General features: G+C 33.3%; 53 protein-coding genes (2 of these 53 only partly in view). 37 read left to right on the top strand and 16 right to left on the bottom strand.

Annotated elements, in window-relative coordinates; translation table 11 throughout:
• From GSY47_RS13570 to guaA, 3 genes are all read right to left on the bottom strand, one after another.
• Nucleotides 1–425: the 5' end (the start) of a PBP1 and LysM peptidoglycan-binding domain-containing protein gene (locus GSY47_RS13570; protein ID WP_179007377.1), read on the bottom strand. 1,639 nt of this gene lie to the left of the window's left edge; only the first 425 of its 2,064 coding nucleotides appear in the window; its start codon is at nucleotides 423–425; its stop codon lies off the left edge, out of view.
• A 93-nt stretch (nucleotides 426–518) separates the two neighbouring features.
• The gene (locus tag GSY47_RS13575) at nucleotides 519–2,435 is read right to left on the bottom strand and encodes a LysM peptidoglycan-binding domain-containing protein (RefSeq protein WP_179007373.1); all 1,917 of its coding nucleotides are present in this window, start codon (nucleotides 2,433–2,435) and stop codon (nucleotides 519–521) included.
• Nucleotides 2,436–2,498: 63 nt separating this feature from the next.
• Complete coding sequence (gene guaA, locus GSY47_RS13580) at nucleotides 2,499–4,028, bottom strand: glutamine-hydrolyzing GMP synthase (RefSeq protein WP_179007369.1); 1,530 nt, start codon at nucleotides 4,026–4,028, stop codon at nucleotides 2,499–2,501.
• Nucleotides 4,029–4,260: 232 nt separating this feature from the next.
• Here guaA and GSY47_RS13585 point away from each other — a divergent pair, with 232 nt between their 5' ends.
• The 3 genes from GSY47_RS13585 to GSY47_RS13595 all read left to right on the top strand — a co-directional run bounded on the left by GSY47_RS13585 (nucleotide 4,261) and on the right by GSY47_RS13595 (nucleotide 8,030).
• Complete coding sequence (locus tag GSY47_RS13585) at nucleotides 4,261–4,788, top strand: hypothetical protein (RefSeq protein ID WP_179007365.1); 528 nt, start codon at nucleotides 4,261–4,263, stop codon at nucleotides 4,786–4,788.
• 241 nt (nucleotides 4,789–5,029) lie between these two features.
• Nucleotides 5,030–6,766 (top strand): thiamine pyrophosphate-dependent enzyme, encoded by a 1,737-nt coding sequence (locus tag GSY47_RS13590; RefSeq protein ID WP_179007362.1) that lies wholly within the window; start codon nucleotides 5,030–5,032, stop codon nucleotides 6,764–6,766.
• Nucleotides 6,767–6,782: 16 nt separating this feature from the next.
• A complete protein-coding gene (locus tag GSY47_RS13595) occupies nucleotides 6,783–8,030 on the top strand; it encodes an MFS transporter (RefSeq protein WP_219071409.1) in 1,248 nt (415 codons plus the stop codon).
• A gap of 36 nt (nucleotides 8,031–8,066) precedes the next feature.
• Here GSY47_RS13595 and GSY47_RS13600 read toward each other — a convergent pair whose 3' ends face one another.
• On the bottom strand, nucleotides 8,067–8,780 hold the full coding sequence (locus tag GSY47_RS13600) for a hypothetical protein (RefSeq protein WP_179007356.1): 714 nt from the start codon (nucleotides 8,778–8,780) through the stop codon (nucleotides 8,067–8,069).
• A gap of 286 nt (nucleotides 8,781–9,066) precedes the next feature.
• Between GSY47_RS13600 and GSY47_RS13605 the strand changes: the two genes are divergently transcribed.
• The 14 genes from GSY47_RS13605 to GSY47_RS13670 all read left to right on the top strand — a co-directional run bounded on the left by GSY47_RS13605 (nucleotide 9,067) and on the right by GSY47_RS13670 (nucleotide 21,927).
• On the top strand, nucleotides 9,067–9,987 hold the full coding sequence (locus GSY47_RS13605; RefSeq protein WP_179007353.1) for a DnaJ C-terminal domain-containing protein: 921 nt from the start codon (nucleotides 9,067–9,069) through the stop codon (nucleotides 9,985–9,987).
• Nucleotides 9,977–10,282 (top strand): chaperone modulator CbpM, encoded by a 306-nt coding sequence (locus GSY47_RS13610; RefSeq protein ID WP_179007350.1) that lies wholly within the window; start codon nucleotides 9,977–9,979, stop codon nucleotides 10,280–10,282. Before GSY47_RS13605 ends, GSY47_RS13610 begins: the two co-directional genes overlap by 11 nt.
• A 141-nt stretch (nucleotides 10,283–10,423) precedes the next feature.
• The gene (locus tag GSY47_RS13615; protein ID WP_179007347.1) at nucleotides 10,424–10,804 is read left to right on the top strand and encodes a RidA family protein; all 381 of its coding nucleotides are present in this window, start codon (nucleotides 10,424–10,426) and stop codon (nucleotides 10,802–10,804) included.
• A gap of 126 nt (nucleotides 10,805–10,930) precedes the next feature.
• Nucleotides 10,931–12,166, top strand: coding sequence for a chloride channel protein (locus GSY47_RS13620; RefSeq protein WP_179007343.1), 1,236 nt, complete (start codon nucleotides 10,931–10,933; stop codon nucleotides 12,164–12,166).
• A gap of 185 nt (nucleotides 12,167–12,351) precedes the next feature.
• Nucleotides 12,352–13,359, top strand: a complete 1,008-nt coding sequence (locus GSY47_RS13625) for a DHH family phosphoesterase (protein WP_179007340.1) — start codon at nucleotides 12,352–12,354, stop codon at nucleotides 13,357–13,359.
• A gap of 7 nt (nucleotides 13,360–13,366) precedes the next feature.
• Nucleotides 13,367–14,023: a gliding motility-associated peptidyl-prolyl isomerase GldI gene (gene gldI, locus GSY47_RS13630; RefSeq protein ID WP_179007337.1), complete on the top strand. Its 657-nt coding sequence runs from the start codon at nucleotides 13,367–13,369 to the stop codon at nucleotides 14,021–14,023.
• A gap of 15 nt (nucleotides 14,024–14,038) precedes the next feature.
• Nucleotides 14,039–15,118: a peptidylprolyl isomerase gene (locus GSY47_RS13635; RefSeq protein ID WP_179007334.1), complete on the top strand. Its 1,080-nt coding sequence runs from the start codon at nucleotides 14,039–14,041 to the stop codon at nucleotides 15,116–15,118.
• A 36-nt stretch (nucleotides 15,119–15,154) separates the two neighbouring features.
• On the top strand, nucleotides 15,155–16,291 hold the full coding sequence (locus GSY47_RS13640; RefSeq protein WP_179007331.1) for a peptidylprolyl isomerase: 1,137 nt from the start codon (nucleotides 15,155–15,157) through the stop codon (nucleotides 16,289–16,291).
• Between the two features lie 210 nt (nucleotides 16,292–16,501).
• Nucleotides 16,502–17,401 (top strand): EamA family transporter, encoded by a 900-nt coding sequence (locus GSY47_RS13645; RefSeq protein ID WP_179007329.1) that lies wholly within the window; start codon nucleotides 16,502–16,504, stop codon nucleotides 17,399–17,401.
• A gap of 88 nt (nucleotides 17,402–17,489) precedes the next feature.
• Nucleotides 17,490–17,846 (top strand): DoxX family protein, encoded by a 357-nt coding sequence (locus GSY47_RS13650; protein WP_179007327.1) that lies wholly within the window; start codon nucleotides 17,490–17,492, stop codon nucleotides 17,844–17,846.
• A 28-nt stretch (nucleotides 17,847–17,874) separates the two neighbouring features.
• Nucleotides 17,875–18,597: an aquaporin Z gene (aqpZ, locus tag GSY47_RS13655; RefSeq protein ID WP_179007325.1), complete on the top strand. Its 723-nt coding sequence runs from the start codon at nucleotides 17,875–17,877 to the stop codon at nucleotides 18,595–18,597.
• Between the two features lie 133 nt (nucleotides 18,598–18,730).
• A complete protein-coding gene (locus GSY47_RS13660; protein ID WP_179007322.1) occupies nucleotides 18,731–19,558 on the top strand; it encodes a sterol desaturase family protein in 828 nt (275 codons plus the stop codon).
• 121 nt (nucleotides 19,559–19,679) lie between these two features.
• Entirely contained in the window at nucleotides 19,680–19,958 is a 279-nt protein-coding gene (locus tag GSY47_RS13665; protein WP_179007319.1) for a DUF2805 domain-containing protein, read from the top strand.
• Between the two features lie 112 nt (nucleotides 19,959–20,070).
• A complete protein-coding gene (locus tag GSY47_RS13670) occupies nucleotides 20,071–21,927 on the top strand; it encodes a M61 family metallopeptidase (protein WP_179007316.1) in 1,857 nt (618 codons plus the stop codon).
• A 55-nt stretch (nucleotides 21,928–21,982) separates the two neighbouring features.
• Here GSY47_RS13670 and GSY47_RS13675 read toward each other — a convergent pair whose 3' ends face one another.
• Entirely contained in the window at nucleotides 21,983–22,426 is a 444-nt protein-coding gene (locus tag GSY47_RS13675) for a hypothetical protein (RefSeq protein ID WP_179007313.1), read from the bottom strand.
• A gap of 203 nt (nucleotides 22,427–22,629) precedes the next feature.
• Entirely contained in the window at nucleotides 22,630–24,963 is a 2,334-nt protein-coding gene (locus tag GSY47_RS13680) for a GH92 family glycosyl hydrolase (protein ID WP_179007310.1), read from the bottom strand.
• A 130-nt stretch (nucleotides 24,964–25,093) separates the two neighbouring features.
• Between GSY47_RS13680 and GSY47_RS13685 the strand changes: the two genes are divergently transcribed.
• Nucleotides 25,094–25,717: a M949_RS01915 family surface polysaccharide biosynthesis protein gene (locus GSY47_RS13685; protein WP_179007307.1), complete on the top strand. Its 624-nt coding sequence runs from the start codon at nucleotides 25,094–25,096 to the stop codon at nucleotides 25,715–25,717.
• A 57-nt stretch (nucleotides 25,718–25,774) separates the two neighbouring features.
• Here the strand turns inward: GSY47_RS13685 and GSY47_RS13690 are convergent, their stop codons facing one another.
• The 3 genes from GSY47_RS13690 to GSY47_RS13700 form a co-directional block, all read right to left on the bottom strand.
• On the bottom strand, nucleotides 25,775–26,131 hold the full coding sequence (locus tag GSY47_RS13690; protein ID WP_179007303.1) for a hypothetical protein: 357 nt from the start codon (nucleotides 26,129–26,131) through the stop codon (nucleotides 25,775–25,777).
• 110 nt (nucleotides 26,132–26,241) lie between these two features.
• On the bottom strand, nucleotides 26,242–27,420 hold the full coding sequence (locus tag GSY47_RS13695; RefSeq protein ID WP_179007300.1) for an AIR synthase related protein: 1,179 nt from the start codon (nucleotides 27,418–27,420) through the stop codon (nucleotides 26,242–26,244).
• 417 nt (nucleotides 27,421–27,837) lie between these two features.
• Complete coding sequence (locus tag GSY47_RS13700; RefSeq protein ID WP_179007297.1) at nucleotides 27,838–30,027, bottom strand: glutamine synthetase III family protein; 2,190 nt, start codon at nucleotides 30,025–30,027, stop codon at nucleotides 27,838–27,840.
• 427 nt (nucleotides 30,028–30,454) lie between these two features.
• Between GSY47_RS13700 and GSY47_RS13705 the strand changes: the two genes are divergently transcribed.
• Both GSY47_RS13705 and GSY47_RS13710 read left to right on the top strand, forming a co-directional pair.
• Nucleotides 30,455–31,471, top strand: a complete 1,017-nt coding sequence (locus tag GSY47_RS13705; RefSeq protein WP_012024410.1) for a glutamine synthetase beta-grasp domain-containing protein — start codon at nucleotides 30,455–30,457, stop codon at nucleotides 31,469–31,471.
• A 346-nt stretch (nucleotides 31,472–31,817) separates the two neighbouring features.
• Nucleotides 31,818–32,789 carry a TerC family protein gene (locus GSY47_RS13710; RefSeq protein WP_179007294.1) on the top strand — a complete coding sequence of 324 codons (972 nt, stop codon included), beginning with the start codon at nucleotides 31,818–31,820 and terminating at the stop codon, nucleotides 32,787–32,789.
• Between the two features lie 73 nt (nucleotides 32,790–32,862).
• Here GSY47_RS13710 and GSY47_RS13715 read toward each other — a convergent pair whose 3' ends face one another.
• The 3 genes from GSY47_RS13715 to GSY47_RS13725 all read right to left on the bottom strand — a co-directional run bounded on the left by GSY47_RS13715 (nucleotide 32,863) and on the right by GSY47_RS13725 (nucleotide 35,369).
• On the bottom strand, nucleotides 32,863–33,372 hold the full coding sequence (locus GSY47_RS13715; RefSeq protein ID WP_179007291.1) for a hypothetical protein: 510 nt from the start codon (nucleotides 33,370–33,372) through the stop codon (nucleotides 32,863–32,865).
• A gap of 91 nt (nucleotides 33,373–33,463) precedes the next feature.
• Nucleotides 33,464–34,333 carry an alpha/beta hydrolase gene (locus GSY47_RS13720; protein ID WP_179007288.1) on the bottom strand — a complete coding sequence of 290 codons (870 nt, stop codon included), beginning with the start codon at nucleotides 34,331–34,333 and terminating at the stop codon, nucleotides 33,464–33,466.
• A gap of 163 nt (nucleotides 34,334–34,496) precedes the next feature.
• A complete protein-coding gene (locus tag GSY47_RS13725) occupies nucleotides 34,497–35,369 on the bottom strand; it encodes an AraC family transcriptional regulator (protein ID WP_179007285.1) in 873 nt (290 codons plus the stop codon).
• Between the two features lie 449 nt (nucleotides 35,370–35,818).
• On the opposite strand from GSY47_RS13725, the gene GSY47_RS13730 reads away from it, so the two are divergent.
• From GSY47_RS13730 to GSY47_RS13745, 4 genes are all read left to right on the top strand, one after another.
• Nucleotides 35,819–36,184, top strand: coding sequence for a DUF3244 domain-containing protein (locus tag GSY47_RS13730; RefSeq protein ID WP_179007282.1), 366 nt, complete (start codon nucleotides 35,819–35,821; stop codon nucleotides 36,182–36,184).
• A gap of 663 nt (nucleotides 36,185–36,847) precedes the next feature.
• On the top strand, nucleotides 36,848–37,249 hold the full coding sequence (locus tag GSY47_RS13735; protein ID WP_109192534.1) for a T9SS type A sorting domain-containing protein: 402 nt from the start codon (nucleotides 36,848–36,850) through the stop codon (nucleotides 37,247–37,249).
• Between the two features lie 473 nt (nucleotides 37,250–37,722).
• A complete protein-coding gene (locus tag GSY47_RS13740) occupies nucleotides 37,723–38,124 on the top strand; it encodes a secretion protein (RefSeq protein ID WP_179007279.1) in 402 nt (133 codons plus the stop codon).
• 396 nt (nucleotides 38,125–38,520) lie between these two features.
• Nucleotides 38,521–38,907, top strand: coding sequence for a secretion protein (locus GSY47_RS13745; protein WP_179007276.1), 387 nt, complete (start codon nucleotides 38,521–38,523; stop codon nucleotides 38,905–38,907).
• Between the two features lie 427 nt (nucleotides 38,908–39,334).
• Here GSY47_RS13745 and GSY47_RS13750 read toward each other — a convergent pair whose 3' ends face one another.
• Entirely contained in the window at nucleotides 39,335–42,775 is a 3,441-nt protein-coding gene (locus GSY47_RS13750; RefSeq protein WP_179007273.1) for a methylmalonyl-CoA mutase family protein, read from the bottom strand.
• A 295-nt stretch (nucleotides 42,776–43,070) separates the two neighbouring features.
• On the opposite strand from GSY47_RS13750, the gene GSY47_RS13755 reads away from it, so the two are divergent.
• The 4 genes from GSY47_RS13755 to purU all read left to right on the top strand — a co-directional run bounded on the left by GSY47_RS13755 (nucleotide 43,071) and on the right by purU (nucleotide 47,069).
• A complete protein-coding gene (locus tag GSY47_RS13755; protein ID WP_179007270.1) occupies nucleotides 43,071–44,630 on the top strand; it encodes a L,D-transpeptidase family protein in 1,560 nt (519 codons plus the stop codon).
• Between the two features lie 195 nt (nucleotides 44,631–44,825).
• Nucleotides 44,826–45,176 (top strand): hypothetical protein, encoded by a 351-nt coding sequence (locus GSY47_RS13760; protein WP_179007267.1) that lies wholly within the window; start codon nucleotides 44,826–44,828, stop codon nucleotides 45,174–45,176.
• A 216-nt stretch (nucleotides 45,177–45,392) separates the two neighbouring features.
• The gene (locus tag GSY47_RS13765) at nucleotides 45,393–46,112 is read left to right on the top strand and encodes a DUF4197 domain-containing protein (RefSeq protein WP_179007264.1); all 720 of its coding nucleotides are present in this window, start codon (nucleotides 45,393–45,395) and stop codon (nucleotides 46,110–46,112) included.
• Nucleotides 46,113–46,214: 102 nt separating this feature from the next.
• Complete coding sequence (gene purU, locus GSY47_RS13770; RefSeq protein WP_179007261.1) at nucleotides 46,215–47,069, top strand: formyltetrahydrofolate deformylase; 855 nt, start codon at nucleotides 46,215–46,217, stop codon at nucleotides 47,067–47,069.
• A gap of 189 nt (nucleotides 47,070–47,258) precedes the next feature.
• Here purU and GSY47_RS13775 read toward each other — a convergent pair whose 3' ends face one another.
• Nucleotides 47,259–48,752: a catalase gene (locus GSY47_RS13775; RefSeq protein WP_179007258.1), complete on the bottom strand. Its 1,494-nt coding sequence runs from the start codon at nucleotides 48,750–48,752 to the stop codon at nucleotides 47,259–47,261.
• Between the two features lie 771 nt (nucleotides 48,753–49,523).
• Here GSY47_RS13775 and GSY47_RS13780 point away from each other — a divergent pair.
• Complete coding sequence (locus GSY47_RS13780) at nucleotides 49,524–50,198, top strand: hypothetical protein (protein WP_179007255.1); 675 nt, start codon at nucleotides 49,524–49,526, stop codon at nucleotides 50,196–50,198.
• A gap of 14 nt (nucleotides 50,199–50,212) precedes the next feature.
• On the opposite strand, the gene GSY47_RS13785 is transcribed toward GSY47_RS13780, so the two are convergent.
• Nucleotides 50,213–51,013 carry an ABC transporter substrate-binding protein gene (locus GSY47_RS13785; RefSeq protein ID WP_179007252.1) on the bottom strand — a complete coding sequence of 267 codons (801 nt, stop codon included), beginning with the start codon at nucleotides 51,011–51,013 and terminating at the stop codon, nucleotides 50,213–50,215.
• A gap of 76 nt (nucleotides 51,014–51,089) precedes the next feature.
• Complete coding sequence (pyrF, locus tag GSY47_RS13790) at nucleotides 51,090–51,908, bottom strand: orotidine-5'-phosphate decarboxylase (protein ID WP_179007248.1); 819 nt, start codon at nucleotides 51,906–51,908, stop codon at nucleotides 51,090–51,092.
• 334 nt (nucleotides 51,909–52,242) lie between these two features.
• Between pyrF and GSY47_RS13795 the strand changes: the two genes are divergently transcribed.
• From GSY47_RS13795 to GSY47_RS13830, 8 genes are all read left to right on the top strand, one after another.
• On the top strand, nucleotides 52,243–52,716 hold the full coding sequence (locus tag GSY47_RS13795) for a Dps family protein (RefSeq protein ID WP_179007245.1): 474 nt from the start codon (nucleotides 52,243–52,245) through the stop codon (nucleotides 52,714–52,716).
• A gap of 151 nt (nucleotides 52,717–52,867) precedes the next feature.
• The gene (locus tag GSY47_RS13800) at nucleotides 52,868–53,053 is read left to right on the top strand and encodes a CsbD family protein (protein WP_091491509.1); all 186 of its coding nucleotides are present in this window, start codon (nucleotides 52,868–52,870) and stop codon (nucleotides 53,051–53,053) included.
• 157 nt (nucleotides 53,054–53,210) lie between these two features.
• Entirely contained in the window at nucleotides 53,211–53,762 is a 552-nt protein-coding gene (locus GSY47_RS13805; RefSeq protein ID WP_179007242.1) for a helix-turn-helix domain-containing protein, read from the top strand.
• 21 nt (nucleotides 53,763–53,783) lie between these two features.
• Nucleotides 53,784–54,233 (top strand): response regulator, encoded by a 450-nt coding sequence (locus GSY47_RS13810; RefSeq protein WP_091491512.1) that lies wholly within the window; start codon nucleotides 53,784–53,786, stop codon nucleotides 54,231–54,233.
• A 10-nt stretch (nucleotides 54,234–54,243) separates the two neighbouring features.
• Complete coding sequence (locus GSY47_RS13815; RefSeq protein ID WP_179007239.1) at nucleotides 54,244–56,028, top strand: sensor histidine kinase; 1,785 nt, start codon at nucleotides 54,244–54,246, stop codon at nucleotides 56,026–56,028.
• A 281-nt stretch (nucleotides 56,029–56,309) separates the two neighbouring features.
• Complete coding sequence (locus GSY47_RS13820; RefSeq protein ID WP_179007236.1) at nucleotides 56,310–56,882, top strand: DUF4142 domain-containing protein; 573 nt, start codon at nucleotides 56,310–56,312, stop codon at nucleotides 56,880–56,882.
• Nucleotides 56,883–56,918: 36 nt separating this feature from the next.
• Nucleotides 56,919–57,563: a porin family protein gene (locus tag GSY47_RS13825; RefSeq protein WP_179007232.1), complete on the top strand. Its 645-nt coding sequence runs from the start codon at nucleotides 56,919–56,921 to the stop codon at nucleotides 57,561–57,563.
• Nucleotides 57,564–57,600: 37 nt separating this feature from the next.
• On the top strand, nucleotides 57,601–57,671 hold the 5' end (the start) of the coding sequence (locus tag GSY47_RS13830) for a lmo0937 family membrane protein (RefSeq protein WP_109192514.1). The gene runs 82 nt beyond the window's last position; the window shows 71 of its 153 coding nt (coding positions 1–71); its start codon is at nucleotides 57,601–57,603; the stop codon falls past the right edge of the window.

Raw genomic sequence — 57,671 nt, forward strand, 5'->3', positions numbered from 1 at the left:
GCAGATCCTTTAGCAGGAATTACCAGTTTTTGTCCAATTTGAACACCTGTTTTTTCTAAAAATGGATTTGCCGCTTTTAAAGCTTCATCCGAAATTCCGTATTTGTGCTCAATGCTATAAAATGTTTCTTTAGGCTGCACTTCATGAATAATATCTTTTCCAGAAGATACCGCAGTTTTGGTTTCAGCAACTTCTTTTTTCACTTCTCCTGCCGCAGTTGGAATTAACAACACTGTATTTGCACTTAAACCCGTTCTGGCATCTGGGTTAAGTTTGTAAATATCATAAGGCGTAACCTTAAATTTTTGGGCAATCTGATTAATCGTTTCGCCGCTTGATACTTTATACTTCACTACTTTTTCCTGCGAAAAAGCACTTGAACTAATAAAGAATACAAGGGAGAATAATGTTAAATAGTATTTCATAATATGGCTTAAAACAATTTAATTTCTAATTTAAAATATCTCACAGATTTATCTAAAAGCAAAATTCGAGCCGTTTGTTATTTCATTGAAAAATCATCTCAAATCGATTTCTGCTTTGGCAATTACGATTTCTTTATATAACTCATCTTCTTCTTTTTTCTTGCATTTATAAAGTACTTCTTCCATGTTTTCGAATTTATCGCTGTAAACATAGTACGAAAGACTGTTAATATTAAAAAAGAAACTAGCATTAAAATCGCCAGAATCAATGAGTTTCATAATAAACTTATCTCGCTCAACTGCGTCTGTAAATATACCCAAAACTAAGTAATACCCATTCGAAACTTCTCTAAGATTATCATAAACTTCCACTTTTACTGTTTTGTCAGTTCGTAACGGATTGTCTTTCAATTCTTGTCTCATTTCTTCCAATGAAATTGTTTTTGAATTTTCAACTGCGTTATCCCGTTTCTGTTTTTTAACCGCTTCGTCCTGATATTTTTTCAGTTTAATCAAAGCCAGTTTATCATCAAATTTTCTGGCTTCCATACTGTAATAAGAAGCTTTGCTGATATGTCTTTTTACCTCAATTTTTTTCTGATTGTCTAATGAATCAATTTTAGCAATTAAAAGCTGATTTTGCGCATCGCCTTTCTCCTGCTCTATTTTATATCGTTTAATTTCTTCTAAAGATAAACGTTGCTGCAAAGGTTCTGTATTCGATTTTTTCTCGCTTTCGCGGATTTTCTTTTTGTATTCCTGATTTTCTTCAACCGCAATTTTCTCTACTTTATTCATTAAACCGGCATATGCTTTTCGATTTTCTGCCAATTCTTTTTTTAATTGAGAAGACAATTCATTGGTTTTATTAATGCCCTCAAAAGATTGTTTTTCTAATCTTTTTGATTCGTCTACATTCAAAATATCCATTCGCTTTAATTCTTTCAAATCATTGTTCATAGAAGTAACGAGTGAATCTAATTTTGCCATTAAAACATCCTGTACATTTTTATTAGCTTCTAAAACCAGACGCAGTTTTTCGACCGAGTTTTCTTTAGAACCATTCATATCGTTCAGATTCACTTTCAAATCATTAATCTTTATGATTTTCTGATTCATTTCTTTCTGAACAACCAAACGGTCTTTCAAATCTTCAATTTCAACTGTTTTGGCTTTTGTTTTTTCAACCACAACTTGTTTTTCAGCCAAAGCCAACATTAGTTCTTCGCTTTCGTTTGCTGGCTGAATTCCTTTCGTATTAATGGCTAATTTATTTCCAACAATTAATCCGTTTACGATCTCAGGATTTTGTGATTCTAACTGATCAATTGAAATCTCGTATTTCTTTGCAATAGAAAATTTGGTTTCCTTTGGTTCAACCACATGAAAAACAGTTTCCTGATTGATGACACGAACTCTTCCATCCAACGTCTTTCTTTTATTAGGAATTGAAATTGTTTGTCCGATCTGCAATCCATTAATTAAAATGTCTTTATTAAGATTTTCTAAATCCTGAACCGATACATTATATTGTCTGGCAATGCTGAACAAAGATTCTTTTGCCAAAACCTGATGTGTTGTTTTGGAAGAAATAGCATTTTCTTGTTTTGAGGAATGATCTGAATTTTGAGGAATAATTAATTCCTGACCAATTTGAAGTCCGCCGGCAAGAATTTCCTGATTGGCATTTTGAATAGCTTCTACCGAAACATGATATTGTTTTGATAAACCAAACAGTGTTTCTTTTGGTGCAACAATATGAGTTTGCTGCTTTTCTGTACTAATTTGTTGGGAGGGATGAACTGGAATCTTTAAAACTTGATTATCCTTGATTCCATTTTGCGATTCGGGGTTGAGTTTGTAAATCTCATCTAAAGAAACCTTATACTTTTGGGCAATAAAATAAGCGGTTTCACCTTTTTGAATCTTGTGCTCGATAATTGAATCTTGCGCAATTATTTTGTTAAAAGACAAAATAAAGACAAGAGAAATTATTAAAAGTTCTCTCATAAATAGTAGGTTATAAAAAATTAAGGCCTTACAAATGTAAGACCTTAATTTTAAAATATGCTACTATTCCCACTCAATTGTTGCTGGTGGTTTTGAACTAATATCGTAAACAACACGATTCACGCCTTTTACCTTGTTGATAATGTCGTTTGATACTTTCATCAAGAAATCGTAAGGTAAGTGAACCCAGTCAGCAGTCATTCCATCTGTTGATTCTACAGCTCTAAGCGCTACTACTTTTTCGTAAGTACGTTCATCCCCCATAACACCAACGGAGTTTACAGGAAGCAAAATTGCTCCAGCCTGCCAAACTTTATCGTATAATCCCCAAGATTTTAATCCTTCGATAAATACAGAATCAACATCTTGCAAAATTTGTACTTTCTCTGGTGTAATATCACCTAAAATTCTGATTGATAATCCTGGTCCTGGGAAAGGGTGTCTTCCTAATAATTCAGGATCTATTCCTAATGTAGCACCAACTCTGCGAACTTCGTCTTTAAACAACATTCTAAGCGGTTCTACAATTTTTAATTTCATATAATCTGGCAATCCACCAACGTTGTGGTGTGACTTAATAGTTGCAGATGGTCCTTTTACCGAAACAGACTCGATAACGTCTGGGTAAATAGTTCCTTGCGCTAACCATTTTACGTCTTCTAATAAGTGTGATTCATCATCAAAAACTTCGATAAATACACGGCCGATTGTTTTACGTTTGGTTTCTGGATCACTAATTCCTGCTAATTCCCCAAGGAAACGATCTCCAGCATCTACACCTTTTACGTTTAATCCCATTCCTTTGTATTGGTCTAATACATTTTGGAATTCGTTTTTACGTAAAAGCCCGTTGTTAACGAAAATGCAATATAAATTTTGTCCGATTGCTTTGTTTAATAAAACTGCCGCTACAGTAGAATCTACTCCTCCAGATAAACCAAGAACTACTTTATCGTTTCCTAATTTTTCTTTTAATTCTGCTACCATTTCATCAACGAAAGCATTTGGAGTAAAGTTTTGAGGAACTTCAGCAATTTTTACTAAGAAGTTTTCCAACATCTTTTTCCCATCAGTAGAATGGTAAACCTCTGGATGATATTGAATTGCATAAGTAGTTTCGCCTTCTATTTTGTAAGCTGCATATTCTACATCATGCGTGCTTGCTAATTTTACCGCATTTGTTGGAAGCGCTTTGATACTATCGCTATGGCTCATCCAAACCTGGCTGTTTTCTGAAACTCCATCAAAAAAAGTTTCACCTTCTTTAATATAAGACAAGTTTGCTCTTCCGTATTCTCTTGTGTTTGAAGCAGCAACCTCTCCACCACTAAAGTGTGCTAAATATTGTGCTCCGTAACAAACAGCAAGTAAAGGCATTTTACCTCTAATTTGCGATAAATCAGGATGTGGCGCATCTTCTCCTCTAACAGAGAAAGGGCTTCCTCCTAAAATTACGGCTTTATAACTTGATAAATCACTTGGAATGTGATTGTAAGGAAAAATTTCGCAGAATATATTTAATTCGCGAACTCTACGCGCAATAAGCTGAGTATATTGCGACCCGAAATCTAAAATAAGTACGTTGTGTTGCATGCGCAAAAGTACTTTTTATATTCGAAATTCAAAAATCGGAGCAGTGAAAAAAAAATATTTTTTTTCACTGAAGATTCTAAGATGCTGAGTAGCTAAGATTCTAAGCTTTTTACAGCAAAACTAAATAAAATAAAATCTTAGCATCTTAGTAACTTAGAGACTTAGTATCTTCGCAAAAAATCCAAAAACCACTTTATTTCGTATCTAACGAAAAAACCAATTAAATTTAACTATGAAATCAAAATTTATTGCCTTGACAGTTTTCTTGTCAATTTTTTTAAGCTCGTGTAACACGGTTGATGATTTGTTAAGCTTCAACATTTCTAATTCAACTTCGATTAAAATCCAGAGTACTTCTCCAATCAATCTTCCTTCGGAAATAATCACTCCGGAAGTTACAACCAATTCTTCAGCTGAATTTGAGAACAACAAAACAAAAGCAAGTTTAGTAAAAGACGTAAAAATCAGATCGTTAAAATTATCTATTTCTGATCCATCAGATAAAACTTTTACTTTTTTAAAATCAGTTCATATCTTTATTTCAACAACAAATTCGGATGAAATCGAATTGGCTTATCAAGACAATATTAATGTCTCTACAAATTCAATCGATTTGATTTGTACAGATAAAAGATTAGATCAATACATTAAAGCAGACAGCTACAAAATTAGAACTCAGGTAACTTTAAAAGAAACCTTAACAAAAGATGTTACTGTAAAAGCAGACATGAAGTTTAGAGTTACTGCAGATCCGTTTTAAAAAAGGTTCAAAGTGACAAAGCAACAAAGGTTCAAAGGCAAAAAAGAGTAAAAAACTTTGCGCCTTTGAACCTTTGTTACTTTGTATCTTTAAAAAAGAAATCTTTTCCTTAAATTTATAGAACTATACCAATATTACTTTTACATCCTAACCACATGTATTTAAAATATAGTATTAAGAAAGTAAACTAAACCAAAGCCAATGTTTATACTATCGAAATATTAATTTTAAAAATATAATCATGAGTAAAATAGTTGCTGAACAATTAGTTGACATGTTGGTAGAAGCTGGAGTAAAACGCGTTTATGCGGTCACTGGCGACAGTTTAAATCATTTTAATGATGCAGTTCGCAAGAGTGGCAAGATAAAATGGATTCATGTTCGGCATGAAGAGGTTGGAGCTTATGCTGCAGCAGCCGAAGCCGAATTAGATGGTTTTGCGGTTTGCGCTGGAAGCTGCGGTCCCGGCCACATTCATTTAATAAACGGATTGTATGATGCACATCGCTCTCATGTTCCTTTATTAGCAATCGCTTCCACGATTAATACAGGCGAAATGGGAATGGATTATTTTCAGGAAACCAATACCATTAAACTCTTCGACGATTGCAGCCACTACAATCAAATGATTATGACGGCCGAACAAGCACCTCGTATTATACAAACAGCCATACAACATGCTTTAGGCAAAAAAGGCGTTGCTGTTATTGGTTTGCCTGGAGATGTTTCTCAATTAAAAGCGGTTGAAAGCAATATTTCAACACAATATTTCCATTGTAATCCTGTCATTAGGCCTTCAAACAACGAATTGCAACAATTAGCAAAAGTAATCAACGAAAGTACCAAAATAACTTTATTCTGTGGTATTGGAGCGAAGAAAGCACACGATCAGGTTGTGCAATTATCACATCATATCAAAGCTCCTGTTGGATATTCTTTTAGAGGAAAAATGAGCATTCAGCCTGATAATCCTAACGAAATAGGAATGACTGGTTTGCTGGGTCAGCCTTCTGCATATCACAGCATGCACGAGTCTCATTTGGTTTTATTATTAGGAACTGATTTTCCGTATGATAAATTCATGCCTTCCGACAACAAAATTATTCAGATTGATACCAGTACAGAACGTTTAGGAAGAAGAGCCAACCTTTACATGGGATTATGCGGCGATGTTGCAGATACGATTGAAGCCTTATTACCTCTTTTAGAATCTAAAACCGATGATAGTTTTTTACAAGCACAGCTTAAATTATATGCCAGCGTAAAAGAAAACATGAATACCTATATTAATGACAATGGCGGAGAAGACACTATCCAACCCGAATATGTGGCTCATCTAATAGATAAATTGGCTTCTCAAGATGCGGTTTTCACTGTAGATACAGGAATGACCTGTGTTTGGGGAGCGCGTTTTATTAAAGGAACTGGAAAGCGAAAAATGTTAGGTTCTTTTAACCACGGATCGATGGCTAATGCAATGCCAATGGCAATTGGCGCATCTTTAGCACATCCAGAAAGACAAGTTATTGCAATGTGCGGTGACGGAGGTTTATCTATGCTCTTAGGCGATTTAGCAACGATTCATCAATATAATATTCCTATCAAAATTATTGTTTTTAATAATCGTGCTTTAGGAATGGTAAAACTCGAAATGGAAGTGAATGGTTTACCCGATAACGAAACGGATATGGTAAATCCTGATTTTGGTTTAATTGCTCAGGCGATGGGATTTCAGGGCATAAATGTTCACAAACCTGAAGAAGTTCAAGGAGCAATTGAGAATGCTTTTCGTCATAACGGGCCAGTTTTATTAAACATCTTTACCAATCCGAATGCACTGGCGATGCCTCCAAAAGTAGAATGGGAACAAGTTATTGGCATGGCAAAATCAATGACCAGATTAATGCTGGGTGGTAAAATGGAAGAAGTTTTAGATACCATTAAATCCAATTACAAACATTTAAAAGAAGGCATCTAAGCTTAATTAAAAAACTATGGATATAAATACCACAAAATCGTACACCAAATACTATGTAATTGCATGGATATTTGGTTTGATTTTCTATTTTTTAGATTATGTAATACGATCTGCTCCGGCAGTCATGTTTCCAGAACTTTCGCAGAGTTTTTCTGTTAATGAAATCAGGTTAGTAGAAATCATTGGAACCTATTATTATACTTATTCGACCTGCAGTTTAATAGCCGGGATCGCTTTGGATCGATTTGGAGCAAAATATTCTCTCTTTGCTGGAGCATTCATTTTAGGAATTGGCTGCTTGCTATTTATGATTTCTAATCAGTTTAGTGGTGTTACTGGTCGGTTATTTCAAGGTGCTGGATGTGCTTTTGCTTTTCCAGGCTGCGTATATCTTGCCAGTAAAGGATTCTCTTCAAAATCACTTGCCACTGCAATTGGTTTTACACAATGTCTCGGGATGCTTGGAGGATCGGCAGGACAATTTGTTGTAGGCCCTTTGATCGAAGAAGGTATGAATATCAATAACTTTTGGCTCTTCAGTGGAATTTTTACGATCATTGTCGCTTTTGGACTTTGGTTCATAACTCCTGCAAATGCGGTAGATAAAAATACAGCAAAGAAACAGAGTCTGCTAGAACCGTATAAAATTGTTTTTAGCAATCCGCAATCTTGGTTTTGTGGTATTATTTCGGGACTTTTGTTTGCCCCAACAACTATATTCGCGATGACATGGGCAGTTGATTTTTTCCAGAAAGACCGTACGTTTGACTTTCATACCGCTACAATTTCGAGCGCAATGGTCGCTTTTGGCTGGGTATTTGGGTGTCCGTTATTAGGATATATTACTGATAAGATAAACAAACGAAAACCTGTCTTAGTATTTGGCGCTTTAATGATGATTCTCGCCTTATTACAGCTGCTATATTTTCCAAATATATTTCCAGCTAAATACAGCATGTTTTTATTAGGTTTAGCATCTGGAGCTGCCATGATTCCTTATTCCATAATTAAAGAAGCTAATCCTGATAATGTAAAAGGAAGTGCTACTGGAGCTATTAATTTTATAACTTTTGGAGTAACAACACTTTTAAGTCCTCTATTCAGTCATTTATTCGGTAAAACACTACATAGCACAATAGATAAAACAAATCATTTTCAACAAGCTGGTCTTTTTTGGATTGTTGGAATCACAATAGCTATTTTAATAAGTTTTCTACTGAAAGAAACAGGAGAAGCGAAAAAGCCAGATAAAATTAGTGTTTAACTCAATAAGATGAGATCAATATTTATTGATCTTATCTTATTCTTTTGTAACAACTATCGAAGCTTTAAATCCAGCTGCAAGATTATCCCAATAATCGCTTGTCACCATGTATCCCTTATCATCAAACACTTGAATTTCTGCTGTATTACCTCCAAGTGTTCCTATATTTAAAGCTTCGAAATCGAGTTTATTAAAGCCTTGCACTAAATTAATTTTTACTTGCTGGAAATTAGCATCCAATAAAATTTTATCACGGATTACATAATCATTTGAAGACACTTTCACTAAATCTCCATCAATTGCTCCAAAGTCACGAAATTTTACTATAAAATATTCCGATTGAGTTTTAAAATTTCCAAGTGAAATATTTTTCTTGACTAAAACTCCTCTGCCTTCTCTTAATCCAGCATCTTTTAAAGCTTTATCCAAATCTTTCTCCATTTTTGCTACATAACGATCTCCAGGATTAGCAAAATCGGTTTCGGTAGACATCGTAAATTTACTTTTTTCTTCTCCAATCTGAAATTTCGACTTTGGAGTTATAGTGGTGTTTTCAAAAACATTTGGCGTTTTAATAGCTGGAATATCATTTAATTCTGCCTGCGGATCTTTGACCTCAGGAATTGGAGTTTTTTTAGGTTTTGCACTAAACTTTGGAGCTGGAATAGCCTTGAATTTAGAATTAAACTCACCTTGGGCTGATACTGACAATGCAGTAAAAAATAATATGAAAAATAAAATATGCTTCATTGAATACGTTTTTATCGAATCGGCTTTTATAATTAATAGTCCAGCATCACAAAAATAAAACAATTTAGTTAGGCACTGCAACTTTAGGACTTTTATAACATTAAATTAAGCTAATTTTTGGAATCAAAAAACCTGCCAAGATTTTTTGCTTTGTAAAAATAATATCCTAGATTTTAAAATGCTAAATTCCAAAAACTACCTTTATAAAAGCATTCAGCATTTTGATAATTAACAACTTATTCTTAACTTCAAGACTTTATTTTACCATTTATAAAACCTCAAGAAAATGGATTATATTGATTATTACAAAGTATTAGATGTTACAAAATCTGCAACCGAAGCAGATATAAAAAAAGCATACAGAAAACTGGCTCGAAAATATCATCCTGATCTGAACCCAAATGATAAAGAAGCTGAAAAAAAATTCAAAGAAATTAATGAAGCTAATGAAGTTCTAAGCAATCCTGAAAACCGAAAAAAATATGACAAATATGGAAAGGACTGGAAACATGCTGATGAATTTGAAAAGGCTGGTTATGATCCAAATCAACAACAATATTCTAGACAGCAAAGTAACGGCGGGCAAGGTTTTTCTGGTTTTGAAGGAGGCGATTTCTCAGGAAGTGATTTTTCTGACTTCTTCAATTCCATGTATGGAGGAGGCAGAAGCAGATCGCAGTCAAAATACAGAGGACAGGATTTTAATGCCGAATTAGAATTGGATTTAAAAGCAGCTTACACCACACACAAACAAAACTTAACGGTAAACGGAAAAAACATTAGAATTACGATTCCAGCAGGTGTTGAAAACGGACAGATTATTAAAATCCCAAATCACGGTGGACCTGGAGTAAACGGAGGTCCAAATGGTGATTTATATATCACTTTTTTAATTGCAAATAATTCTGATTTCAAACGTGAGGGCAATAACCTATATGCCGAAGCACCACTTGACTTGTATACAGCGATTTTAGGAGGTGAAACGTATATCAATACTTTTGATGGAAAAGTAAAAATTAAAGTTCCCGCAGAAACACAGCCCGGTACGAAAGTAAAACTGAAAGGAAAAGGTTTTCCAGTTTATAAAAAAGAAAATCAATTTGGTGATTTGTACATTACTTATACCATAACACTTCCAACAAAATTGTCGGATAAAGAAAAAGAATTATTTGAAGAATTAGCAAAACTCAGAAGTCATGAAAAATAAAAATTTAATCCAGATAAAACAGTTTTGTATTTACCATGAAATTGAAAATACTTTTATAACCGAACTCAATAATTATGGACTCATTCATATTATTACAGAAGAAAATGACGAATATCTGGAGCCAGAACAACTTCCAACAATAGAAAAAATGATCCGAATGCATTATGACCTTAAAATTAATCTGGAAGGAATCGACGCTATTGCACATTTATTAAATAAAATCGAGACCTTACAGCAAAATTTAAATATGGTACAAAATAAGCTTCGTATTTATGAAGAAAGACAAAGCGAATAACAATTGAAATATCACAAAATAGCTTGATTTCCGTTTTGATTTCAAGCTTTTTTTAATCCCTTTCAAAACCATAATTCTTAAATTGCGGCAACTTTAATTAACCTGAATTTGCTTTTAAGACAAATTCATAAAACATAAAAAATGAAAAGAGAAAACATTTTAACTGGATCTCCGTGGGAAGACAAAATGGGGTATTGTCGTGCGGTTAGAATCGGAAATATTATTGAAGTTTCTGGGACCGTAGCTATTGTCGACGGAGAAAAAGTAAAAGCTAATGATGCTTATGCTCAAACTTATAATATTTTAGAGCGAGTTGAAAAAGTTCTGGAAGATTTAAATGTAAGTATGAAAGATGTCATTAGAACAAGAATTTTCACTACAGACGTTTCTACTTTTGAAGAAGTTGCCAGAGCACACTCTGCCTTCTTTAAAGATGTAAAACCAACTACAGGATTTTACGGAATCAGTAAATTAGTTGCACCAGAATATTTGGTTGAAATCGAATTTACTGCTGTAGTATAATTTTTTTCTGCCACGAATTTCACGAATTATTTAGCACTAAAAGAATTCAATTCTTTAAATTTGTGACTCGAGCGACAGCGAATAGACGAAGTAATTCGTGGCAAAAAAATATACTCAAAATCTAAAATGACTTCCCAAAACTCAAAACAATTCCTGCTTTCTCTTCCAAAATGGATTATTATCTGTGCTTTAATTGGTATATTTTCAGGATCTGCTTCTGCTTTTTTCCTAGTTTCTTTAGAATGGGTAACGCAGTTTAGAATTCATCACGACTGGATTATATGGCTTTTGCCTATCGGCGGATTTCTGGTTGGAGCGAGTTATTATTATTGGGGAGAATCAGTCATAAAAGGAAACAATTTACTTTTGGAAGAATACGAATCTCCCAAAAAAGTTATTCCGTTCAAAATGGCTCCTTTAGTACTTTTAGGAACTTTACTTACACATTTATTTGGAGGTTCTGCTGGACGAGAAGGAACTGCTGTCCAAATGGGAGGTGCAATTGCCGATCAATTCACAAAATTCTTCAAACTCGATAATTCAGAACGTAAAATTTTAATTATTCTCGGAATCAGCGCGGGTTTTGCTTCTGTTTTTGGAACACCTTTAGCGGGCGCTATCTTTGCTCTGGAGGTTTTATATTTTAGTAAAATCAATTTTAAAAGCATTTTACTTTCATTCTTAGTTGCCTACGTTGCTTATTTCACAGTAGAATTTTGGGAAATAAAACATACACACTACAGTATTCCTGATGTTCCTGAATTTACTTTAAACAATATCCTTTTTACACTCATTGTTGGAATTTTATCTGGATTCGCTGCCTTATTATTCTCAAGAAGCACTCATTTTTGGGGTTCTATTTTTTCTAAAAACATTAAATATCCACCGCTTCGTCCTGTAATTGGAGGGATCATTTTAGCCATAGCTATTGCAGGACTTGGATTCACAAAATTCTCTGGATTAGGAGTTCCTGTAATTGTTGATTCTTTTTCCAATCCAAACGAATGGTATGATTTTCTATTAAAAATCTTATTTACCGGATTCACTTTAGGAGCCGGCTTTAAAGGCGGAGAAGTAACTCCATTATTCTTTGTTGGAGCAACTTTGGGAAGTGCTTTATCTATTGTGATTCCGATGCCGATTGCACTTTTAGCAGGAATCGGATTTGTTGCTGTTTTCTCTGGCGCAACCCACACTCCTATTGCATGCACCATTATGGGAATGGAATTATTTGGAATTACTCCAGGATTATTCATTGCTATTGGATGTGTAATTGCTTATTTTTCTTCTGGTTCTGTAGGCATTTATAAATCTCAGATTGTAAAAGGTGCGAAATATAAGTTATATCAGAGATTTCTTTAAAATATTTAGTCCCAGTCGCAGTTTTCGGTCACAGTCTATACTTTCGCAAATAAAGCGTCGAAAACTGAAACAAAAACAAGAAGACGAATGGACTGAGACTGAAAACTGTGACTGAGACTGAACACTGCGACTGATTACTAAAAATATTTTCAGCATTACATTAAAAAAATGTAAATTCGCACACTATGAAAATACAAGACATTCAAGCGATTCAAGAATTACTCGCAACCCCAAAAAAAATTGTTATCATTCCGCACAGAGGACCTGATGGCGATGCAATGGGCTCTACATTAGGATTATACCATTTTTTAATAAAAAACAATCATCAGGCAACTGTTATGGCGCCGAATGATTTCCCTAACTTTTTAGCTTGGCTTCCAGGATCTGAAACAGTTAAAATATTTGAAAAAGACAATGAAAACTGCACCAAGATTTTGGAAGAAGCAGAATTAATTTTCACTCTTGATTTTAATGCATTTCATCGCACGGGCGAAATGATGGAGCACACACTAAAAAAGCTTACAGCGCCGTTTATAATGATTGATCATCATCAAAAACCTGATGATTATGCAGCTTACACGTATTCAGATACTTCATTTGGATCAACCTGTGAGATGGTTTACAACTTTATCAGTTTCTTGAATAAAAAAGAGGATATAGATAAAACAATCGCAACTTGTATTTATACTGGAATCCTAACTGATTCGGGCTCGTTCCGTTTTCCTGGAACAACAGGAAATACACATAGAATTATTGCCGAATTGATCGATCTTGGAGTCGAAAATACTCAGATTCCAGTGTTATTATTTGACAACAGCTCTTTCAGCAGATTACAGTTATTAGGCCGAGCTTTGCAAAACATGAAGATTTTTGAAGAGCATAAAACTTCTTATACAACACTTACACAAGAAGAACTGGATTCTTTTAATTATGTTAAAGGAGATACAGAAGGAATTGTTAATTATGGTTTAAGTATAAAAGATATTGTTTTTACTGCTATTTTTATCGAAAATAAAGACGAAGGAATTATCAAGATTTCATTCCGTTCACAAGGCGGTTTTGACGTTAATCAGTTTGCCAGAGACCATTTTAATGGCGGAGGCCACAGCAATGCAGCAGGTGGAAGATCTGAAACTTCGATGGAAGAAACAGTAAAGAAATTTGAAGATTTAGTAACAAAACTAAAATTATAGCCCTATCATGAACAACCTAAAACTTACTATTTACAGCTTACTATTTGCTGTTCTGCTCATCAGCTGTAAGCATCCTGAGGAAGCCAGAAGACCTATTTCAAGAGCTTCGGGAACATTCATGAAAAAATCTGCTGACCGCAACAAAAAACTAGTGGCCAGCGAAGAAGATGTCATCAAAAAAATCATCAAAAGCAATCCGAAAGTAAAATACTATGCCACTCCAAAAGGGTATTGGTTTAATTACGAAGAAAGAAACGAAACGGAAACTGCTGCACCAAGAAAAGGTGATATTGCTTACTTTAATATGGAAGTAAAAGATATAAAAGGGAATATCATTTATTCTGATTCTGATCTTGGTCCGCAAACTTATTATGTAGACAAACAAGATATCATGATGGGACTTCGTGACGGAATCAAAAGAATGCATAAAAACGAGACTGTAACCTTTTTATTTCCATCACACAGCGCTTACGGCTATCATGGGGACAACAAAAAAATTGGCACAAACGAATCCTTAATCGTTACGGTTACGCTTAGAAATTTTGTCCCAGATCCAGCAGCTCAGACAACCGCAACTGGAAATCAGACTACAAAAGCAGCTACTCCAAAACCTGCAGCACCAAAACCTGCAGCTCAAGCAAAAAAAGACACATTAACTCAATAAAAACAATATCTTAAAATGAAAAAGAGTATTTTATTATTACTAATAGCCGTTAGCTCATTTTATTCTTGTAAAGACGATCACAGCAATCTTCCTGATGGTTTATATGCTGACATCGAAACAAACAAAGGTCATATCATTGTAGAATTAGATTATAAAAAAGCTCCCATTACTGTAGCCAACTTTGTAACTCTGGCTGAAGGTAAAAACGAATTTGTAACACACGAAAACCTAAAAAAGAAACCGTTTTTTGATGGTTTAAAATTCCATAGAGTTATTGAAAATTTCATGATTCAAACAGGTGATCCATTAGGAACTGGTTCTGGAGATACAGGTTATAAATTTAAAGATGAATTTTCAGATTTAAAATTTGACAAAGCTGGTGTTTTGGCAATGGCAAACAATGGTCCTGGAACAAACAGCAGCCAATTTTTTATTACACATGTTGAAACGCCTTGGTTAGATAACAAACACACTATTTTTGGTCATGTAGTAGATCAAAAAACACAAGATGTAGTAAACAAAGTAGTTCAAGGCGATAATATTATCGCTGTAACTATTATTAGAAATGGAGAAGCTGCAAAAAAATTCGATGCTGTAAAAGTATTTCATGATTACTTCGTTGACATTGCTAAAGAACAAAGCAAATACGCAGCGGTTCAAAAAGAAAAAGTAGCTTATTATGCTGCTTCTAAAGCAAAAGCAACTAAAACAGCAAGCGGTTTAGAGTATGTAATTACAGAAAAAGGTTCTGGTGCAAAACCTGCCACTGGAAAGCAAGTATATGTAGCTTATGCCGGCTTCCTTGAAGACGGAACTTTATTCGACACTAGCATTGAAGATATTGCAAAACAATTTGGCAAATTTGATCCTGCAAGAGCAGAAGCAAAAGCATATAGCCCAATTCCATTTACTGCTGGAAGCAAAACTGGTTTAATTCCAGGATTTATCGAAGGTCTTGAACAACTTTCTTTTGGAGATAAAGCAATTCTTTTCATTCCAAGTCATTTAGCTTATGGAGAAACTGGTGCTGGAGGAGGTGTAATTCCACCAAATGCTAATATCATTTTCGAAGTTCAATTATTGGAGAAACCATAAAAAAGTCAATAATCATATACTTAAATTTGAAAAGTAATGAAATTTAAATTCTTATTTTTATTCTGCTTAGCAGTAGTAAACATTCAGGCACAAACAAAAAAACCAGCTACAAAACCAGCTGCCAAAACAACTACAACTGCAAAACCAGCCACAAAACCAAGTACAAATCCAGGCGATGGGATCTTTGCAACGATTTCAACTTCAAAAGGAGATATTGTCGTTTCTTTAGAATATACGAAAGCGCCCGTTACGGTTGCGAACTTCATCACTTTGGCTGAAGGAAAAAACCCTTATGTAAAGGTAGAACGTTTAAAAGGAAAACCATTTTATGACGGTTTAAAATTCCATAGAGTAATCAACGATTTCATGATTCAGGGTGGAGATCCGCAAGGAACCGGAGCTGGAGATCCTGGATATTCATTTAAAGATGAATTTGTAGACGAATTAAGATTTGAAAAAGGTGGTGTTTTAGCAATGGCTAATTCTGGTCCTGCTACAAACGGAAGCCAGTTTTTCATTACTCATAAAGATACTCCTTGGTTAAACGGAAAACATACTATTTTTGGACATGTAGTTTCTGGAATGGACAATGTAAATAAAATTGTTCAGGATGATATCATGACTAAAATTACTATTACACGAAAAGGCGCAGCTGCAAAGAAATTTGATGCTGTAAAAGTTTTTAGCGATGAAATGAAACAAGGAGAATTAAAGAAAGAGGAAGCTAAAAAAGTAGTTACTGCAAAAGCTGCCTATTTTAAAGACACAAAAGCAAAAGCAACTACAACTGCCTCTGGTTTAAAATATGTAATTACAAAAAAAGGAACTGGCGTCAAAGGCGCTGAAGGATCAACTATTTATTTCCACTATGCTGGATATTTTGAAGATGGTAATTTGTTCGACAGCAGCATGGCTGAAGTAGCAAAAGCATACGGAAAATATGACGCTAACAGAGATAATGCTGGCGGTTACAAAGCCTTTCCTTTTGCCGTTGGAAAAAAAGACGGTATGATTCCTGGTTTTATTGAAGCGCTAGATATGATGACAGATGGAGAAAAAGCAATTTTCTTCCTTCCTTCAAATTTAGCTTATGGTGAAAAAGGCGCTGGTGGTGTAATTCCACCAAATGCAACTCTAATTTTTGAAATTGAAACGTATCAAAATCAGCCTTAATAACTTAGCCAAAAGAAATTTTAATTCTTTGTAAAATATAAAGCCATCAAAAAATAAATTTGATGGCTTTTGTATTTTAGAGAATTCATAATTCAATGCTTTTATATTCAATTTTATTACTAATAAAATATTATTATCAACATAGTACGATAAAATCCTAAACAAAATGACTTACCTTTGCCGGCTTAATTTTTTTAAATCAAATAAATCATGACGTCACAAAATAATATATTAAAAGGTGTGTTTTTCGTTGCTTTAGGCGCCACAACGTATGGAATGCTGGCTACTTTTGTAAAAATGGCCTATTCTGAAGGATACACAACTGCAGAAGTAACGACCTCACAATTTATTTATGGAATTACAGGTATTCTCTTGATTAATCTTTTTCAAAGAATAAAAAACAAAAATCAAACAGTAAAAGCTACTCCAAAAAATATTTTCAGTTTAATGCTTGCAGGAACTTCATTAGGAATGACAAGCTTATTTTATTATCTAGCTGTAAAATATATTCCCGTTTCGATCGGAATTGTTCTCTTAATGCAGACCGTTTGGATGGGAGTTTTATTGGAAATGATTCTAGAAAAAAAACTGCCTTCAAAGCAAAAGGTCATTGCTGTATTCATTGTGCTTTTCGGAACCGTTTTAGCCACCAATATTATGAAAAATGATATTTCATTAGATTGGCGCGGTTTAGTTTGGGGAATCTTAGCTGCTGCTTCTTTCACCACCACTATGTTTACTGCCAATCGTGTCGCAACCGAAATTTCATCTGCACAAAGAAGTTTGTATATGCTTTTGGGAGGTTCAATTATTGTATTTTCATTCGCTTTAGCCACTCAGGAAACAACCTTTAATCTTGATATTTTTCTTAAATGGGGAATTGTACTGTCCTTATTTGGTACTATTATTCCGCCAATGTTAATGAATCTTGGTTTTCCTTTAACTGGTATTGGATTAGGAAGTATTGTTTCTGCTCTAGAATTGCCTGTTTCGGTTATGATGGCATTTGTTCTCCTAAACGAAAAAGTAGTCTTTTCTCAATGGATTGGAATTGTGTTAATTATATTTGCCATAATTATTATGAATGTAAATTTCAAGCGAAAAAGATAACCCAAAATAAGCATTTTCAAAAAAAACTTTCTTGTAATGCAATAATTGTTAATTTTTTTTATAAATTCGTGATAAACAATTAGATATCATGACTTCACCCTGGCATTTATATTTAATGGCTATGCTTTATATATTGGCAGGAATCAATCATTTTAGAAAACCTGGAATGTATCTTAAAATCATTCCTCCCGCATTTAAGAACCCCAAATTAATAAATATTTTAAGTGGTGCTGCCGAAATAATTTTAGGCATCCTCCTAATCCTGCCTTTTACAAGAAGTTTTGCTGCTTGGGGAATTATAGCCTTATTAATAGCTGTATTTCCTGCAAATGTGTATATGCTTCAAAATAAAAAAGCAGGTTTTGGTCTACCAAGATGGATTTTATTTGTACGTTTACCTTTACAATTAGTTTTGATTTATTGGGCTTACCAATATATTTACTAACATTCATTAACCATTAAATTATTTTATTATGAAAAAATTATTTGCAGAGTTTTTCGGAACTTATTGGCTTGTTTTTGGTGGTTGCGGAAGTGCCATTTTTGCAGCTGGTTATCCAGAACTAGGAATCGGTTTTGCTGGTGTTGCACTTGCTTTTGGTCTAACAGTAGTAGCAATGGCGTATGCAGTTGGACACATTTCTGGAGGACATTTTAATCCCGCAGTTTCTTTTGGATTATGGGCAGGAGGAAAATTTCCAATTAAAGATCTTGTTCCGTATATAATAGCTCAATGTATTGGAGCAATCGCAGCTGCGGGTACATTGTATACTATTGCATCTGGAAAAGCTGGTTTTGCAATTGACAACACTAAAGCTGGAGCATTTGCATCAAATGGTTTTGGAGCATTTTCTCCCGACGGTTATTCTTTACAGGCTGCTTTTATTGCAGAATTCGTCCTTACCTTGTTCTTTATTTTAATTATTCTTGGTGCCACAGACAAATTTGCCAATAGTAATTTTTGCGGTATTGCGATTGGTTTAACACTGACTGTAATCCATTTAGTCAGTATTCCAATTACAAATACTTCTGTAAATCCTGCAAGATCACTTTCTCAAGCAGTTTTTACGGGAGGCGAACCATTATCTCAAGTCTGGCTTTTTTGGGCCGCGCCAATTTTGGGTGCAATCGTGGGAGGATTCATTTATAAAAATCTATTAACGCAAGAAGGAGAACCCGAAAAAATAGTTTTATAAAGATTAATTCATAATAAAAATTACTGTATAATTTATTTTAAAAGAGAAAATCAGATATATTTATATTTGATTTTCTCTTTTTTTGGATAAAATCAAAAAGAAAAATAGTGTTCCAACTAAAACATTAGTATATATGAACGAAATTATTTCTTACTTCAGTACAATTCCATCTTCGCACAGAAGCCTGATTCTTGTTGGTGGCATCACCATTTTCTGGCTTATTGAAAATTCCTTTCCGCTGTTCCGAATGCAGTATAAAAAATGGCCGCATGCAGGAATAAATTTCTTTTTTACCTTCACGACTATTGTGGTCAATTTCATTTTAGCTTTTATTCTAATCAGAACAGCAAATTGGACAATCGAAAACCATTTTGGCCTTTTACAATGGATCTCTCCAATGCCAATCTGGCTTTACACCATATTAGGATTATTACTTCTTGATTTAATTGGCGCTTATCTGGCGCATTATGTAGAACATAAATTCAAATATCTGTGGCAGTTTCACTTAGTACATCATACAGATACTTGGATCGACACGACAACTGCTAATAGACATCACCCTGGTGAAAGTGTTATCCGATTTGTATTTACTACTTTAGGAGTTTTAATAATCGGAGCGCCAATGTGGATGGTTTTTCTGTATCAATCTCTATCTGTTGTAGCTTCACAATTTAATCATGCTAATATTTCGCTTCCTGAAAAGTTAGACACATTCCTAAGTTATTTCATCGTTTCTCCCAATATGCATAAAGTACATCACCATTATGTTGTTCCCTATACGGACAGTAATTATGGAAATATTTTCTCTATTTGGGACAGGCTTTTTGGAACTTTTACATCATTACCTAAAGAGCAACTTATTTACGGTGTAGATACCCACATGAAACCTGAGGAAAACAACGAGTTAAAGAATCTGCTAAAAATACCATTTCAAAAATCAAGATCTTTCAAAAACAGTTAAAATCAGTAAAAAAATTAGACCCTGTTGAACCAACATATTATTTTTTTTTTTAATATTGATACAGAAATTGAAAATCAATCTATTAATAATTAACACCCTATTTTGAATTAATTTTCACGAGATGAAAAAGAGTAGCCGCAAAGAATTGACTCCGGAACAATCTGAAAAACTTGTTTCGTTAGCTTTAGAAGAAAGAAATCCATTTGAAATTATAAAAAAAGAATTTGGATTAGCCGAAAAAGAAGTCTTGGAAATCATGAAGAAGAAAATGCCTCTTGAAAAATTTGAGATGTGGAAAAAGAAGGCAATTGCAAACAAACCAAAACCAAAACCAATAAAAATAGATGATTTTGATGAAGATTTGGATGGAAAGTATTATATAAAAAATAAATTCGACTAAGATTTAAAGCTCCTGAAAAACAGGAGCTTTTTTTTATTTTTTAAATTAATGTAATTTTTTAGTAACTTTTCGATACTTTTTGTGTCAAATACAATTAACTAAACATAGACAAATGAAGAAAATACTTTACACCTTAGCTCTAGCGGTAACCTTTTGGAGCTGTAAAACCGGTAGCAATGGAGCCGCTAAAAGCAATACAGTAGAAGTGAACATTAATTTAACTGACGTAAAAGACGACAAAGTTTTAGTTACTGTTACTCCGCCAGCCATTAAAACAGACGAAATTGTTTACAGTATTCCTAAAACTGTTCCTGGAACTTATTCGACAGATAACTACGGTAAATACTCTGAAGATTTCAAAGCTTTTGATGCTAAAGGAAATCCACTTACCGTAAAAAGAATTGATGATAATTCTTGGTCAATCTCAAATGCAAAAACTTTAAAAAAAATCACTTATTTGGTAAACGATACATTCGATACTGAAAAAGGAACTGGATTTGGAAACGATGATGTTTTCTCTCCTGCGGGAACAAACATTGATGCTGGCAAAAACTTCATGGTAAATACACATGGTTTTGTAGGTTATTTTCAAGACAAATTAGATGTTCCTTACAAAGTTACCATTACACATCCTGAAACACTTTGGGGAGCAACTTCTATGACAGACGAGGATGCAAGCAATACGTCTGACGTATTTAAAACTCCTCGTTATGCGGTTTTAGTAGAAAATCCAATTATGTATGCTAAACCAGATTACACTACATTTAATGTAAATGGAATGGATATCCTTATCGCTGTTTATTCTCCAACAGGAAAATATACTGCCGAAAGCATCACGCCAGAAATGAAAACGATGATGACTGCTCAGAAAAACTTCCTAGGCCCAGTAAATGCTACTAAAAAATATAGTGTTTTAGTATATTTATCAAGCATGGCTAAAGACGATGCACATGGTTTTGGAGCTTTGGAACACCCAACTGCTACAACAGTAGTTTTACCAGAATCTATGCCTAAAGAAAAATTGGTAGAAACAATGAAAGATGTGGTTTCTCATGAATTTTTTCATATCGTAACGCCATTGACTATTCACTCAAAAGAAATTCAGTTTTTTGATTATAATGCACCAAAAATGTCTGAGCATTTATGGATGTACGAAGGAGTTACAGAGTACTTTGCAAACCTTTTTCAAATCAACCAAGGTTTGATCGACGAAGCGGAATTCTACACTCGTATTGCTGATAAAATTGAGCAGGCTAAACAATTAAATGATACGATGTCATTTACTGTTATGAGTAAAAATGTATTAGAACAGCCTTATAAAGATCAGTACTTAAATGTATATCAAAAAGGAGCTTTAATCGGAATGTGCATTGATATCATCATCAGAGAGAAAAGCAACGGAGAAAGAGGCATTTTAGATTTGATGCATAAATTATCTAACGAATATGGTGTTGAAAAACCATTTAACGATGAGGAGCTTTTCGCAAAAATCACTTCTTTAACGTATCCTGAAGTTGGTGAATTCTTAAACAAATATGTAGCGGGAACAACTCCAATTCCTTACGATTTCTATTTAGCAAAAGTTGGTGTTACAAAAACAACTACGAAAAAAACTGGAAATCCTTTCATTAAAGGACAAATTCCAAACATTACTATCGACAAAGCGACAAAAGAAATTGCTGTTCGTCCAGAATCAGAATCAATTGAATTCTTCAAAAACCTTAACTTAAAAGGCGGTGATAAAATTTTATCAGTAAACAACAAATCATACAATTTGGATAACATTTATGATTTGATTACTGAAAGTGAAAACTGGAAAGAAAATGATCCAATCACTTTAAAAATTAAACGTGGAGCAAAAGAAGAAACGATTAAAGGAACTGTGAAATTACCATACGAAGAAGCTGAAACTTTTAAAGCAACTGATGCTTCAAAAGACAAACTTAAAAACGCATGGTTAAAAGGATAATTTCTTTTAAAGCATAAAAAAAAACCGACAAGTGATTGTCGGTTTTTTTATGCTTTTATTTCTTCACAGGAAATTTCCAGTCAAATTCATCTTTATCATTTATGATTGCTCCTATTTCGAATTTTACCACTTCATCAAATTCTGTCTGCAAAATAAACCAATTGTCTTCGTTAAAATAGTTTTCGAAAGTATCAAAAGTTTCCTGATTGTATTTTGTTATTCCTTTTGTTGCCAAATCTTTCTTTACATCTTCAATTTTTCTTCCGATTAATTTAAATCCGAAAACTTCTAGATTATTACTTGAAGCTACAATATAACCTAATCTAAAATCTTCTTCTTGATAAAATGTCAATCGTGCTTTGAGTGCATTGTACACAAAAATTACGTTCTCGTCTTCATCTTTATAGTTTTTATCAGGTTTTCCTAAAGCCGTTGTTACATCATGCTGCTTCATTCCGAAAAGCAGTTTATCAATTCCTGATTTTAAATTTATTTTCATACTTACTTGTCTTTATTTGAAGTGCAAATTTCGTGAAGTTTTTTTGTTATTTGCCACGAATTCACGAATTATATTAATTAATGTATCCTTTTGTCAGGCTGAGCGAAGTCGAGGCCTTTTCTCGTTATAATAGCCCTTCGACTTCGCTCAGGGTGACATTTACTAGGTTTGTAAAAAAACTTAGCTTCTTAGTATCTTAGCATCTAATATTTCTTTTTATTAGGCTTATTACTCATATAAAATGTAATTTTTCCGCCATTCATCACATCTTCATGTTTTAAAAATGGTTTGTCTAAAGGTTTTCCATTCAAAAGTACTTTACTCACAAATACATTTTTATCAGACTGATTTAACGTTTCGACTTCAAAGCTTTTTCCGTTTTCTAAATTGAAAACACCTTTCTTTACCAGTGGACTTCCCAAAGCATATTCATCAGAACCTGGCGCAACAGGATAAAACCCTAAACTGCTGAAAATATACCAAGCGCTCATTTGTCCAAAATCATCATTTCCGCCTAAACCATCTGCTCCATTTCGATACATTTTTTTCAAAATCATTCTGATTTTATCTTGTGCTTTCCATGGAGAATCAGTCCAATTGTATAAATACACAACATGGTGAGAAGGTTCGTTTCCATGAACGTAATTTCCAATAATTCCGTCTCTGGTAATGTCTTCAGTATTTTCAAAATATTTATCCGGAAGATGCATATTGAATAACGAATCTAAACGAACTTTAAACTGGTCATTTCCTCCCATCATTTTAATCATTTCTGATGGATTATGAGGAACGTACAAACTGTAATTCCACGAATTTCCTTCTATAAAACCTTGTCCATGCGTATCCAAAGGATCGAACTCTTTTTTAAAAGTTCCGTCAGCTAATTTGGGACGCATAAAACCCGTTTTGGCATCGTAAACGTTTTTATAGTTTTCAGATCTTTTAATAAATTCATTATAAATATCCGTTTTCCCAAGTTTCTTTGCCGCTTGCGCAATCGCCCAGTCATCATAAGCATATTCTAAAGTTTTAGAAACCGAAGCTCCGTTTTTATCTTCTGGAACATAACCTTGTTTCATATAATATCCTAATCCGTCGTAATAAGGCACTTTTGCAGTATTGACGCAGGCTTGAAGTGCTTTCTCTGCATCAAAACTAATATTACCTTTTACAATCGCATCTGCCACAACAGAAACAGAATGATAGCCAATCATACACCAGTTTTCATTAGCATAATGTGACCAGATTGGCAGCATCTTATGAACGCTCTGATCAGAATGCGCTAACATCGAACTAACCATATCTGCATTTCGTTGTGGCTGGACAATATTAAAAAACGGATGCAAAGCACGATACGTATCCCAAAGCGAATAGCTGGTATAATTCGTAAAGTTTTCTGCTCTATGCACATTCATATCCAAACCTTTATAACTTCGGTCTAGATCCATGTATTCTGTTGGACCAAGGAATGCGTGGTACATCGCGGTGTAAAAATTGACCAAATCTTCTTTTTGAATTGTTTCTACCTGAATTTTATTCAATTCTTTGTTCCAGATTTCCTGACTTTGTTTTTTTACTTTTTCAAAATCCCAGTCAGGAATTTCTTTTTTCATGTTTTCTAAAGCTCCTGCAGAACTCACTGGAGACAAAGCCATTTTTATCTTGATTTTTTCTCCTTCATTAGTATCAAAATCAAAGAACAATTTTAGATTTTGTCCTGCCATTTCAGGGAAATTTTTGGTTTGGTCAAATCTTCCCCAAAAACCTCTGTAAACACTTTTTTCCTGCGTGGCTTGTCCGTAGCTTTTAATTGGTTTACTGAAAGACATGGCAAAATAAACAGTACGAGTTCTCGCCCATCCATTAGTCTGGCGGTATCCTGTAATCAAAGTATCATTTTCTACTCGTACAAAAGTCCAAACGTTCTTTTTGTCGTAATTATAAATTCCAGAAGTTAAATCCAAAATAATATGTGCTTCATCCGACTTTGGAAAAGTATATTGATGCATTCCCACGCGGGTTGTTGCCGTCAATTCTGCTTTGATTTTATGATCTTCCAAAAAGACACTGTAATACGCTGGTTCTGCTTTTTCAGTTACATGTGAAAATGCCGATCTATAACCCGATAAAGGTTTTGAAGCAACACCTGGATTTAGTTGTAATTTTCCCGTTGTCGGCATGATTAAAAAATCACCTAAATCAGAATGCCCTGTTCCGCTGAAATGCGTGTGGCTGAACCCTACGATTGTTTTATCTTCATACTGATATCCAGCACAATATTTATAAACTTCTCCATTATATTTTCCGTTTAAGCTGTACGCGATGGTATCTGTTTCAGGACTTAACTGAACGCTTCCAAAAGGCACGGTTGCACCAGGATAAGTATGCCCCATTCTTGCCGTTCCAATCATTGGATCAACGTACTGAATTAGATTTCGTTTTTCATTTACTTTATTCTGGGCTTTTAAATTAGGCTTAGAACCAAGCATTAAAAGAGATATTCCCAAAAGAAAATTTATACGGTTAATTGTAATCATTTTATAGTTCTTCTTATTTTTTTGATTTAATCTAGAAAAGTACAACAAAAACTGTTTTAAAAAAACATTATTTTAATGCCACTCACAAGGTTTTAAATATCTTTGATATACTAAAAGTATATCGCCAAACATGAAAAAGTATATTTTAATTTTTCTTTCTTTTCATTCGACATTCCTTTTCTCTCAAAAAATTGAGAGTTATAAATTAAGTAAACAAGAAATCCACGAAAGAGAACTTGAAAATACAACTGATTTCCCTATTTACAGCGCTTTTGAATTTCAGGATAAAGGCGGTGTTTTTGAATTGGTTTTAGCCGAAAATCAAAAAAAAATCTTTGAAAAAGATACTTTAAATACCAAAATACAGGCCATTTGTGTAGTAAATGATCACGGTGGTTTTCTTGAAAAATGGCGAATTAATGATTTATTAGAAAATTACGATCCGAAAGAAACGAATATTTGGTTCTGGACAAAATACTGTACTACTACAGATCTTGATGGAGATGGTTATACTGATCCCGTTATTGTATATGGAAGCAAAACGGAGTATGGAGAAATAAGACGCGTAAAAATTATTACAGTTTACAAAAACAAAAAATATGTAATTCGCGCGGTGGAATGTGATCTAGATTATTGCAGAAGTTTCAAAAAAGATCAAAATTGGAATACGCTTCCGCAGAAAATCAAAACGTATATCGATCAGTTAGTAGTAAAACTTAGAAAAGAACAGAATTTGATTTTGAAAGATGGATAGTTGAAATTCCTATTTCAAAAACTTCAAATTTAAAACCTGAAACTTGAAACAAAAAATCTACTCACTCATTTCATCGTAACGTTCTGGAACTTGCGGATCATAAAGCGGGCATTTAAATTCTTCCATGATATCTACTAGTTTATTCATGGTTTTTCCTTCTGTGCCGTAACAGTCAATTTTTACGCTTTGCGACGTTGTGATGACTTGAAAAGCTCCTTTTCCTTTTGGATTTTTCCAGCTGTCTTCGTCAACTCTTTCCCAATCTGAAAAAATAGAATTGATTCTGTTTACAATTACTTCTGTCTGAAGAACGGCCAAACCTTCCACTTCTTGTTTTTCAATAAGTGCTTCATAAACTTCCTGATTGTTCAGGTAAATTTCGTCTAGATATCTCCAAAAAAGTAATTCGTACATAATTCTACAATTTATAAATAGAGACACACTTTTGTGTGTCTCTTAGATTATTTCAAACAAAAGATCAAACCTTTGTAACTTTGAACCTTTGCCTCTTTGTATCTTAAAAATTAATAATTGAATGTTCCGTATTCACTAGTAATAGTAAGCTTTTTAGAATCAGAAGCCTCTACTCTACCTACGATTTGCGCATCAACATTGAATGATTTTGAAATTTCGATAATATCTTGTGCGATGTTTTCCGGAACATATAATTCCATTCGGTGACCACAGTTGAAAACCTGATACATTTCTTTCCAATCGGTTTTAGATTGCTCTTGGATTAATTTGAACAATGGCGGTACTGGAAATAAATTATCTTTTATAACGTGTAAGTCTTTTACAAAATGTAAAATTTTAGTTTGTGCACCACCACTGCAGTGCACCATTCCGTGAATATCTTCCGGGGTATATTTATCTAAAATTTTCTTGATAATTGGTGCGTAAGTTCTGGTTGGAGAAAGCACTAATTGACCAGCATTGATTGGGCTGTTTTCAACTTCATCAGTTAAGTTCACCTGCCCTGAATAAATTAATTCTTCAGGAACAGCTGCATCATAACTTTCTGGGTATTTTTTAGCCAGATATTTTCCGAAAACATCATGACGTGCTGATGTTAATCCATTGCTTCCCATTCCACCATTATAACTTTTCTCGTAAGTTGCCTGTCCAAAAGATGCCAAACCTACAATTACGTCGCCTGCTTTAATATTTGCATTATCTACCACATCAGAACGTTTCATACGAGCTGTTACTGTAGAATCTACGATAATAGTACGAACTACATCTCCAACGTCTGCTGTTTCTCCACCTGTTGAATGAATCGTAACACCAAACGATTTTAATTCGTTGATTAATTCTTCTGTTCCGTTGATGATTGCTGAGATAACTTCAGCTGGGATTAAATTTTTATTTCTTCCAATAGTTGAAGAAAGTAAAATATTATCGGTTGCGCCAACACATAATAAATCGTCAATATTCATGATTAAGGCATCTTGAGCGATTCCTTTCCAAACCGAAAGATCTCCAGTTTCTTTCCAATACATATAAGCCAAAGATGATTTTGTTCCTGCTCCATCAGCATGCATGATCAAACAATGCTCTGCATCTTGCGTTAAATAATCGGGAACAATTTTACAGAAAGCCTGCGGAAATAAACCTTTGTCAATATTTTTAATGGCGTTGTGCACGTCTTCTTTTGATGCCGAAACACCTCTTTGCGCGTACCTTTTGCTAGAATCTGAACTCATGAAAATTAGTTTGTGTTGATGTGGTGCAAAGATAATCCCTTTTTTTAATTCTTTGACTTATTCGATTATTTGATTCATAAAAAAAATCGGCAGAATGGGTTCTTCCGCCGATTTCCCTAAATAAAATTGGTTATGAAGCTTTTGGCTTGTTATTTTTATCTTTTCAAAAATTGCTTGAAATATATTGATTAAGTCTCAAAATCATAACCAAAATTAGAAAACTTATTAAAACAGCAACTAAGCAAACTCACATATTTTCAACAACTTAGCATATTTCCGACAAACTGTAGGACTATCCCGATGAACTTCGAAATTCACGAAAAATAAAAACAGGAATTTACTTTCTATTTTCAAATTAACAACAAACAAAAAGCCTGTTTCAAATTGAAACAGGCTTTAATACAATTAAGTAGAAGACTATTTTGTAAACAATAACTCTCTATATTTAGTTAATGTCCAGCTTTCATCATCCACTAATAACTCTAATTTATCACAGTGATTACGGATTTCATCAAAATATGGTTTCACTTTATTGCAATAAGCTTCTGCCATTTTTTGAGCATCTGTCAATTGATTGGCTTTTTTTCTTTCGTTTGTCATTGCCAATACTTTAGAATTGATTCCTTCAATATGACCAGAGATTTCTTTAATTAAAACAATTTGCTCTCTTGCAATAGTTTCAAACTCTTTTCCGAAGATTTCTTTTAACCCTTTTACATTTTCAATTAACGTATTTTGATAACGAATTGCAGTCGGGATTACGTGGTTTCTAGAAATATCACCTAAAACTCTTCCTTCAATCTGAATTTTTTTAGTGTATTCTTCTAATTCAATTTCGTAACGTGCTTCGGCTTCTACGTGATTAAAGATTCCTAATTCAGCAAATAAGTCCAAAGCTTGTTTAGAAACCTTAGCTTTAATCGCTTCAGGAGTTGTTTTAAAGTTACTTAAACCTCTTTTTGCCGCTTCTTTTTCCCAAGCCTCACTGTAACCGTCGCCTTCAAAAAGGATTTTTTTAGATTGTTTAATATATTCTCTTAAGACATTAAAGATTGCATCGTCTTTTTTCATGTCTTTATTTTCAATCAGATTCTCTACTTCATTTTTAAAGTCGATTAACTGTTTCGCTACAATTGCATTCAAAGTTGTCATTGCATTAGAACAGTTTGAATTTGAACCAACAGCTCTGAACTCAAATTTATTTCCTGTAAAAGCAAAAGGAGAAGTTCTATTACGATCTGTATTATCTAATAATACGTCAGGAATTTTTCCAACTACATTTAATTTTAAATCTGTTTTTTCTTCTGGAGATAATTTTCCAGTCGTTACACTTTCTAATTCAGATAAAACTTTTGTCAACTGTGCCCCAATGAAAACAGACATAATTGCCGGCGGCGCTTCGTTTGCTCCTAACCTGTGATCGTTACTTGCAGTGGCAATAGACGCTCTTAATAGAGTTTCGTTATCGTTTACTGCTTTAATTGTATTAATAAAGAAAGTCAAAAACTGTAAATTGCTCATCGGCGTTTTACTCGGACTTAATAAATTAACTCCAGTATCTGTTGCCAATGACCAGTTATTGTGTTTTCCTGAACCGTTTACACCTTTAAATGGCTTTTCGTGAAATAATACTTTAAAATCATGACGTTCTGCCACTCTCTGCATCACATCCATTAATAAAGAGTTGTGGTCAACCGCTAAATTCGTTTCTTCGAAAATGGGTGCCAACTCAAACTGATTTGGCGCAACCTCATTGTGACGTGTTTTTACTGGAATTCCTAATAACATACATTCCTGCTCCAAATCTCTCATATAAGTAAGAGCGCGAGTTGGAATCGATCCAAAATAGTGATCGTCTAACTGCTGTCCTTTTGCAGATGTATGTCCTAATAAAGTCCTTCCTGTCATCATTAGATCGGGACGAGAATTTGCCAAAGCTTTGTCAATCAAGAAATATTCCTGCTCCCATCCTAATGTTGCTGTAACCTTTTTTACATTTTTATCAAAGTATTTACAAACTTCTGTAGCCGCTTCGTCAATAGCAGATAATGCTCTTAATAAAGGTATTTTGTTGTCTAAAGCTTCACCTGTGTAAGCAATAAAAACAGTTGGGATACATAAAGTTGTACCATATATAAATGCTGGTGATGTTGGATCCCATGCCGTGTAACCTCTTGCTTCAAAAGTATTTCTGATTCCACCATTTGGGAAACTTGATGCATCTGGTTCTTGCTGCACTAATTGAGCTCCGCCAAATTTTTCTACAGGATCACTTCCGTCATAAGAAGTTTCAAAAAAAGCATCGTGTTTTTCTGCAGTTGTCCCTGTTAAAGGTTGAAACCAGTGTGTGTAGTGCGTAACTCCTTTTGAAAGAGCCCATTCTTTCATACCCATGGCAATATAGTCTGCCAGTTTTCTGTCTATTTTAGTCCCATGCTGAATCGCATCTCTTACTCCTTTAAAAGCATCAGAAGTTAAAAATTGCTTCATTGCTTTTTCGTTAAACACATTTGATCCGAAAAGATTTGATTTTCGACCAATTTCTTCAAAATGCACCGGCTTTCTGTTAGAAGCTTCTTGCAAAGCTTGGAAACGTAATGTTGACATGTTTATAATTTTAAAAATTCGTAATAAATTTCATTAAAAAATGATCAGCAAATATAAACAAATAAAATACCTGTTCTGAACATAAAATAGAGAATTTAACAAAAGGATTTTTCAACAGATTGCCCCTTTTTTAAAGAATAATGAAGTGGTTGTAAAGAAATATAACAAAATACCTCGATACTCTCCATTAAATAAACATTTTTTCACAATTCCTTAACCCTAAAATTCAAAAACAGTCCGTTTTTTTTACGAATTTATTTTTTTATAGCGTTAAAAATTACCTTTTTTAAAATATACCCCTATCAAAATTGCGCTTCTCTAAAAAATAGTACTTCGTAAAACAAAATAGCCCCCTAATTTTTAGGACTAAAAAAATAAATCTATATTTGACCCAGCGAAAAAACAAAAAAAATAAATTTATATTATTATGGCTAAAATTAAGTTAGAGTACATTTGGTTAGACGGATATGAACCAACTCAAAATCTTAGAAGTAAAACTAAAGTTGAAGAGCACGAAAATTTCAAAGGAACATTAGAAGAACTTGGAAATTGGTCATTTGACGGTTCGTCAACAAAACAAGCTGAAGGTGGATCTTCTGACTGTTTATTAGTTCCTGTTGCAATCTATCCAGATCCAACTCGTATTAATGGATGGTTAGTAATGTCTGAAGTTATGTATGCTGATGGAACTCCGCACCCATCTAACGGTAGAGCCACAATTGATGATGATAATGATGATTTCTGGTTCGGATTTGAGCAAGAGTATTTCATCATGGATACTAAAACACAACTTCCACTTGGTTTCCCAGTTGGAGGATACCCTGCTCCACAAGGGATGTACTACTGTTCAGTAGGTGGAAAAAACACTCACGGTAGAAAATTAGTTGAAGAACACGCTGATTTATGTATCGCTGCAGGAATCAACTTTGAAGGTATCAACCAAGAAGTTGCTTGCGGACAATGGGAGTTCCAATTATTCGCTAAAGGAGCTAAAAAAGCTGGAGATGAAATCTGGGTTGCTCGTTACTTATTAGACCGTTTAACTGAGAAATATGGTTACTATATAGAATATCACCCAAAACCTCTAGGAGATACTGACTGGAATGGTTCTGGAATGCATGCTAACTTCTCTAACGAAGTATTAAGAACATGTGGAGACCAAGCAACTTACGAAAGAATTTGCGAAGCTTTCCGTCCTGTTACTGCTGAACACATCGCGGTTTACGGAGCTTACAACGACCAACGTTTAACTGGTAAGCACGAAACTGCTTCTATCCACGATTTCTCTTATGGAGTTTCAGACAGAGGATGTTCTATCAGAATTCCTTTAATGACTGTTCAAAAAGGATGGAAAGGATGGCTGGAAGACAGAAGACCAGCTTCAAACGGAGACCCTTACAAAATTGCTGCTAGAATTATCAAAACTGTTAAATCAGCGCTATAATTTTAAGCTTACAATATATCTTCAAAAAGTGCCAGCATTAATTGTTGGCACTTTTTTTATGCCTATATCAAATTAAACCCGACAGATTTTAGAAACCTGTCGGGTTTAAATCAAAAGTCTAGCCATGCCAACTTTGTCAAAGTCTGAAACTTTGACAAAGTTCTACAACAACGGAAAAAACATATCTCTTTTAAACTCTAAAACTGTCAATTTCAACTAAAAAACCTCATAAATCTATAACAATTAACACTTTACAAATAACAAACATTACTTAATTTTAAAAGTAAATTTAATTTTTAAGTTAAAGTTCAAAACTTATCTTTGTATATCATTAAAAAAAACAATTATGATAGTCTGGTCACTCTTTTTACTTGCTGTAATTTTTATTCTTGCATTAGACCTTGGTGTCTTTAACAAAACACCACATATTATAAGTACTAAAGAAGCCAGCAAATGGACTTTGGTCTGGGTTACTTTATCCTTCCTTTTTTCAGGAGTAATTTACTGGCTCTACACAACTGATTATATAGAAAATCCAGATAAACTGGAACCAATGGCGGCTTCAATGAAATTTATAACAGGATATTTAATTGAACTTTCTTTAAGTGTCGACAATATTTTTGTAATTGCTATCATTTTTGCTTCTTTCAAAATTCCGCAGAAATACCAGCATCGTGTATTATTCTGGGGAATCTTAGGTGCCATTGTATTCCGTGGGTTAATGATTTTCTTTGGTGTTATGCTGATTAACAAATTTACTTGGACAACTTACCTTTTTGGAGCTTTCTTAATATTCACTGCTATAAAAATGCTTTTTTCAGGAGAAGAAGAAGATTTTCACCCAAAAGATTCCTTTGTTTACAAAACATTAGGAAAAGTGATGCCAATTACATCTGAAATGGATGGAGAGAAATTTTTCATTTCGACCAAAACCGCAAAGAAAGCAGCAACCCCATTATTTGTAGCTTTAATTGTTATTGAAGTTATGGACGTTTTGTTTGCCGTAGACAGTGTTCCTGCAATTCTTGCCATTACCAAAGATCCGTTTTTAGTATTCAGCTCTAATATTTTTGCCATTTTAGGATTACGTTCTATGTATTTCTTCTTAGCCAATATGCTGGCAAAATTCAGTTATTTAGAATACAGCTTAGTAGCTATTTTAGCTTTCGTAGGATTAAAAATGTTATTACATGATTTCTTCCACGTTCCAGAATGGGCTTCTTTAGGATTTATTGCACTTTCGCTTTTAGTTGGAATCTTAGTTTCTCTAAAATTTGGAGAGGAAAAAGTTTTAAATGATTCGTCAAGCGAAGAATAATTATTCTTGAAACATATATTCATAAAAAAAGGAAATCGAAAGATTTCCTTTTTTTTGCTTAAGATTAAATAAATTAAAATTTAATATTTTTTACTTGACTTTCATTCAACTTAGCTGCTTTCATAACATCTAAATAATTAGATTTATTTACAGTTGAAGCTAAATAAGAAGGAATTATAACAACTCTAAAAGTTTGATTATTTATAAAACTTGGTTCTTGCGCTAAATCAAAAGAAGCTTCTACAGATATAATAAAATCTTCTCTACTAAAATCGAAGAAATAATCCAACACATCTCCATTACTAAAATTTATCGTTTTTGGTATCAATTGCCAAACTGGAGCTCCAGAATTAGTCACATCAGTTTTTCTATAAATCAACACTGTTTCGTCATCATACAAAAGACTTGTAAAGTTAGCCGAATAGCTATATAAAAAACCATTATTACCTCTAGTTAAATTCACATTATTTACTTGAAAAGCTGCAGGACTTAAAGCATCATTACCCGGAGGCCCTTCTGGCCCTTCACAACTTGAAAACGCTATTAGTCCAACAACAGCGAATAGTGTAAGTATCTTTTTCATAACTTTTATTTTTTTAAGGATTATACTATAAAGATATTCCAAAAATTAAACCAAAAAAAGTAAATCGGCTTATTTTAAGATAAAAAAACCTTTATTTTTTTGGAGCCCCCTGATTCTTAAGCAGTATTTTATTGAAAAATAAAACATGATAAGGAAGTGAATTTTCCCAATAATCCCAAGTATGTGCTCCTGGACGTTCTGTATAATCATGGTCTACCTTATTATAAACTAATCTTCTGTGCAATTCGCGGTTTGGTTCAATTAAAAAATCATCTACACCGCAATCTATAATTAAAGGCAGTTTGTTTGTTTTAAATTTATCAGCCATTCTTAAAACAGAATTTTGCTCATACAATTCCGTATTACCACTTTTATCCCCAAAAACAGGCTGCATTAATTTTACGATTTGAGCCGATGAATCTCTATTCAGCATTGTACTCATATCCACTGCACCACTCATACTTCCGGCCGCACAAAACAAATCGGGATGTTTGGCCGACAAATACAAAGCACCATGTCCACCCATTGAAAGACCTGTTATTACTCTTCCGTTTTTATTAGCAATTGTTTTATACGTTTTATCTACTTTCTGAATCACTTCCTGGGTTATAAAAGTCTCAAACTGACTTTCTTTATTTACTGGACTATCCAAATAAAAACTAAACGTCTCCCCTTCCGGCATTACAATAATCATATTGTATTGGTCTGCCAGATTGTGAACCAGTTTTTTGTTTGGAGTATTTTTCAACCAGTCGCTAAAATGTCCGTAAGCACCGTGTAGCAAATACATTACCGGAAATGCAGTTTTGCTTTTGGCATAAGAATTTGGTAAAACTACTGCAGCTTTGTAAGTTTTACCCATTGCGGTACTCGCAACTTGTAAAGTGTCCACTTTTGCTGCGTATGTCACGGTGGTAAGACAAAGCAAAAATGCAGACAATAGCATTTTAAATTTCTTCATTTTGATCTATTTTTCTGATTAGGGTTTGTAAATATACCTTTTTTCAGAATAGAATATATGAAAAATCCGACTGGCATTTGAGCTTAAAAAAGATAGCCACGAATTCACGAATTTTATCAATATTAATTCGTGAATTAGTGGCTAAAAAAAACCTAAGCTTAAATTAGCTGATTATAATCTTATGCTCATGACGGTATTGCGATGCACTTTTACCTGTGTATTGTTTAAATGATTTACTGAAATGGCTGAAATTATTAAAACCGCTTTCGTAACATACTTCGTTAATACTCATTGGCTGCTCTGCCAAAAGTTTAGAAGCATGTACTAAACGATATTCATTTACAAACTCCGTAAATGTTTTATTAGAAATCTTTTTAAAATAACGACAGAAAGAAGGCGTAGTCATACTTACCAGACTCGAAACCTCGTCTATCGAAATAGATTCTTGAAAATGATCTTTCACAAAATTGAAAACGACATTCATACGATCGTTATCCTGAGTCTGCAGTTCTAATGAAAAACCATCAGCATTTAATACTGTAGACTCTGTAGAAGAATCTAATTCGTCTAATATTCCTAAAAGCGTAAGTAATCTTTGAAATGGAGATTCGTTCTCCATCATTTCGATTTTTTTTCCGATTCTTTTTTTCGTTTCACCGCCAAAAGCGATGCCGCCTTTAGCCTGCTTTAAAATATTCTGAACTTTTTTCATTTCTGGAGCGATAAAAAAATCGTTTCCTAAAAATTCAGGTTTAATATGAATTACGGTTTCGTTTGTATTTCCCGTATTTTCATTTGTAAATCCGCAATGGGGCAAATTGGCTCCTATTAAAAGTAAACTACCATTGGTATAATAAGAAACGTGGCTTCCTATTTGTCTTTTTCCTGCCCCGCCATTTACATAAACCAACTCAATCTCTGGATGATAATGCCATAAATGAGCTTTACTATTGGTCTTTTCGGCGTGTTTGGTATAGGTAAAAGAACTTCCGTATGAATTAGTTATCACTTCAAGAGCTGGGGCAATTGTCTTCATGATAATTTCTTTAAAAAATAATAGCAAATTTAACAAAAACACCTAAAATAATCTAATTTTTAACCTACAACGGTTTCGTAAATGCGAATTTTACATTAAAATAACATTCTTAACACTGAAAAATTCATACCAAAAACGACTTTTTTTTCACGTCTCGTTTTTTTTCTCCACATTTTTTTCAATAATCTTATTTAAAACCTGAATAAATATAAATATGCTAATTTTTGTAAGAAAAACGGAAAATTTAAGAAGTATACAATTATTCCAAAACTTTGAAGAAAAACAATCAAATTAACAAAAACATAAGATTTAAATCAAATTTTAACCTATAACGGTTTCGTAAATGAGAATATAGCACATAAATTGGAAAATATAGTTGTTAAAATAACACAACTGCTGCTCTAACTTTGCCTCAGAGAAATGAACTAAGAATTTAAATACTACAGAATATGAAAAAGATTATGAAATTAAGTTTAGTATGTGCAGTACTTCTAACAGGAATGAGTACTTATGCAATTGATGGAAATGAAGCATTAAATCTTCATGTATTAAAAGGAAATGGCAAGGTAATTGCTTTTGGAATTAATCAATTACAAAAAGCAGTTATCAGTATATATGATACTAATGGTAACGTTCTTTATTCTGAAAATGCTTCCGGTAAAGAAGGAATTTTAAGAACTTTCAGTTTAGAAGAATTTCCAGAAGGAAAATATATTTTAGAAGTTGCTGATAATTACAAAAAAGTAAAATACGATATTACTGTAAATGCGAAAAGTTCTATTTTGTCTTCAAAAGGAACTACTTCTCTTTACTAAGAAAATAGTAAGGTTAAGTGCAATTCTTCACGGCACTTAAAATTTTATACTCTAATACAGTATAAAAAGTGAGGTTAGATAGTTAGTAAGTTAAAAACTTTCAAAAGTTTTAAAAACGGCTCTTTGTGGTTACTGAGCCGTTTTTTTTTGTTCTTTACTTTTTTATTTTAACCGCAAAGTTTTTTTAACCGCAAAGACGCTAAGATTTACGCAATCCTGATAGCTATCGGGACGCAAAGTTTTTTTTTAAAAGAATGCAAAGTTCGCAAAGCTTAGAATTGAGAAAGCTTTGCGAACTTTGCGTTTGTATCCACAATCTTAAGTAAAAATCTTTGCGCCCTTTGCGGTTAAAATACACAATGCAATTAAAAACTTAGAACCTTAGTATCTCAGTCCCGATAGCTATCGGGACAACAACTTAAAAAATTCCTACAATTTGCAAATAAATCTTTAATTCAATGTAAACTAAAAATCAAGAAAAACATTGAAAAATAATAACCGAATCAGTAAAAACGATAAAAAATAACTCAAATTTTAACATATAACGGTTTCGTAAATGAAAATATAGCATATAAATAGGAAAATATAGTTGCGTTTTTTTACTTACAACAGAACTAATTTAGCATCAGAGAATTAGAACTATTAATTTAAAAACTAAGTATTATGAAAAAGATTGCAAAAATGAGTTTAGTAGCTGCGTTGCTTTTTTCTGGAATAAGCACTTACGCAATTGATGGAGCGGAAGATTTTAATCTTCACGTGATCAAATCTAATGGAAAATTAATCAGTTTTGGTCTTAATCAGACTCAGAAAGCCTACTTATCTATATATGATAAAGACGGATCTCTTATTTATTCTGAAACTGCTTCAGGCAAAGAAGGAATTTTAAGAACCTTTAGCTTAGAGGAATTCCCAGAAGGAATTTACTTTTTAGAAATCGAAGACAATACAAAAAAAGCAAAATATGAAATCGCTGTAACAGACACCGTTACTGTTTTATCTCAAAAAGCAGTTTCTTCTGTTTACAAATCAGATTTTAAAAATACTAGCGTAGCAGTACGCTAAAAAAGTTTTTATACTCTCATACAGTATAAAAAGTGAGGTTAGATAGTTAGTAAGTTAAAAAACTTTCAAAAGTTTTAAAAACAGCTCTTTGTGGTTACTGAGCTGTTTTTTTTTGCTTTTTACTTTTTAGAGTTATCACACAGAGATTCACAAAGTTTTATCGCAGAGATTCGCAGAGTTTTTTTTAGAACTTTGCGAATCTTTGTGTTTTCTTCTGTGAATCTTTGCGGAATAGCCACAATCTTATATGTAAATAAATTCTTAACCCAAAGTAAATTCAAAATCAAGCAAAACATTAAAAAATAATAACTGAATTAACAAAAACGTTAAAAATAATTCAAGTTTTAACCTATAACGGTTTCGTAAATGAGAATATAGCATAGAAATCGGAAAATACAGTTGCGCTTTTTTATACATATCATAAGTAATTTAGCATCAGAGAATTAGAACTAATAATTTAAAAACTAAGTACCATGAAAAAGATTGCAAAATTGAGTTTAGCGGCGGCGTTGCTTTTCACAGGAATTAGCACTTACGCAATTGATGGGAATGGAGAATTTAATCTTCATGTATTAAAAGCCAATGGAAAACAGATCACTTTCGCACTTAACAGAACACAGAAAGCGAACTTAGCCATTTATGACAAAGAAGGAACTCTTATTTATTCTGAAAATGCTACTGGCAAGGAAGGAATTTTAAGAACTTTTAGCTTAGAAGAATTTCCAGAAGGAACTTACTTTTTAGAAGTTGAAGACAACATTAAAAAAGCAAAATACGAAATTAAAATCGATGATACTGCTTCATTATCTAGAACTGCAATTTCTTCTGTTTACAAAGCAGGTTTTGCTAAAAATTCAAGCGTGGCTGCACGCTAAAATTTTATACTCCATATAAAAGGTATAAAATAAGGTTAAGATTAAAAATATTTTATTGTTTGAAGAAAAGAAAACAGCTCATTGTTGGTTATGGAGCTGTTTTTTTTTGTTTTATATAAAATGTATTTTTTACACAAAATAATATCCTGAAAATATATTCTTACTAATTCAAACGATTGCGTTTTTAAGCATAAAAAAGTTTAAAAAAAATAGTAAAAAACATTAAAAATCAAAAAACCGTGAGCCCAGTATTTACGTACATAGTTCAAACAAAACTCAAAAAAGTTTAAAATTCAGCAACTTAAGTGTTTAAAAACGGCTTTTTATTGCTAAAAATTGAATTTGTATTTGTAGTTTTGCTCGTTCCACATTTAGTAATTAACATTTAAAAAAAACATGACAAAATTTACCAAAGCCGGTTTAGTTGCTGCCTTTTTTTTAGCGACTGTTTTTACCTATGCCATTGATGGAAAAGGTGACTTTATTCTAAACATTAAAACAGGAAACGGAAAAGTAGTTAGCTTTACTTTAGACACTGTTGAAAATGCATCTTTCTCTATCTTTGATGAGAATCACAATTTACTTTATGCTGGAGAGTCTGCAGCAAACAAATTGGAAGTTTCTAAAACTATTAGTTTAGAAAGTTTTCCTGCTGGAACTTATGTTCTAGAAGTAAAAGCAAATGACAAAGTTTCGAAACACGAAATTAAAGTTGCTGCAAAAAAAGTAAAGGCAGTGAAGTTAGAAGAAACTGTTAACCACAGTCCATCTTTCCGTCGCTAAGCCTTTTTTGTCCCCAAAGAAAAAAGTTTTTAAAAAGCAGTTCTATTACCAGGAGAACTGCTTTTTTATGGAATTTATTAAGAGATTTAGATTCTTAAAAGCCTCCACAAAAAAGCCTGAAAGGCTAACAGCTCCAAAATAGGGCAACGTCCTATTAGAGAACACCCCTCCCCCCCTTCTACACAAAACCCAATACAAACCGAAACCCTGAAAGGGTGATAGCTATTCTCGTTATCTAATTGCTTACGCCCTTTCAGGGCTTTCTTAATTGGAATCTATTGCAAACATTGGGCGTTGCCCAATGCTGGATGATTATAGGCCTTCGGCCTTATTTAAATATTCATTCAAACAAAAAGCCTCTCATTTCTGAGAGGCTCTACATATTAAACAAACGTCCGATAATTTCGGACATTCAAAAATGCATTTTTTACATATTCCTCCTATACTGCCCACCAACCTCAAACAAAGCCGAAGTAATCTGACCCAAAGAACAAACCTTTGTCGCTTCCATTAAGTGATCAAATAAGTTTTCATTTTTAATAGCAGCTTGCTGTAACGTATTTAAATGCTCATTTACTTTTGCTTCGTGGAAATTATGTAAGTTATCCAACATCGTAATTTGATATTGTTTTTCTTCTTCTGTGGCACGAATAACCTCAGCCGGAATAACTGTTGGCGAACCTTTTGAACTCAGGAAAGTATTTACACCCACAATTGGGAAATCACCGTTGTGTTTTAAGGTTTCGTAATACAAACTTTCTTCCTGAATTTTAGAACGTTGGTACATCGTTTCCATTGCGCCAAGAACTCCGCCTCTTTCTGTAATTCTGTCGAATTCTTGAAGAACAGCAGCTTCAACTAAATCGGTTAATTCTTCGATGATGAACGAACCTTGAATTGGGTTTTCGTTTTTCGCTAAACCTAATTCTTTATTGATAATCAGCTGAATGGCCATGGCACGACGCACCGATTCTTCTGTTGGCGTGGTAATGGCTTCGTCGTAAGCGTTGGTGTGCAATGAATTACAGTTGTCATAAATAGCATACAAAGCTTGTAATGTCGTTCTAATATCGTTGAAATCAATTTCCTGTGCGTGCAACGAACGCCCGGAAGTCTGAATATGATATTTCAGCATTTGTGCTCTTTCGTTGGCTCCGTATTTGTTTTTCATGGCTTTTGCCCAAATTTTACGCGCCACACGACCAATTACTGAATATTCTGGATCTACTCCATTCGAGAAGAAGAACGATAAGTTTGGCCCAAAATCATTGATGTTCATGCCACGGCTCAAATAATATTCCACGTAAGTGAAACCATTTGAAAGCGTAAACGCCAATTGCGTAATTGGGTTCGCTCCCGCCTCTGCAATATGATATCCTGAAATCGAAACCGAATAGAAATTACGAACGTTTTTAGTAATAAAATATTCCTGAACGTCACCCATTAATCGCAACGCAAATTCGGTTGAGAAAATACAAGTATTCTGTGCCTGATCTTCTTTTAAAATATCGGCTTGAACTGTTCCGCGAACCTGCGATAACGTTTTGGCTTTTATATCATTATAAACATCCAAAGGCAAAACCTGATCTCCTGTAACGCCTAAAAGCATTAATCCTAAACCGTTGTTTCCGGCAGGAAGTTCTCCTTGATATTTCGGTCTTTCGATTCCTTTTTCTTTATATAATTTGTTGATTTTTGCTTCAACTTCTTTTTCTAAATCATTTGCTTTAATGTAAATCTCACATTGCTGATCGACTGCCGCATTCATAAAGAAACCTAACAGCATTGGTGCAGGCCCATTAATGGTCATACTTACCGAAGTCAAGGCATGAACCAAATCAAAACCTGAATATAGTTTTTTAGCATCGTCTAGACAGCAGATCGAAACTCCCGCATTTCCAATTTTCCCGTAAATATCTGGACGTAAATCTGGATCGTTTCCGTATAAAGTTACACTGTCAAAAGCGGTCGAAAGACGTTTTGCAGGCATACCTGCACTTACATAATGAAAACGTTTGTTGGTTCTTTCTGGTCCACCTTCGCCCGCAAACATTCTTGACGGATCTTCGCCTTCACGTTTAAAAGGATACAATCCTGAAGCAAATGGAAATTCGCCAGGAACATTTTCCTGTAAATTCCAACGCAAAATATCGCCCCAACCTTCATATTTAGGCAACGCAATTTTCGGAATCTGTAAATGTGATAAACTTTCAGAATGCGTTGCAATCTTGATTTCTTTATCACGAACTTTAAACGTGTAAACCGGATTTTTGTATTTTGCTACTTTTTCATCCCAATTCAGGATAATTTCCCAATTGTACGGATCTAAGTCCATTTTTACTTTATCAAACTGATTGAGTAAAAGATTTAAAAAGATTCTGTTTTCATCGTGTTCCTGAAAACCTCCAGTTAAAACAGAAGAATCTTCGATTCCTGCTTTATTAATTTGAGGAACTTTTCCAGAAACAGATTCAATGGTTTTGAAAATTCCGTATAATTTTTGAGCTACTTTTTGCTGCGAAATGGCTGTTTCATCATAACTTCTGTTATTCTCAGCGATTTCAGATAAATAACGTGTTCTTCCCGGCGGAATAACGAAGATTTTCTCGCTCATTTCTTTAGTGATTTCAAAAGTCGATTTCAAATCTGAATCGGTTTTCTCTACCACTTTATCCATAATCGCTTTGTAAAGCGTATTCATTCCCGGATCATTAAACTGTGAAGCAATTGTTCCAAAAACTGGCATTTCGTCTGGACTTTTATCCCAAAGACCGTGATTGCGCTGATATTGTTTTTTTACATCACGCAAGGCATCCAGTGCTCCTCTTTTATCAAATTTGTTTAAAGCCACTAAATCGGCAAAATCTAACATGTCGATTTTCTCCAATTGTGTTGCTGCGCCAAATTCTGGTGTCATTACATATAAAGAAACATCAGAATGATCCATAATCTCCGTATCAGACTGACCAATTCCTGAAGTTTCTAAAATAATCAAATCGTATTTTGCAGCTTTCAAAACCTGAATTGCTTCGGCTACATATTTAGACAAAGCCAAATTAGACTGACGTGTTGCCAGCGAACGCATATATACACGAGGATTATTTATGGCATTCATACGGATTCTGTCTCCTAAAAGTGCTCCTCCTGTTTTTCTTTTCGAAGGATCGACAGAAATTAATCCGATTGTTTTTTCTGGGAAATCAATTAAGAAACGACGAACTAATTCATCTACTAAAGATGATTTTCCGGCACCACCCGTTCCTGTAATCCCTAAAACTGGAATTTTTGAACTAGAATTAATTTCGTGAATTTTATCAAAAGCTGTTTTTGCAATTTCAGGGAAATTTTCTGCAGAAGAAATCAAACGCGCAATGACTGTTGGCGTTTTGCTTTCGATATGATCGATTTCTCCGTTTAATTTATCTCCGATAGGAAAATCAGCACGCTGTACCAAATCATTAATCATTCCCTGAAGTCCTAAAGAACGTCCGTCATCTGGAGAATAAATTCGGGTAATACCATATTCATGTAATTCTTCGATTTCGCTTGGTAGAATTACACCTCCTCCACCTCCGAAGATTTTAATATGTCCCGCTCCTTTTTCGCGAAGCAGATCATACATATATTTAAAGTATTCATTATGTCCTCCTTGATAAGAAGTCATCGCAATAGCATTGGCATCTTCTTGAATGGCGGTATTTACCACTTCTTCAACGCTTCTATCGTGTCCAAGATGAATTACCTCAACTCCTGTGGACTGGATGATACGACGCATAATATTGATCGCAGCATCATGTCCGTCAAAAAGTGAAGCAGCAGTAACAATTCTTACTTTATTTTTAGGAATATATGGTATTTGTTGTTCCATTTTATGAATATGATAATTTTATGGAGGCAATTTACAAAATATTTTAATATTTGATCATCCCTCTAAGCTTATCTTAACAAAAATAAATCGATTTCGTGAGCTAAAGGGGTAACAATTTACGTAAATACTTGATATAGTTAAAGAAAGCTTAAAGACATGGCAATTTCGCAACATTTAAATAAAATCAGGAAACATGTTTTAAAGTGCTCTAAAGTAATTTAGCAATGTAGAAAAGCCCCCAAATTTTTACCAAAGCTTACCATCAAAAAAAGTAATAACGTAAAAATTTAAAAAAATGAAAACATTTTATTCATTCACCGTATTTTTGGGTTTGAGTTTCTTTATATCTTCTTTCAATACAATTGAAAACAGTAATTTTTCCCATAAAAAGACTTCAAACCACACAACAGTTTTAAACGATACAGATCTCGCAAACGCCGAAAAAGCGAATGACTTCTTTAGGAGATATTCTGATTTAAAGAAATATAAGTCAGATGTAATGTCGTTATACAAAAACAGAACTTTAGGAAGTATTTGGTTTGACGAAGACGAAATCAATGAGTTTGGTTCTGTATTATATGAAAAAGCAAAAAAAACAAATGATTTGGTTATTCCTTATCAAAAAGAAATAGACGAGTTGTTTAATTCGTCTTCAGAAACAAAACTTTCCAAAACGGATGCCGACATGCTTTTAAGTTCTTTGTATGTTTTGTACACCAAAAAAAATAATGCCGACAAGAAAAAACTGCAATATGATGTTTTATTGAAAGATTTCCTGAATTACAGCACTATTGAAGAGTCATCTGCAACTGCCAATCTTGATGCAAAAGTCGAATATGACCAATATTATAAATTGGAAGATGTTTTGAAAAAATACAAAAAATTAGATCGTTCAAACAAATGGAAACCAATTGTTCCTGCAGAATCTCCTTATAAAGATTTGCGCCCAGATGCAGTTTCAAGTACTATTTCGCAAGTTAGAACTCGTTTATATTTATTAGGAGATTTAAAACAAGATTCTAAAAGCGATGTTTACGACCGTGAATTAATGGATGCTGTAATGAAATACAAAGTCCGTAACGGATTCAAACCGAACTATATTCTTGCAGAAGAACATATTAAAGAAATGAATATTCCGCTTTCTGAGAAAATGGAAACTCTAAAATTGAATATGGAAAGATGCCGTGCCATTGCGGCTCAAATTGCGGCAAGCGATGAATATGTTCTGGTAAATGTGCCTTCATACGAAATGGTTTATGTTAAAAACGGAAAAGTAGCATTAACTTCACCTGTATTTGTTGGTGCTCCTTTAACTAAAACAACCATTTTTAACGGCGAAATCGACAGAATAGTTTTCAGCCCATACTGGACAGTTCCACAAAGCATTGTTCAAAACGAATTAAGATCTAAAATTGCATCAGATCCAAATTATTTAGCAGAGAAAAATATGGAAATGGTAAACGGTCAAGTAAGACAAAAACCAGGCCCTGATAATTCTTTAGGTTTGGTGAAATTTATGTTCCCAAACTCTGATGATATTTACATGCACGATACACCATCTAAGACATTATTTGATTTTGAAAAAAGAACATTCAGCCACGGTTGTATTAATGTCAAAATGGCGAAAGAATTAGCAGTTGCAATGTTACAAGATTATCCAGAATGGACGCAGGCAAAAATTGACAAAGCTATGGCTGGTAAAGTAGAAAACAGTTTCAAATTGTCTAAAAAAGTTCCAATTTACATTACCTATTTCACTTCATTAGTAAACGACAATGGAGAAATTGGTTTCTTTCAAGATGTATACGAAAAAGATAAAGAATTAAGTAGCGAAAGCGCTGTTGCAGCTCAATAATATAATTCTATTCAATTTTAGTGAGAATTTATCAATATTAGATAAGTTCTCACTTTTTTATCTAATTTATTTACTCAAAAACAAACTTAAAATACTATTAATAAACCTTTTACAAGTACAATTTATTTCTAAAACTTACGATTTTTGTATTTAAATCAACACTCTTATTTTGTAATATTTAAAACCTACATTATTATGAAGACAAATAATATCGAAGGCCTAACAATGTTTGAAATAAACGTCTTAATTCAGCAGGGAGGAAGGTTTATTGTCTTTCCCTTCATCTATTCGAAAATGGTCAAACGAATTAAGAAATCTAATATTTATTTTATCCGCCCAAACGAAAGCACTTTCAAATATGCTTTAAGACACTTTTTTATCAACTTATCTACAGGATGGCGCATATTTCCATACGGCCCAATTTATGTTTTAAAATCTCTTTTTTATTTAATAAAAGGAGGTAAAGATTATACCGATACTATTCTAAAAGATTTAAATACAAACAAACCTGTTTACAATCCGCAATCCAGATTATCTTATAAATAAAAAACATCCTCAAAACAGGATTTAGAATTTATAAAAATGATACTATTTAGGAAATAATGTCCTAAAATCACTCTTATACTATACCGCTGGCCTGCTTATCTTTGAGACTTGGAATATTTTGTTAATTCTAACACAAAATGTTGCAGTCTATCATATAAAATTGTGGCTTTATTTTTGAATAAGTAGTATTTTTGAAACTTAAATAAAACCCCAATAATGAAAAAGATTTTACTATTAGCCGTTACATTTTCCCTAACGTCTTGCGCACAGGTACAGCAGACTTTAAATCAATTGCCTCAAATAGCTTCTCAAATTCCGAGTACAGGAACTGTTGATATTGCTTCGGGATTAAAAGAAGCTCTAAATAAAGGAATTACAGAACAAGTTAGCAAATTAACTGCTGTTGACGGGTTTTATAAAAATGAAGCAGTAAAAATATTAATGCCGGAAGAACTGCAAAAAGTAGATGCGACTTTAAGAAAAGTAGGCTTAAGTTCGCTTGCCGATGAAGGAATTAAAATGTTGAACCGTGCTGCAGAAGATGCTGTTAAAGAAGCTACACCAATCTTTGTTACGGCAGTTAAAAACATGAGTTTTACAGATGCTAAAAACATTCTTTTAGGAAACGACAGTGCGGCAACAAGTTATTTGCAGGGAAGTACCACAACAGCTTTGTATGGTAAATTTAATCCTGTAATTAAAAGTTCTTTTGAAAAAGTGGGAGCTGATGTTGTTTGGAAAAATATTATTACGAAATACAATACTATTCCATTAGTTAAAAAAGTAAATCCAGATTTGACTGATTATACAACCAATCAAGCCTTATCTGGTGTTTTTAAAATGATTGCTGTTGAAGAAAAAGAAATAAGAAATAATATTTCTGCAAGAACAACGCCTTTGTTACAAAAGGTTTTTGCTATGCAGGATGGGAAATAGTTTTTTCCTAAAGGTTCAAAGAGACAGAGTGAAAAAGGTTCAAAGCGATCTTTGAAACTTTGAACCTCTTTGCAACTTTGTCACTAACCAAAATAAACCAAAATGCAAAAAATAACCATTTTAATTCACTGTAAAGACCAAAAAAACATTATCGCTTCTGTAACTACATTCATTGCTCAGGTAGGCGGAAACATTACTTACATTGACCAGCATGTTGATGTGGAACAGAATGTTTTTTTTATGCGATTGGAATGTGAATTTGCGAATTCTGAAATAACAATTGAAAGTTTTAAAGAAGATTTTGACCAAACTCTAGCCTCTAAATTTGATATGTCCTGGGATTTGTACAGTCAGGAACAAAAACCTAAAATGGCTTTATTTGTTTCTAAATACGATCACTGTCTTTTTGACATTTTAGGGCGTTACAGCGCAGATGAATTAAATATCGAAATTCCGGTAATTATTAGCAATCATAATGATTTAAGATCAATTGCAGAACGTTTTGATATTCCGTTTCATGTTGTTCCTTTTACTAAAGACAGCAAAGAAGAAGGCGAAGCAAAACAAATTGAGCTATTAAAAAGATACGAGATCGATTTTATTGTTTTAGCACGCTATATGCAGATCATTACACCAAAATTGATTTCGCTTTACGAAAATAGAATTATCAATATCCACCATTCTTTCTTGCCTGCTTTTCCAGGAGCGAAACCGTATCATTCGGCTTTTAAACGCGGTGTAAAAATCATTGGTGCAACAAGTCATTATGTAACCGAAGAATTAGACGAAGGCCCAATTATCGAACAGGATATTGCGAGAGTTTCACATATCCACTCCGTAGAAGATTTTATCATGAAAGGACGTGATTTGGAACGTATTGTTTTAGCAAGGGCAATAAAATTGCATGCTGAGAGAAAGACAATGGTTTATAGTAATAAGACAGTGGTTTTTTCTTAAGTCGCTAAGACTCTAAGATGCTGATATACTAAGTTTTTCTTTACATAAAAGAACTTCGACTTCGTTCAGTCTGACAACTATAATGTAAAAACAAACAAACCCGACAGGTATTTTAAAACCTGTCGGGTTTGCTTTATAACAACTCTAAAACAGTTACTTAGAATCTCAGAAACTTAGGATCTTAGAGTTTTATCTAACCACAATCGCTAATCTTGGATCATCAAAGGCATCTACTTCCGCCATAGTCATTCCTAAAGCGTTTGCTACGCCTTCTCCGTACGCAGGATCGGCTTTAAAGCAATTTCGGATATGACGAACCTGAATAAATTTCTGAGCACCGCCAACTTGTGCTGCCGTATTTTTAAACAATAATTGCTTTTTCTCAGGAGTTAACAAATTGAATAATAATCCCGGCTGTGTGAAATAATCCTGATCATCATCTCTAAAATTATGCGCCCAAGCATCACCATGCAATTTTAATGGCGGCTCTTTAAACTCTGGCTGTTCCTGCATTTCACCAAAACTGTTGGGTTCGTAATGTTTCTTAGATCCGTTATTTCCGTCGACACGCATTGCGCCATCTCTGTGGAAAGTATTATACGGGCATCTTGAAGCATTTACAGGAATCTGAAAATTATTTACTCCCAAGCGATATCGGTGTGCATCTCCGTAAGAGAATAAACGTGCCTGAAGCATTTTATCTGGTGAAAAACTAATTCCTGGAACCACATGCGCTGGATTAAATGCTGCCTGCTCTACTTCCGCGAAATAGTTTTCTGGATTTTTATTTAATTCAAATTCTCCCACTGGAATCAATGGAAAATCTTTTTTCAACCAAACTTTCGTTAAATCAAAAGGATGAAAACGATAATTTTCTGCTTGTTCTTCTGTCATAATCTGTACAAACATTTTCCATTTCGGGAAATTTCCTTCTTCAATCGCATCAAATAAATCTCTTTGGTGGCTTTCGCGGTCTCCTCCAACTAGTTTTGCTGCTTCTTCATCAGAAAGATTATCAATTCCTTGTTGTGTTACAAAATGAAATTTTACATAGTGTCTCTCATTTTGTCTGTTTATAAAACTAAAAGTATGGCTTCCAAATCCATGCATTTGTCTATATGATCTTGGAATTCCTCTATCACTCATTACAATAGTAACCTGATGTAAAGCTTCAGGCAATAATGTCCAAAAGTCCCAATTGTTATCAGCGCTTCTTAAATTGGTCTTTGGATCACGTTTTACAGCATGGTTCAGATCTGGAAATTTCATTGGATCGCGAAAAAAGAATACAGGAGTATTGTTTCCTACCAAATCCCAGTTTCCTTCGTTGGTATAAAACTTCAAAGCAAAACCTCGTATATCCCTTTCTGCATCTGCAGCACCTCTTTCTCCCGCTACTGTTGAAAATCTAGCAAACATTTCAGTCTTCTTTCCTATTTCAGAAAAGATATCGGCTCTGGTATATTTTGTAATATCGTGAGTAACAGTAAAAGTTCCGTACGCACCAGATCCTTTGGCATGCATTCTTCTTTCTGGAATTACTTCCCGATCAAAATGCGCCATCTTTTCTAGAAACCAAAAATCTTGTAATAGAACAGGGCCACGAGGACCGGCAGTCTGAATGTTTTGATTGTCTGGAACGGGAGTTCCTGTGGCAGTTGTTAATTTTTTGTCTGATTCCATGATACTGATTTTTAATGTTTTACCAAATATACAAACTTATCTTTAGCATATTCATAAACAAAATTGATTGGCATTATATTTTAATAGTCAAAAGTTATTTAACGCTGCAAAAAGCTTAAAAGCAGGTATTTAAAAATCTTAACGTATGTCCAACAAAGTAATAACAAAACCTTAACAGCATTAAATCGATTTATGTCTGACCTTTGTAATGTAATAAACTGGTTATTTATTATTTTGGTTTTGGTTAGTTAAATGATGCCGGCGTCTTCGAGATGCCGGCATTCTTTTTTATATTAAATTCCAATAAAAAAAATCCAAATTCCAATTTAAACAGGTTTGGAATTTGGATTTTGAAAATATTGGAATTTTAAATCTAGACATTAACTTATATTCAACAAAGTAATAACAAGATCTTAACAGCTTTACATTGATTTATGTCGGATCTTTGTAATGTAATAAACTGGTTATTTATTATTTTGGTTTTGGTTAGTTAAATAATGCCGGCGTCTTCGAGATGCCGGCATTTTTTTTGCATTAATTTGTTTCTTTTGTTTTAGGTTTCAGATTTCAGGTTGCAATAATGATCCGCTTACTTTAAAATGCTTAAAACAATCATTTTATCAATCAACTCATAAATAAAAGACTACATACAAAACTTACAAAAATTGGCTTTTTTTTAACAGCAAGTCTTCCACCCATTCTTAGTATTTCAGACTCCTATTTAAAGATTACATTTTGCAATAAATAGTCTTAATACTAAAAAAACTTATCATGAAATTATTATCTATCTTCCTTTTTCTATCTCTTTTTTTTAAACTCATTTTTCTGGAAAATAATACCGCTCAAGAAAATAAAAAAGGCGTCTATGTTATAGGTCATATCTCTAGAGGATATGGAGAAGGTAGTAAATCTTTTGAATTTCCAAAAGACAGTATTTTTGTTGATCAAGAATTAGTTATTGAAAAAGTATTAAGATTAGATTATTATGATTTCTTTGGTATTACTGATCTTAGAGAATCTTTAGACCGTTATTATGTTATAGATTTAAAAAATGAAGCATACAAAGATATAGGCAAGAATCTGAACCAAAAGATTGCAGATATTCCATGGAAAAATCAAGACACTACAAAAGTAGGAATTGATTTTTTTAAAGAATTCGAAAATAATGATATATATAAAATCAAAGACACTCTTTATGAAGGGAAAAAAGTAAAAAAAATTGAATATACAACGAACACTCAAAAAACCTATGAGATATTTTTACAACAAAATTTAGCCAAAGTTGCAGACCATGTTCTTTTTAAAGGTATTGAGGATAAATTTAAAGGAGAACTTCTAAAAATGATAGTCACTTACCCAGACAAACAAGGAACCGCTACTTATACAAAGAAGTTCATACCTCTAAAAAATCATGAAATTTTACAGGCAATGAACAAACTTAAATAGGAGTAAAATTGAAGTTAATTCTTCAATCTTTCATGGAGTAATTTGAAATAAGAGAAAGCCTTTAGTAATCGGCTTCCATGCCAAGAGAACATTTCGCCGTCGACGAAGATGGTTTTGGCGTGATGCGTAAATCTTCCTATTTCAAAAGCGTCTTCTTCTTTAAACGGATAAGGTTCTGATGAAAGGAAAACAATATCGGGATCGCCTTCCAATCGCATTTTCTTTAATTCGATTTCGGGATAACGGCCTTTGTCTTCGTAGATATTTTTAAAATGGTTTAGTATTAATAATTCATTTATATAGGTATCTTTTCCAGCAACCATATAGGGATCTTTCCAGATAAAATAAGCGGCTTTCTTTTCCTTAATCTCTTTTATATAATTTTTGAAATCGCTTAAAGCGAAAGTCAATTTGTTGTTCCACTTTTGCGCTTCAGTTCTGCAATTGAATAATTGTCCGAAATCTGAAATCATTTGAAAATTATCTTCAATTGAAACAATATTCGTAACCCAGACTGGACAAATTTCATTTAACTGGTTTACGATTTCTTCAGTGTTTTCTTCTTTATTACAAATAATAATATCCGGTTCGAGAAGTTTAATTTTTTCAAAATGAATCTTCTTAGTGCCGCCAACAATCTTTTTAGTAGATTTAAAATGAAACGGATGAACACAGAATTTCGTGATTCCGATGATTTTATCTTCTAAACCTAAATCATACAATAATTCTGTTTGAGATGGAACTAGCGAAATAATACGTTTTGGAGTTGTTTCGAAAGAATGAATTGTTCCAAGTTGGTCAGTTAATTGTTTCATTTTATTTAGTTGCAGTTTTCAGTTTTCAGTCGCAGTCTCGGTGTAAACTGTGACTGAAAACTGAGACTGAAAAATTTTATTTATTAGCAATAATCCCTTCCATTTCTTTCTGCACTTTCAAAGCCTCTTCTCTCGCCTTTTCAGCAAAATCAGTTCCTTTAGAAGCGTAGATAATTGCTCTTGCAGAATTTACTAAAAGACCTACTTTATCATTCATTCCGTATTTACACACTTCAGACAAACTGCCGCCTTGAGCACCAATTCCTGGAACTAATAAGAAACTATCCGGAACAATTTTTCTGATTTCTGTAAAATATTCTGCTTTAGTTGCGCCTACGACATACATAAGGTTTTCGCTGTTTTTCCAAGTTTTAGACGTTTCCAAAACCTGTTTGTACAATTCTTTTCCGTTTGTATTTAAAGTCTGAAAATCGAAAGCACCTTCGTTTGAAGTCAGAGCCAGCATAATGGTATGTTTGTTTTCGAAAGCCAAAAACGGTTCAACAGAATCTTTCCCCATGTAAGGAGCAACTGTTACACTATCAAAATTCAAATCTTCAAAAAATGCTTTGGCATACATGCTTGAAGTATTGCCAATATCACCACGTTTTGCGTCTGCAATTGTAAAAATATCAGGGTAATTTTCGTTGATATAATTGATTGTTTTCTGCAAAGACATCCATCCTTTTATTCCGTATGCTTCAAAAAATGCTGTATTCGGTTTGTAACCAACTGTTAAATCGTGAGTAGCATCGATTATCGCTTTATTAAATTCAAAAATTGGATCTTCTGTTTCTAATAAATGTTGTGGCATCTTAGAAAGATCAGGATCTAATCCTACGCATAAAAATGATTTTTTTTGAAGAATTTGTTCGTGTAGTTGTTGTGTTGTCATATTGTGTTTTTGCTTGTGCGGCAAAATTACAAATTATAATCGTTTATGGTTAATGGTTGATGGTTAATTGTTGGTGGTTTCAGGTTTCTTGCAAACCCGACAGGTTTTGAAAACCTGTCGGGTTTAATTCAGTTTTATCTTCAAGTTGTCAGGCTGAACGGAGTCGAAGCCCCTTACGTACTCTTTTTGCCCTTCGAATTCGATCTGGGCAACATCAATAATTTACTCAAAACATATCAATAACATTGAATTTCTGTAACTTCTGCAAAAAATTGTGTAAGAAAAAATTGAATCTGAAAGGTATCTTTGAAAGAAACCTTTAATACAGACAATTATGAGCCCAAATATTGGAATTACACCAAAAAATCTAAAAAAGAGCGCTGCAATATTAGCCACGATTTTATCTAACGAAATGACTTTATATGTAAAAACCAGAAAATTTCATTGGAACATTTCAGGAAATAGTTTTATGGAATTACATAAGCTGTTTGAAGAACAATATAGAATTCTTGAGGCTCAAATCGATGAAGTAGCTGAAAGAATTAATCAATTGGGCGAGAAAACAATTGGCACAATGAAAGAGTTTATCGAAAATTCTACTCTTAAAGAATCTCCAAAAGAATACGCTTCACAAAAACATATGTTATCTGAGCTTTTAGAAAACCACGAACAACTGGTAACAGAGTTTAGAGGTTATATTCCTGTCTTTGAAAATGAAACCAATGACGCGGGGTCTGCCGATTTTGTTACGGGACTACTTCAAGAACACGAAAAAATGGCTTGGATTTTACGAAGATATCAAGTTTAAATGACAAAGTAATGTCAATATAAATTGCTAATTTCATCCTTAATTTTTAATGAAAATGAAAATTATGCAACAGTCTAAAAAAGTAATGTAACAAAAAACCGATTGATAATTTGCAATTTTACATTATTAATAACGACAAACAAAAAACATCATGAATACTACTGAAATAAAAGGAAACTGGAATGAGTTAAAAGGAAAGTTAAAGCAAAAATATGCCGAACTAACAGATGATGATTTGATGTTTGCTGAAGGAAAAGAAGACGAAATGTATGGAAGACTTCAGCAAAAATTGGGGAAAACTAAAGAAGAATTCCACAAAATCCTGTCAGATTTGTAAATCCTTACAACTCAACCGGGAAAATACCGTCTAGTAAAAATATTAGGCGGTATTTTTTTGATAATTTTATTTTAAAATGCATTTAACTTGTAATTCTAAGCTTTTTTTAAGCAAAAACACCAAATAAAATAAGTATCTTTAACCAAATTTCTATAAAATGAAACTATTTATAAAGTTCGACATTAACACAATCTGTTCTCTTTATTTAAGACAAAACCTAGAGGAAAATAACGTAAATTTTACTACTCTGGGGTTTGGAGAAATTGAGATTGATGATAATATGGATGCCGAAGCTCTTGAGAATTTAAAAAGGAATTTAGCTCCTCACGGCTTTGAAGTAGTTGAAAATCAAAAAAGTGTGCTCGTTCAAAAAATAAAGGATGCAATTATTGAACTTGTTTTTATGGACGACAGCAACAATTACAAAAGCTCTGTGTTTTTGGCCGAAAAGCTAAACCACAGCTACGGATATTTATCTAATGTTTTCTCAGAAGTAACCTATTCTTCTATTGAAAACTTTATTATTTTACAGAAAATTGAAAGAGCAAAACAATTGATTATTATCAATGAAATGAGTTTAACCGAAATTGCTTTTTTACTGAATTACTCAAGTGTTGCCCATTTGAGTACACAGTTTAAAAACACAACTGGAATAACTCCCTCTGCTTTTCAGAGAATTATTAAGAAACGAAGAGAAAATTTAAAATAAAAACCCAAATACCGCGATCAAATGCAAAAAAACGCATTACACATTTTATTAGCCGATGATGATGAAGATGACCGTCTTTTCTTTAAAGATGCTTTTGAAGAAATCAAAATACAGACAAATGTAAATTTTGTTCATGACGGAATGCAGCTGATGGATCATTTAATGAACACAGATAATAAACTTCCCGATATTTTGTTTCTAGATTTGAACATGCCTAAAAAAACAGGTAAAGAATGTTTAATTGAAATCAAGAAAACAGAGCATTTAAAAGATATAATCATTGCAATCTACTCTACCTCTTCATCTGAAGAAGATATTGAAGATACCTTTATTCAAGGAGCTAATATCTATATCAAAAAACCAAGCGATTTTAACACGCTTAAAAAAATAATTAATGAGGTCGTGACCGTAAACTGGCATTATCACACTTCTGGACTTAACCGTGATAATTTCTTGCTGCGACTAAAATAAGCACAAATAAATGAAGTGGATACCAAATTTTAATTCTTCAAACTCTTTGAGAGTTATTTTTGTAATCGCAGTTTTCATTCTGTTATTTCTTTCTTCAATTGCTTACAAGCATAACCAGGACTTGAACGAATCAAGTAAAGTGGTTATGCATACTTACGAAATAAACATCCAGCTCGAACGATTAATGTCGGCGATTAAAGATGCAGAAACGGGCCAGCGGGGCTATATCATAACTCGCAATGCCCGTTTTCTTACACCTTATATTTATTCGAGAGATAAGGTAAATACTTCTTTTATTACTTTAAAAAAACTAACTGCTGACAATCCGCAGCAACAGGAAAATCTTCAAAAGTTATTCAAACTTATCACTCAGCGTTTTGTGTCTTTTGAAAACTGTTTAAAATACAGCGATCCTAAAACTTACGACAAAAGAAAACTCGACAATCATATGTTTGGCGGGAGAATATTGATGGAAAACATTCGCTTTAAAGTGGATGAAATGAATGATATAGAAAAGACTTTTCTAAAAACAAGACTCAAGATATACGATTCAGAAATCTCTTTAAGTCCGCTTTTTTCGATTTCGTTATTCTTGGTTGCATTATGTTTTATTTTGTTAGCCTATAGACAAATCAGCCGTGATTTTGAACGCTTAAAAGTGTTTAATAAAAGACTTTTAATTTCCAGCGGTTTAATTGCCGAATCGGAAAGTATTGGAAATTTCAGCACCTGGCAATGGGATTTGGATGCCGATAAAATTGATTATTCAGACAATCAATACCGTCTTTTAGGACATGAACCAAATTCTTTTGTTCCCAATAAAGCAACTCTTTTAAAATTTGTTCATCCTGACGATAAAGAAACATTTGCTAAATATATGGATGGAATTGTGGAGAAAAAACAACTTACGTTTGTTTATTATAAGATTGTCCGTCCAAATTATGAAGTCCGTTACTTTAAAACAACTGCTAAAATCGTAACCGATCAGCAAGGAAGTAAAATTTTACTTGGAATTAATTTTGATATTACAGACGAACATTTATTAAACATTGAACTTCAAGAACGCAATAAAGAGCTAGAAAAAAGCAATAAAGAACTGGCTTCCTTCAATCATGTTGCAAGTCACGATTTACAGGAACCACTTAGAAAAATCCAGACTTTTATTTCAAGAGTTTCGGATGCTGATAAAGCAGTAATGTCTGATAGTGCTAAAAACTATATCTCTAAAATCGAAAGCTCAGCAAAAAGAATGCGTGTTTTAATTGATGATCTTCTTTTATTTTCAAGAACAAATACCACTAAAAAAGAGTTCATCAAAATCAACCTGAACGAACTTTTGGATAACGCAGAATCTGAATTGGCAGAAATTATTGAAGAAAAAAGAGCGGTGATCAAAACCAATAAACTTCCTAAGCTTTCAGTAATCCCTTATCAGATCGAACAGCTGTTTATTAATTTAATTGGAAATTCATTAAAATACAGTCAGCCAGAAATAGAACCTGAAATATCAATTATAAGCGAAAAAGTAAATTCATCAGATTATCCAGAAATATTGGAACAATCGGTAAAGAAATTTCATAAAATCACTTTCACAGATAATGGAATGGGATTTGATCCTCAGTTTAAAGAAACTATTTTTATTCTTTTTCAAAGACTGCATTCTAAAACAGATTACCCAGGAACCGGAATTGGGCTAGCGATTTGTAAAAAAATTGTCGAAAATCACAAAGGCCATATTATTGCCGATAGTACACTTGGAAAGGGTTCAGAATTCACTGTTTTTCTTCCAGATTAAAAACTGAAAAAACACAACGCATAAAAACTAAATGAGATTTTATATAATTGTAAGAAAAAAAATCTCCTCTTCTAATAAAACATTAAAAAGAAATCATAGAAAAATCTATGGTTTCTTTTTTTTTCACTTCAATCAAATACGAATCAAACCCCTGATTTATAAAGGATAAAAGACTAATATAATTTCATTATGGGAATTATATAACGTTTCGTTTTTATGCTGTAAAGCAAAATCTTTCATTCGTTAGCATCTTTGTAATGTAATACTTGAAGAAATAAATAATGAAAGCAATTCCCCCGTTAGAAGCTGTTTTTTTTAAAGGTTTTTTCTTACTGGTAATGCTATTTTGCATAACCTCATGCAAACATAACGATCCAATAGAAACTTCTTTTTTAAAAAATGAGGTCTTTGCAAAAAATGAAAGAGAAGAAACAGAAGCTTTCTTTTTTATTTCAACGGCGAATGTGAGTAAACTAGTTATTTCTAAAAGTCAAATTGCACAACAAAAAAGTTCAGACATCATTATTCGGGAATTGGCCAAAAGAACTGAAATTCAGCAAAACCAATTACTAGAAGAAATAAGCAAAATGGCCACTTTAAAGCTCATTGTCATTACTGAAGTAAACGCCACGCATAAAAGAGACCTGTACAACCTCATTGATGCAAAAGGTAAAGAGTTTAATGATCTCTATTTAGATTCAATGAAAGATGCTTTATGTGACCAGATTGAATTATTTGAAGCTATTTCTAGAGAAACAAATGACAAAAAAACTCTGGAATTAGTTTTAAGATTTCTGCCTGAACAATACAAACTTTTACGGGAAACCGAAAGAATAAGAAAACAAAATGAATAAACGCCTATTATCAATCTATTAACTAAATTTTTTACTATGAAATTACAAGCCAATTTTTTATGCGCCTTAACACTTTTTTTAGCAGCAACATTTGGAACGCTGCACGCTCAGGACAATAATGTAAATACCGAGTTCGGTGTAAAAGGGGGATTCAATATGTCGAATTTAACCAAAGATGACAATGTTGATGATAACAATATTTTATACGGTTTTAATGCCGGACTATACGCTACGCTTCCAATTTCAGATTTCGTAGCTATTCAGCCAGAGATTTTGTTTACAACAAAAGGTACTGAATACGAATACAATAACGCTTTTGGAAGTGGGAACACAAAATTCAGATTAAACTATATCGAAGTTCCTTTGTTAGTGAGAGTAAATGTGACTAAAAACTTTAACATACATGCCGGTGGATACGCCTCTTATCTGGTAAGTTCTAAAGTTACTGGAAGCGGTTCTATAGATTTTGACGAAGACATTGATACAGACGATCTAGCTAAATTCGATGCAGGTGTTTCTGCAGGTATTGGAGTTGATTTTAATCCAATCAGCATTGGTTTACGATACAATTACGGTTTAACAACTGTTGGAAAAGAAAGAACGGTTGCTGGTACAACTTACACATTTCCAGATGCTAAAAACAGTAATTTGACTTTATACCTTTCGTATAAGTTAAATTAAGAAAGAAAATTAATTATTAACCACTAAAATAAAAACCATGTCTAACTTATTATATACAATCGCAGTGATTCTGGTTATACTTTGGGCTTTAGGGTTCTTTGTTTACAG

Origin of the sequence: Flavobacterium quisquiliarum, from assembly GCF_019308285.1 — a bacterium.
GTDB lineage: Bacteria > Bacteroidota > Bacteroidia > Flavobacteriales > Flavobacteriaceae > Flavobacterium > Flavobacterium quisquiliarum.

Coding starts and splice junctions, on each gene's coding strand:
- GSY47_RS13805 (WP_179007242.1), top strand. CDS start 53,211: ATGAAACTATTTATAAAGTTCGACATTAACACAATCTGTTCTCTTTAT.
- GSY47_RS13810 (WP_091491512.1), top strand. CDS start 53,784: ATGCAAAAAAACGCATTACACATTTTATTAGCCGATGATGATGAAGAT.
- GSY47_RS13775 (WP_179007258.1), bottom strand. CDS start 48,752: ATGGAATCAGACAAAAAATTAACAACTGCCACAGGAACTCCCGTTCCA.
- aqpZ (WP_179007325.1), top strand. CDS start 17,875: ATGAAAAAATTATTTGCAGAGTTTTTCGGAACTTATTGGCTTGTTTTT.
- pyrF (WP_179007248.1), bottom strand. CDS start 51,908: ATGACAACACAACAACTACACGAACAAATTCTTCAAAAAAAATCATTT.
- GSY47_RS13595 (WP_219071409.1), top strand. CDS start 6,783: ATGGATATAAATACCACAAAATCGTACACCAAATACTATGTAATTGCA.
- GSY47_RS13590 (WP_179007362.1), top strand. CDS start 5,030: ATGAGTAAAATAGTTGCTGAACAATTAGTTGACATGTTGGTAGAAGCT.
- GSY47_RS13615 (WP_179007347.1), top strand. CDS start 10,424: ATGAAAAGAGAAAACATTTTAACTGGATCTCCGTGGGAAGACAAAATG.
- GSY47_RS13610 (WP_179007350.1), top strand. CDS start 9,977: ATGAAAAATAAAAATTTAATCCAGATAAAACAGTTTTGTATTTACCAT.
- GSY47_RS13735 (WP_109192534.1), top strand. CDS start 36,848: ATGAAAAAGATTGCAAAAATGAGTTTAGTAGCTGCGTTGCTTTTTTCT.
- purU (WP_179007261.1), top strand. CDS start 46,215: ATGCAAAAAATAACCATTTTAATTCACTGTAAAGACCAAAAAAACATT.
- GSY47_RS13690 (WP_179007303.1), bottom strand. CDS start 26,131: ATGTACGAATTACTTTTTTGGAGATATCTAGACGAAATTTACCTGAAC.
- GSY47_RS13670 (WP_179007316.1), top strand. CDS start 20,071: ATGAAGAAAATACTTTACACCTTAGCTCTAGCGGTAACCTTTTGGAGC.
- GSY47_RS13585 (WP_179007365.1), top strand. CDS start 4,261: ATGAAATCAAAATTTATTGCCTTGACAGTTTTCTTGTCAATTTTTTTA.
- GSY47_RS13755 (WP_179007270.1), top strand. CDS start 43,071: ATGAAAACATTTTATTCATTCACCGTATTTTTGGGTTTGAGTTTCTTT.
- GSY47_RS13780 (WP_179007255.1), top strand. CDS start 49,524: ATGAAATTATTATCTATCTTCCTTTTTCTATCTCTTTTTTTTAAACTC.
- guaA (WP_179007369.1), bottom strand. CDS start 4,028: ATGCAACACAACGTACTTATTTTAGATTTCGGGTCGCAATATACTCAG.
- GSY47_RS13760 (WP_179007267.1), top strand. CDS start 44,826: ATGAAGACAAATAATATCGAAGGCCTAACAATGTTTGAAATAAACGTC.
- GSY47_RS13795 (WP_179007245.1), top strand. CDS start 52,243: ATGAGCCCAAATATTGGAATTACACCAAAAAATCTAAAAAAGAGCGCT.
- GSY47_RS13825 (WP_179007232.1), top strand. CDS start 56,919: ATGAAATTACAAGCCAATTTTTTATGCGCCTTAACACTTTTTTTAGCA.
- GSY47_RS13720 (WP_179007288.1), bottom strand. CDS start 34,333: ATGAAGAAATTTAAAATGCTATTGTCTGCATTTTTGCTTTGTCTTACC.
- GSY47_RS13675 (WP_179007313.1), bottom strand. CDS start 22,426: ATGAAAATAAATTTAAAATCAGGAATTGATAAACTGCTTTTCGGAATG.
- GSY47_RS13685 (WP_179007307.1), top strand. CDS start 25,094: ATGAAAAAGTATATTTTAATTTTTCTTTCTTTTCATTCGACATTCCTT.
- GSY47_RS13750 (WP_179007273.1), bottom strand. CDS start 42,775: ATGGAACAACAAATACCATATATTCCTAAAAATAAAGTAAGAATTGTT.
- GSY47_RS13740 (WP_179007279.1), top strand. CDS start 37,723: ATGAAAAAGATTGCAAAATTGAGTTTAGCGGCGGCGTTGCTTTTCACA.
- GSY47_RS13700 (WP_179007297.1), bottom strand. CDS start 30,027: ATGTCAACATTACGTTTCCAAGCTTTGCAAGAAGCTTCTAACAGAAAG.
- gldI (WP_179007337.1), top strand. CDS start 13,367: ATGAACAACCTAAAACTTACTATTTACAGCTTACTATTTGCTGTTCTG.
- GSY47_RS13730 (WP_179007282.1), top strand. CDS start 35,819: ATGAAAAAGATTATGAAATTAAGTTTAGTATGTGCAGTACTTCTAACA.
- GSY47_RS13785 (WP_179007252.1), bottom strand. CDS start 51,013: ATGAAACAATTAACTGACCAACTTGGAACAATTCATTCTTTCGAAACA.
- GSY47_RS13800 (WP_091491509.1), top strand. CDS start 52,868: ATGAATACTACTGAAATAAAAGGAAACTGGAATGAGTTAAAAGGAAAG.
- GSY47_RS13575 (WP_179007373.1), bottom strand. CDS start 2,435: ATGAGAGAACTTTTAATAATTTCTCTTGTCTTTATTTTGTCTTTTAAC.
- GSY47_RS13650 (WP_179007327.1), top strand. CDS start 17,490: ATGACTTCACCCTGGCATTTATATTTAATGGCTATGCTTTATATATTG.
- GSY47_RS13635 (WP_179007334.1), top strand. CDS start 14,039: ATGAAAAAGAGTATTTTATTATTACTAATAGCCGTTAGCTCATTTTAT.
- GSY47_RS13725 (WP_179007285.1), bottom strand. CDS start 35,369: ATGAAGACAATTGCCCCAGCTCTTGAAGTGATAACTAATTCATACGGA.
- GSY47_RS13820 (WP_179007236.1), top strand. CDS start 56,310: ATGAAAGCAATTCCCCCGTTAGAAGCTGTTTTTTTTAAAGGTTTTTTC.
- GSY47_RS13715 (WP_179007291.1), bottom strand. CDS start 33,372: ATGAAAAAGATACTTACACTATTCGCTGTTGTTGGACTAATAGCGTTT.
- GSY47_RS13660 (WP_179007322.1), top strand. CDS start 18,731: ATGAACGAAATTATTTCTTACTTCAGTACAATTCCATCTTCGCACAGA.
- GSY47_RS13745 (WP_179007276.1), top strand. CDS start 38,521: ATGACAAAATTTACCAAAGCCGGTTTAGTTGCTGCCTTTTTTTTAGCG.
- GSY47_RS13640 (WP_179007331.1), top strand. CDS start 15,155: ATGAAATTTAAATTCTTATTTTTATTCTGCTTAGCAGTAGTAAACATT.
- GSY47_RS13605 (WP_179007353.1), top strand. CDS start 9,067: ATGGATTATATTGATTATTACAAAGTATTAGATGTTACAAAATCTGCA.
- GSY47_RS13680 (WP_179007310.1), bottom strand. CDS start 24,963: ATGATTACAATTAACCGTATAAATTTTCTTTTGGGAATATCTCTTTTA.
- GSY47_RS13620 (WP_179007343.1), top strand. CDS start 10,931: ATGACTTCCCAAAACTCAAAACAATTCCTGCTTTCTCTTCCAAAATGG.
- GSY47_RS13705 (WP_012024410.1), top strand. CDS start 30,455: ATGGCTAAAATTAAGTTAGAGTACATTTGGTTAGACGGATATGAACCA.
- GSY47_RS13695 (WP_179007300.1), bottom strand. CDS start 27,420: ATGAGTTCAGATTCTAGCAAAAGGTACGCGCAAAGAGGTGTTTCGGCA.
- GSY47_RS13645 (WP_179007329.1), top strand. CDS start 16,502: ATGACGTCACAAAATAATATATTAAAAGGTGTGTTTTTCGTTGCTTTA.
- GSY47_RS13710 (WP_179007294.1), top strand. CDS start 31,818: ATGATAGTCTGGTCACTCTTTTTACTTGCTGTAATTTTTATTCTTGCA.
- GSY47_RS13665 (WP_179007319.1), top strand. CDS start 19,680: ATGAAAAAGAGTAGCCGCAAAGAATTGACTCCGGAACAATCTGAAAAA.
- GSY47_RS13815 (WP_179007239.1), top strand. CDS start 54,244: ATGAAGTGGATACCAAATTTTAATTCTTCAAACTCTTTGAGAGTTATT.
- GSY47_RS13625 (WP_179007340.1), top strand. CDS start 12,352: ATGAAAATACAAGACATTCAAGCGATTCAAGAATTACTCGCAACCCCA.
- GSY47_RS13600 (WP_179007356.1), bottom strand. CDS start 8,780: ATGAAGCATATTTTATTTTTCATATTATTTTTTACTGCATTGTCAGTA.
- GSY47_RS13765 (WP_179007264.1), top strand. CDS start 45,393: ATGAAAAAGATTTTACTATTAGCCGTTACATTTTCCCTAACGTCTTGC.